This is a genomic window from Pseudomonas sp. URMO17WK12:I6 (assembly GCF_003253625.1).
GTDB lineage: Bacteria > Pseudomonadota > Gammaproteobacteria > Pseudomonadales > Pseudomonadaceae > Aquipseudomonas.
The window spans coordinates 187961-244122 of the sequence record NZ_QKYZ01000004.1 but is presented as its reverse complement, the minus strand read 5'-3'; the positions used below and the strand labels follow the sequence as shown (position 1 = coordinate 244122).

The following is a 56162-nucleotide window of genomic DNA, read 5'->3' as shown; positions in this document are numbered from 1 at the left end:
CCTACTCCGACCTGCGCAGCACCTTCGAAGACCCGGACGGCCGCGAGCCCGGCCGCACCATCGAACTGCACCTGACCGGCCACATGGAGAAGTTCGCCTGGTCGTTCAACGGCGTGAAGTTCTCTGATGCCGAACCCGTGCGACTCAAGTACGGCGAGCGGGTTCGAGTGGTGCTGGTCAACGACACGATGATGACTCACCCCATTCATTTGCACGGCATGTGGAGCGACCTCGAAGACGAGAACGGCCAGTTCATGGTACGCAAACACACCATCGACATGCCGCCAGGATCAAAGCGCAGCTATCGGGTCACTGCCGATGCGCTCGGCCGCTGGGCCTACCACTGCCATCTCCTGTACCACATGGAAATGGGCATGTTCCGTGAAGTTCGCGTGGAAGAATAAGGCGCTACCCATGACCAGACTCACTCCGATCACTTTGACCCTCGTCACCATGGGCCTGACGCTCTCTTCGGCCATGGCCGCCACCGACAACATGCAGGGCATGGACCATAGCCAGATGCCGGGCATGGACCACAGCCAGATGCAGAGCGAGGATTACGGGCAAATGCAGCCCGCCGCGCCGACCCAAAGCCGCACGCCGATCCCGGCATTGACCGACGCCGACCGTGCCGCCGTTTTCGTCAGCCCCGCCGGCCATGACATGCACGACAGTGCGCTCAACTATTACTTCCTCGCCGACAAACTCGAATGGCAGGACGCCGATAACGGCAGCGCATTGGCGTGGGATCTGTCCGGCTGGATCGGCGGCGACATCGATCGCCTGTGGCTGCGCTCCGAAGGCGAACGCGTCAATGGCAAAACCGAAGACGCCGAGGTCCAGGCCCTCTGGGGTCACGCGATCAGCCCATGGTGGGACGTGGTGACCGGCGTGCGCCAGGACTTCAAACCCGGCGCCCCGCAAACCTGGGCCGCGCTCGGTGTGCAAGGCATGGCGTTGTACAACTTCGAAACCGAGGCCACCGCGTTCATCGGCGAAGGCGGTCAGACCGCTGCACGCCTTGAAGGCGACTACGACATCCTGCTCACCAACCGGCTGATTCTGCAGCCGACCGCCGAGCTCAACGTCTACGGCAAAAACGACCCGCAACGGGGCATCGGCTCCGGGTTGTCCAGCACCGAAGCCGGCCTGCGCCTGCGCTATGAAATCCGCCGGGAATTCGCGCCCTACATCGGCGTGACCTGGAACCGCACCTACGGCAAAACCGCCGATTACGCCAGGGACGAAGGCGAGGACCGCAGCGAAGCCCGACTGGTCGTCGGCGTTCGGCTGTGGTTCTAAACACTTCAACTCAAAAACCTAAAAACCAACCGCTTAAAGCGGTAAGAGGCCTTGCATGCGCACCATCAAAACCACCGCTGTCGCCATCGCACTTTCCACCGGGCTGCTCATGAGCGCACTGGCTCAAGCCCACCCGAAACTGCTCTCCTCCACCCCAACCGAAGGCGCGGACGGCGCAGCGCCCAGCAACATCGAACTGCACTTCTCCGAAAACCTCATGACCCAATTCTCCGGCGCCAAACTGGTCATGACCGAAATGCCCGGCATGGCCCATTCCCCCATGCCGATGAAAGCCAAGGTCTCCGGCGGCAGCGACCCGAAAACCATGGTCATAACCCCGCTCTCGCCCCTGCCCACCGGCAGCTACAAAGTCGAATGGCGCGCCGTGTCTTCGGACACTCACCCGATCACCGGCAACGTTACGTTCAAAGTGAAGTGATTGATGAGCGACTCGGTCGGCATTGCCCTGCGGTTTGCGTTGTATGTGGATTTGATGCTGTTGTTCGGGGTAGCGCTTTTTGGGCTGTACAGCCTTAAAGGTCAGGAACGGATGTCCGGGGCGGTGCTGCCATTCCGCTCGATGCTGGCGGGGACGGCAGTGCTGGGCGCGGTGTTGTCCGTCGCCAGCATGGTGATGATGGCGAGCGCCATGAGCGGTGAAACGGACTTCGCCGAGCTGCGTCCGCACATCGAAATGATGCTGTTTGAGACGGATGTCGGCTTGGCTTGGGGGGTTCGCATTGTTGCGCTGGTGATCGCTGGCTTAGCGGTGATGCTCCGTGCATCTGGTTTCAGTTTATGGGCCGCGGCTTTTGCCGGTGCTGTTGCCCTCGCCAGCCTGGCCTGGAGCGGACATGGGGCGATGGATGAAGGCAATCGTCGTTATTGGCATTTCACGGTAGACATTCTGCACCTGCTGGCGGCGGGGGCTTGGCTTGGCGCGTTGCTGGCGTTTGCGTTGATGGCGAAGATCAACGCCCTGCAAACCGAAGCGCGCCTCAGGTTGCTGGCCCGCGCGGTTAATCGGTTTGAGGCGATTGGCGCGGCCATCGTCGTGGTCATCACGGTGACGGGGGTGGTGAATTATCTGTTCATCGTTGGGCCAAAGCTGGACGAGGTGTTTCTCAGCACTTACGGGATTCTGCTGTTCATCAAAGTGGTGCTGTTTGCCGGCATGCTGGTGCTCGCCGCGTTGAACCGGTTTCACCTCGGGCCGTTTCTGGAGCGGTCGTTGCGGGACGGGCAATACACGGTCGCCGCCAATGCGTTGCGGCGCAGCGTGGTGGTGGAATTGGCAGCGGCGGTGTTGATCGTGGGATTGGTGGCCTGGTTGGGGACGTTGAGTCCGGAGATGAAAATGGGCGAATTGTAGGGGCACAAGTACCTTTAGAAGGCGCGTAACAAAAGAGGTCGCCTTCCCCGACGTCCGGTGCCCTCCTTTATTTGCCTAGGTGAAAATCCCCTACTACCGTCAACAGTCAGAGGCGGCATTTACCGCTGTGGGCACTCGACATCAGGGAGCGAAATCGGGATGGCTTACAATTTAGCGTTGGTGAACCCCTTTAATGCAAAGGAATCAGCGGATTACGACGAAATATCTAGAAGCTGGCTTGATGCCTGGAAAGAAAAGTCCAAAAGAATAATGCCCCCACCCTCGGAAAGCGATTCAAAAAATTCATCTCCTTCTTTCAAAGAAGATGGAATAAAAAGATTAAGAGATGACGATGAGGAAGAAAAGGCACACCCGAGCAAGACACAAAAAACTTCGACAATCATCTCTAAATACATAAGCAAAGGCTGCCTGGTGTCCGGTGGACCCGCCGCCGAGCAGCTTGTTAGTTTTATTAGAACACTGATTGGAGACGGCGATCGAATTTACGTCTTGGGCCATTGTGAACCGGGAAGCTCCGTGCTTATGTCCTCGGAAGAAAAAGGCAAAGGTCAAACCGTCAACGCCAAAGAACTGGCAAGATTCTTTGACGTGTTATTTGGACTTAATAAGAGCTATGCGGGAAAAATCAAGATATTCGGATGCCATAGCGCACTGGGTTTGGGTGATACAAAATCCTTCGCCGAACAATTCAAGGATGCAATGAGGAAACGTGAATACCATAACTGCACCATTGAAGGGTATACAGCGTCAGTCAGAGGCTACGATGGCGAGCACAAAGTTGCGTTCATCGGAACCGCCGAAGAGCTAAAACGAGCCCAGATGGCTGAAATTCTGTATGCAGAAGAAACGATCAGCAAAGCTAAGCTCGACTCTTTCTATGAAAACAAAACCGCACGTCCCAGCACCCGGAGAGTGTCCTTCGCCTAGTTTCAGATAGTTTTAAGACAATAGGCTGACGCGTCGCTCAATCATTAAAGGGCGCAAAGGCTTAAGGGTTGACACCCAAGCGCCAAGGTGAAAAAAAAGCGGCGCAATTATCGAAAGGAGTTCGAAAATGGCTGACGTGATGAAAGTAGTGGATGTCGACTTAAAAATACTTAAATCAAATCCACCGCAGCTACACATATCGGCAATTGGCCTGGTGAATTCTGGTGGATGGACAAACCCGAGACTGGAGCCACGGGTTTATATCCAGTTCCCACCGGACGGCATTCAGGACTTCGATTTTGTTGCTGATCCGCCCCAAGGGGCTGCTATACAGGTCATCCTTCCCATCGACGCATCAAAACTTTGGAAAGACCCGCCACTCGATAAACTCAAGGGAGTAAGAGTCCACTCTGCTAGCAACTCGATTGAAGCTCACCTTAAGAGTTCGAAGTCCGTGGCTTGTGGATAAACAACTCATATAGAGGGATACGTGTCGGGCCTTGCCTGACACGTATCAGCCATTGGAATGTCACCCTGGCAGCACAACCAACCTCTGTGGGCGTCGTTTGATATGGATCAACAACGCCCTGCGACCGTGGCGTAAGTTCAAGATCACTCCCTCTAACGGGAACACAACATACCTTGGTCCGCAGCCATCCGACGCTGCCGATCCGCGTTATCACTGTGGAGATCGCCATGCACATCTACGTCAAATCCCTGTTGGCCGCTCTGCTCATGAGCAGCCCATTACTGGCGCCGGCTGCCGAATACCCCGAAACGGTGCCCGCCGCCCCCACCGATAACGCAACCCAAGCCACGCCCATGCAAGACAAGGCCATGAGCGAACAGATGAAAAAAATGCAGGCGGCCCACGACAAAATGATCGCCGCCAAAACCCCGGCCGAACGCCGGGCAGCCATGCAGGAAGCCATGACTACGATGAGAACAAGCCTCGGCATGCTGCACGACAATTGCAGAGGTATGGGGATGGGCATGGGCATGTCCGGTGGCAAGGGCAGCTCGGATACGGCGATGATGGACATGATGATGAAAATGATGGATCAGCAATCCATGATGATGAAGATGCCGATGGGCCAATAAGCATCGCGCCATAGCCCCCGTCATAGACGGTTGGCATTGGCCGGCATGGCCGGACGACACCCCCGGAAGATTTTCGTCAGAACGGAGCGCGTCACATGAACCACTCAAACCCCTCGACACCTCCAGCCACCTCATTCTGGCGCAGCAAACCCGGCATCGCGCTAGGCATGCTGCTGGTGATCGGACTGTTCTACCTGGCCCGCGAGCATTACGGTCATATCTACCCGCTTTTGCCCTATCTGATTCTATTGCTGTGCCCGCTGATGCACCTGTTCGGGCATCACCACGGCAGACACTGACCCATGCATCGCCATCTCGATCACCTCAAATCACCTGCTTTGGCGCAGCAGGCGGCGGAGCCGACGACCGAAAAAGAGTACACCTGCCCCATGCACCCGGAGATCCGCCAGCGCAGTCCGGGTACATGCCCCAAGTGCGGCATGACCCTTGAGCCGGTGTTGCCCGAACTGGAGGAATCGGGCAACCCTGAGCTCGCGGACTTTTCCCGGCGCTTCTGGTGGACCCTTCCTCTGACTCTGGCGGTGACCGCACTGGCGATGGGCAGCCATGGCTTGAGCCTGTTTCACGGCGCCACACAGAACCTGGTCGAACTGGTGCTCGCCACGCCCGTCGTGCTTTGGGCCGGCTGGCCGTTCTATGTGCGCGGCGCGCGTTCGGTCATCCAGCGCAGCCCCAACATGTGGACGCTGATCGGCCTCGGCACCGCGGCGGCCTTCCTCTATAGCCTTGCCGCCACCCTGACACCCGGCCTGTTTCCAGCCACCTTCATGATGGACGGCCGGGTTGGCGTGTACTACGAAGCAGCGGCGGTCATTATTTCCCTGACGCTGCTCGGGCAGATACTGGAACTCAAGGCGCGCTCGCAAACCTCGGCCGCGATCAAATCACTGCTCGGCCTGGCGCCCAAGACTGCGCGCCGGATCAACACCGACGGCAGCGAAACAGACATTGCACTGAGCCATGTGCACAGCGGCGACACCTTGCGCGTGCGCCCCGGCGAGAAGGTCCCGGTCGATGGTGTGGTGTTGCAGGGCGAAAGCGCGGTGGACGAGTCCATGCTCACAGGCGAGCCGGTCCCCGTGATGAAACGCCCTGGTGACGGGCTGATCGGCGCCACCCTCAATACCCACGGCAGCCTGGTGATGCAGGCGCAGAAGGTGGGCTCAGCCACCGTGCTTGCGCAAATTGTGCAGATGGTGGTCCAGGCACAACGCTCCAAAGCACCGATGCAACGCCTGGCGGACGTGATTGCTGGCTACTTCGTCATGGTGGTGATCGCCATTGCCGTCCTGACTTTTGTCGGCTGGGGGTTGTGGGGGCCGCAACCGAGCTGGGTGTTCGGCCTCATCAATGCAGTGGCGGTGCTGATCATCGCCTGCCCGTGTGCCCTCGGCCTGGCCACACCGATGTCGGTGATGGTCGCCACCGGCAAGGCGGCCAGCAGCGGCGTGCTCTTTCGGGATGCGGCGGCGATCGAAAACCTGCGCAAAATCGACACCCTGATCGTGGACAAGACCGGCACCCTCACCGAAGGCCGCCCGGCGTTTCACAGCGTCGAACCTGCGCCTGGCTACAGTGCTGACGAGGTGCTGCGCCTGGCCGCCAGCCTCGACCAGGGCAGCGAGCACCCGTTGGCCCACGCCATCGTCGAACATGCACGCGCCAATGGCTTGGTGTTAAGCACAGCGCAGACGTTCGAGTCGGCGTCAGGGATCGGCGTGCGCGGCCAAGTCGACGGGCACCGTGTTCAACTGGGCAACACCGCCCTGATGGCAGAAGCCGGCATCGCCCTGGAAGCCTTGCAACCTCAAGCCGAGCAACTGCGCAGCGACGGAACCAGCATCATGTACCTGGCCGTGGATGGCGTGCTCGCGGGGTTGCTCGCCGTCGCCGACCCGATCAAACCCACCACCCGGCTCGCTGTCGAACGCCTGCAGGCCGATGGCGTGCGGGTGATCATGGCGACCGGAGACGGCCTCACCACTGCCCGTGCCGTCGCCCGCCAACTGGGTATCGAAGAAGTCCACGGCGAGGTCAAGCCACAGGACAAGGAACGCCTGGCCGCCGGTATGCAGGAACGCGGGCACCGAGTGGCAATGGCCGGCGACGGCATCAACGATGCCCCGGCCCTGGCCCGTGCCGATGTCGGTATCGCCATGGGCACGGGCACCGATGTCGCGATGAACAGCGCTCAAGTCACCCTGGTCAAGGGCGACCTGCTCGGCATTCTGCATGCCCGCAACCTGTCGGTGGCAACCGTGCGCAACATGCACCAGAACCTTGCCTTTGCCCTGGCCTACAACGCCATGGGTATCCCCCTCGCCGCCGGGTTGTTCTACCCGCTGACCGGGCATTTGCTGTCCCCGTTGGTGGCGGCACTGGCCATGAGCGTGAGCTCTGCCTCAGTGGTGTTCAATGCCTTGCGCCTGCGCCGGGCGGTGATTGACTGAGCACATTGCTGACAGCCAGGAAGCGGTTTCACTACACTGATCCAGCCTTGCCCCCCACTCCATCACAAAAGCCCGATAACGATGAAAACCATAAAAAGCACATTGCTGCTCTGTGGCCTGCTGGCGCTATCCTGCGGCGCTCAGGCAGAGCAAAGCCCTTCGCACCTGGACACCGTCCTGCAACAAGGCCAACTGCGCGTTTGCACCACAGGCGACTACAAACCCTATACCTTCAAAGGTGAAGACAGCGAATACTCGGGCATCGACATCGCCATGGCCCGCTCGCTGGCCGACAGCCTGGGCGTGAAGGTCGAGTGGGTCCAGACCACCTGGAAAACCCTGATGCCCGACATGCTCGCGGGCAAATGCGACATCGGCGTCGGCGGCATCTCCGTCACCCTGGAACGCCAGAAAAAAGCCTTCTTCAGCACCACCCTGGACGTCGACGGCAAAATCCCGCTGGTGCGCTGCGAAGATCAGGCGAAATACCAGACCCTCGAACAAATCAACCAGCCTTCGGTTCGCCTGGTCGAACCGGCCGGCGGCACCAACGAAGCCTTCGTCCACGCCTTCCTGCCCAAGGCGCAATTGCAGCTGCACGACAACGTGACCATCTTCCAGGAACTGCTGGACAAGAAGGCTGACGTGATGATCACCGATGCGTCGGAAGCGCTGTATCAGCAGAAACTCAAACCGGGTTTGTGCGCGGTCAACCCGACGCAATACATGCAGTATGGGGAGAAGGCATATCTGTTGCCGCGGGATGACATCAGCTGGAAGATGTATGTCGATCAGTGGCTGCATTTGGCCAAGGTGACGGGGAATTACCAGAAAATCCTCGGTCAGTGGATTGCGGTGCCAGAGGCTAAATAGCCCGTTAGTCCATTCCCCGTAGCAGCTGGCGCAGCCTGCGTTCGGCTGCGCAGCAGTCGTAAAATCAGAACACGCGGTTCATCAGGTAAATCACGCAACGGCGAAAACACCCCAGCCGTTGCGTCATTCCTTAGTCGTGCAGCAAGCCCGAGCTGTACTCATTAAAGCTGTTGCCGATCGCGCTCCCACCAAAGTTCACCTTGTTGGGGTTATGGCCATCGAATTGTTGGCAGCCTTCTGAAAAACAGGAACTGGTGCTCACACCCGAACAGGCGCTCAAGAGCAAAGCACCGGTGATCAGCATGGCTTTGAAGAGGTTCGAGATCATCTTGTTGTTTCCTGTGGGCTGGAGGTGAGGCAGCACGGTCTTAGGTGGTCATCCTATGCCGCGAGCCTGCCCAACTTGATGAAACATTGCTGAGCGACAGCGTTGGTTCAGCATCCTTGTTTTTTCTGAAGCGACACACCTGCTCAATGGCGGCTTTGTGCGGGAGACCTTCGGGTCTGCCGGGTTCCTGGTTTCCCGGTCTTGCAGACCCGCGCACAACTGCCACCGCATCGATTTGGGCGCTGCTTTCTCATTCCGTTTTCGCGGGCGCAGATCCGGCAGATCAGATAGTGCATATAAACATACACTCGATATTTCAATTTTTTCCAAAGGCGGAAAATTTCCCGGGGTGGGAGCTTTGTGCTCGCCTATACTAAAAAGATTGAACAGTGTCAGCGAGTGCGCTTAACAAGATATTGAAATTATTGAAATTCAGGCGTCTTTTGGAGTGACTGGTTAAAAAACATATTTCTGTGATGATCTGGTGTCGTGACGAGGATTTGACATGAACGTTTTGTTGAAAGAGCTTCTGACCTATCATCACGAAGTGTCTATGAAAATTACTCAGATCAAAGAGTTGCTGAGGAAAATTAGACATGAACCCGATGGAACTGATGACTGCAAGCTGTTGTTCACGATGCTGGAAGCCTTGCATGGTGATGCAGAGCGACACCACCATGAAAATGAAGAACTTATTCGGCTGGCCTTGCTAGCGACTGAGGCGCCGATCCACCAACGGGTCAAGGATATCGAGCGAGATCATCAGGCATTTGGGCGCATTGCTGGACAGTTGAAGATGCTGAAGGATACAACTCACGAAACGAGAGTAATTGCTGACACTATCGATGACTTCATCAAAAAATATTACGATCACATGGACGCCGAGGAGAATATTTTCTTTCCGGCGGCAGATAAGTGGCTTTCAGACGACCAGTGGCAGGAAATCAAGCATCAATGGCATTAATTGGAGCTCGCCGCATACGTTAAAAAATTAGCTACTACTTAGTACTGACCTCACTAAGTAATTACGCGCACACCACGTATTAACTTACAGAGGTGTCCGTATATCGATGGCTCTTTGTTGCAAGTCACTCAACCCCTTCCGTTCCTGTTTTCACTCGCTCTCAACTACCTCCGCTAGACTCACCTGAGCCCCGCAAGCCCAATCCTGATAAACTCCCCACCTCCCAGCCTCACCCATTCCAGAAACGCCAATGCCACCAATCACTGCCACACTCGCCCTGCTCTCCCGCCGCTTCTGCGTCGCCCCATTTTGCATCGGTCAGGCTGGTCGTTGGTAACTCAGCATCTCTCTTTTACGCAAACACGCTTATTTGAAATCGCCCATTTATTCTCGAGGTAATGGTGACTCACTCTTCGGATCAACGTACTGACGAAAAAAGCCTGCCTCGATTATTGCTCGATCTACTTTGGCAAATCGCCGTACTGTTGATCCCGATTTTCCTCGTGGCGGTACTACCGCTGTTATGGGCACTCGGTGTGGTACTGGGTTGTACTGCCTTAATGTGGCTGACCGCGCGGGCCGGTTGGCGACGAACCGGCCGAGGGGCTGCACGGCTGATGACCTCTGCCGCACTAGGCCTGGGTTTTAATCTGGGCAGGGCTTTGCCGGCGTACTGGGATATTGCGGGGGCAGCGGCTGTGATGTTCTTCGGGCTGGCTTGCGTCAGTCACTTGGAAAGACGTTTTGGCCTGGTCGATAAAACACAGGCCAAGTCGTCACCGCTATCGCCTGGTCAGTCTTCAGGTGGCGCCAGTGCCTGGGGTGGGGACGAACCTCAGCAAACTCCCGAGGGCGAGCCCATCAGGGTGTTCAACTACAGCGAAATCGCCATGGGCGGGCCCGTGCTGTGCGATTACCTGTTTCCCGATGGGGTGCTGCTCCAGGGCCTTGGGTCGTCGGCTCGCTTCTCGAATGACGGACGTTATTTCGCCGCGCCTTTACCCTCGCGCCAAGCCTGGGGGTTGATGATTCTGGATCGACAGTTGCGTCAGCTTTACCAGTGTTCGTGTGATGAATTTTGGGAACTGGATGCCTTTAACGACGGCATCCTGAGTGGGCGTTACAGTCCGCTGGTCGACAACGGCGCACGGGAGATCAGCCTGGAGCAACTGCTGACGACGGCTGAAAAGGTAAGCCTGGTGCCCGTTATTGACCTTTGGGTTGAGCCTGGAGCCTGGCAAAAAAAGCTTGCGCTCGAAACGTTCCGGCATACGTCCCCCGATGGTCAGCAATGTTTGGACGCCTGCCTGGCGCTGCCGGCCAGCCTGCGCGAATTGCCACAGCCTTGCGCCCCGCTGATGAGCCCGGAATACCGCGTGAGCATAAACGGTGAGCCCACTTCGTTGCTGATCAGGGCCGATACCTCAATCATCTGGAATCACGATAGTCGCTCGTTCGCTTGCCATGCACGGATGGATGATGAGCAACCGCAAGCCCTCGAATACTGGCTCTGGCACGTAGACCGCGGCTGGCAAGCATTGCCTTGTCCGTGGCTATCTGCCGACAGCGAACCTTCCGTGGGTTGGAGCGACCCCCTGGAGCTGGATGACCACTACCTGCGGCTATCGTCCTACTTCGACTACCCGCAGCCTGATCGCGGTCGCTATGGTTATGGCTTGTACAGCATACACAGCGACTGTGAGTCTCAGGTGGGCCATGATCCGAACGGCCGGGTGCAGGTTGCGCAGCGACACCTGACTCGCGTGCGGTTGGCCGTGCCTCTGGTGGGTGATGGACAGCGAGGCGCGACGATGGTCGAGTCGGCACCATTGACTGGGGATACGCGGGCTCAATTTAGCTGGCGGCAAGACAACAGCCTGGGGCTCGGGGGTTATACCTGCAGGATTGGGGGCTGGGAGTTACCGGGCGTTTGGCTGCTCGATCATCGAGTTTCAGACACTGGACGTTACATCGCATTAATACCGTTCGCCCTGCCGCCCGCCACAGCAGGTCACGTGGTGGTGGTCGACGCACAGGAACGACAATTGATGAACAGCCCTCCTCTGTTGGTCGCACGATTGTTGGACTTTCGTGGGCCGAGACTGAGCCTGGCAGTGATTCGAGGTCGCCTGGATCAGGATCGGCAAAGCAGTCCATTGCAGCGCTTTGATCAATCGCCACCCGAGGCGGACGATGCCGCTGCATTTTGCCAGTATCGACAGGACTCCCGGCTTTACTACGAGTGGTGTGAGCTCAATGTCAGCCAACAAGGTCTGAGCGCCCTCCCCGATTGGCGCCTGGTTCAACAGCCACAGTCTGCAATCGCCGATGGAAACTTTGTCCAGCCAGCACCGATGGATAAAGATGCCGCGTGGCTGTTCGGTTGTGAAACCGAATACGCCGACAGTTGGCTACGCGTCCAGAGCCCACGCCTGGGCGGGCATTTGCTGACGGCGTCCGGTTGCGCCATCAGCCATCTCGCGCCCTCGATGATCTGGTCCGAGGATGCACGTTATCTCGCGCTGACTCGACTCCATACCAACGTCGACGATGACCACGGAGGTCGCTTGGCATGGCAGATCTTGCTGTTGGATGTCCAGGAGCGAACCTTGAGGCATTCACCTCAGTGGCTCCACAATCGACCACAGTTTGAAGGTTTTAATGCCGATGTCTTGAAGGTGCGACTATTTCTGCGCGACTGGGAAGCCGAGGATGAAAGAGACCGAGGCTCAATCAGCGCAATGAAGTTGAGCGACCTGCTGGCACTCCCCGCCGAGTCCCTGTGCCCGCACGCAGGACTCTGGCTGACGAAGGATCAACTGTGTCACTCCGAAGCGTGGCAAGCATTGGATACATCGGCTTTACGCCATTGGCGCTAGTCACGTTTATCACTGGCGCTGGCATGGCGCGCGAATAGAGACGAAGCCGACTGAGGCACGTTCGGTTGAGTCACGTTAGATGTCGGGCCTGAGCTTAATCTTGCCTGACAATATCGGAACAGGCGTATCTGTGCCGTGTAACTGGTGCCGCCGTCGGCGCGCTTGCGTGCTCTGATCGTGGCCATAGTCAACTGGTACAATTGCTACAGGGGTTGGTACGTTGTAGCAATGGCCTATAAAAACGCCTATTTACCCTATAAAACGGTTTTAAACACGTAGAGCAAAATGTTAAATAAATCAGTTATATACCCAGTAGTCTCAGGCTCTACAGTGTCTAGACGCTTTAGCGTGGCGCCGATGATGGACTGGACCGACCGCCACTGCCGCTTCTTCCTGCGCCTGCTCTCCAAGCACGCCCTGCTCTACACCGAAATGGTCACCACCGGCGCGCTGCTCAACGGCGACCACGACCGCTTCCTGCGTCACAACGAAGCCGAGCACCCGCTCGCCCTGCAACTCGGTGGCAGTGTTCCGCTGGACCTGGCCGCCTGCGCCCGCATGGCCCAGGAGCACGGTTACGACGAGGTAAACCTGAACGTCGGCTGCCCGAGTGATCGGGTGCAGAACAATATGATCGGCGCGTGCCTGATGGGGCATCCGCAGTTGGTGGCCGATTGTGTGAAGGCGATGCGTGATGCGGTGTCGATTCCGGTGACGGTGAAGCATCGGATCGGGATTAATGGACGGGACAGTTACGAGGAGTTGTGTGATTTCGTCGGCACGGTTCGGGATGCCGGGTGCACAAGTTTTACCGTGCATGCGCGGATTGCGATTCTGGAGGGGTTGTCGCCGAAGGAGAACCGCGACATTCCGCCTCTGCGTTATGACGTGGCGGCGCGGTTGAAGGCGGATTTTCCGGAGCTGGAGATTATTCTCAACGGCGGGATCAAGACGCTCGAGGCCTGTCACGAGCATTTGCAGACGTTCGACGGTGTGATGCTGGGCCGTGAGGCGTATCACAACCCTTATGTGATGGCTGAGGTGGATCAGCAGCTGTTTGGCAGCACGGCGCCGGTGATCAGCCGGGCCGAGGCGCTGGCGCAGTTGCGGCCTTATATTGCCGAGCATCTGCTGGCGGGTGGCGCGATGCATCACATCACTCGGCATGTGCTGGGTCTGGGCACCGGGTTTCCGGGGGCACGCAAGTTTCGGCAGTTGTTGTCGGTGGATATTCACAAGGCTAAAGAGCCGTTGGCGTTGCTGGATCAGGCGGCAGAGTTGTTGGAGGGACGTTAATCCCTCGTCACTCACTTGCAGGTTTCGCGCGACGGTGTCCGCGCTCTGTCTCGTTAGAAAATGGCCGCTTTGAAATGGCGGCCGTCACTTGTTCGGCCCGAGCGCTCAAAGGTCTAATTCGCAAGCTGGTCAAATCGGTAAGCATTGAGGACATGACCCAGGCCTGCTCAGCACGCTAACCGTCACCTCCATTGAACCTGCCCTCCATTTCAGCATCGTATTTACCGAGACCACGCCCCGCCTTTCAAACATCCGTTTCCAGGATGTTGCCACTGGGGCCTTCGATACGCACATGCACCCTTGAGTGGCTGTCAGCGCTCGGGTAATGTCATTAGACCCATAGGACAGAGCACGCCCATGACTTCCAAGCTGGAACAACTCAAACAAATGACCACCGTGGTTGCCGACACTGGCGACTTCGAAGCAATCGCTCGCGTTAAACCCGTGGACGCCACCACCAACCCTTCCCTGCTGCTCAAAGCAGCGGCCATTCCCGGTTATGCCGAGTTGCTGAACGCTTGCGTCAGCGACTGCAAGGGCGATGTGGGCCTGGCCAGTGACCGTTTTGGTGTGGCGGTGGGGCAAGAGATTCTGAAGGTAATTCCTGGCCGTATTTCCACTGAAGTGGATGCGCGCCTGTCGTTCGACACTGACGCCGTATTGAAGCGTGCGCACCGTCTGATCGACTTGTACGAAAAGGCCGGCGTTGGCCGTGACCGTGTGCTGATCAAGATCGCTTCGACCTGGGAAGGCATCCGCGCTGCCGAGAAGCTGGAAAAGGAAGGCATTCAGACCAACCTGACCTTGCTGTTCTCTTTCGCTCAGGCGGCGGCATGTGCTGACGCTGGAGTTTTCCTGATTTCGCCGTTCGTGGGCCGTATCTACGACTGGTACAAGAAGGCCACCGGCAACGACTACACCGGCGCGGATGATCCGGGCGTGCAGTCGGTGACGCGCATCTACAACTACTACAAGGCCAATGACTACAAAACCGTAGTGATGGGTGCCAGCTTCCGTAATCTGAATCAGATCGAGCAATTGGCCGGTTGTGATCGGTTGACCATCAGCCCTGATCTGCTGGAGAAACTGGCGGCGGATACCGGCAAGCTGGAGCGTAAATTGGTGCCGGGGCATACGGGTGAAGCGCGTCTGAGCTTGAATGAAGCGCAGTTCCGTTGGTTGTCCAACGAGGATGCGATGGCGACCGAGAAGCTGGCTGAGGGCATTCGTCAGTTTGCTCGGGACCAGGAGAAGCTTGAGGCGTTGTTGCAGGCCAAGCTGTGATTTGAGTTAGCTGGATGCAAAAAGGGCGAACCATGGGTTCGCCCTTTTTTTGCGTTGAATTCGGGTAATGGGCTTAGCACTGGAAGATGTGGTGATTGTCAGGGCGCCTTCGCGGGCAAGCCCGCTCCCACAGGGAATTAATCAGTGACGCTCCAGCGCGTTCACCAGGTCATGAAACGCCTCACGGTTGGAGTCGTTCAGGCCCATGAGGATTTTGTGTGCTTCGAGGACTTTGATCCGCACCACTTCTTCGGACTGGTCCTGGTCTGGCAGGTCGGTCAGGCATTCAGGGCATGGGATCGGGCGGTCAACGATGTTGAACACTTGCTCGAAGCCCATGGACTGCAGCAGCCGGGTGATGTCTTCGTGGGTGGTGACGACAGTCGGCAACAGGCCGACTTTTTGCCGCGACAGGATCGACAGCTTGGCCAGCAGGCCCAGGGTGGTGCTGTCGATGCTACGGGTTTCAGTCAGGTCGATCACGATGGCGTTGAAGTTCAACGCAGTGAAGATCCGCTCAATAGTCGCATCCAACGCCGAACACAAGGTCAGGCGAACTTCACCGACGAACTTCAGGACGAAGGTGCCGTCCTGCTCGGCGAACTGGATTCTACCGGTACTCATTAAAGATTCCTGCTCAACACCAACAGGGCGATATCATCCGGCATCTCCCCTAGCGTGGCCAATCCAAAAACCTGGCGCAGACCATCCAGGCTGCCGCCCGCCGCTTTGACCCGTTGAGGCAAAGCAGCTTCTTTATCTTTGAGTGTGGGTTCTGGCAAAAGGTCCAGAATGCCATCAGACATCAGCGTCAGGCTGAATACCGGCGGCAGCTCCAGTACGTGGTCTTCGTAGGTGGCTTCATTGAAGAGGCCCACCGGCAGACCACGCCCTTCCAGGTAACGAACACTGTCTGGCGTGTACAACACGGGCAACGGCAGATGACCGCCGATGCTATAGGTCAACAAACCTGTCTCCTCGTCGATGACTCCACCGACCATTGTGACGTGTTTACCCAGCTTACAACTGATCAGGCCCCGGTTGATATGACCAAGGACTTCTGAAGGCTTGAATTCCGGCAATGTGCCGTTGCGCTTGGATTCGAACAGCAAGCGCGTGGTCATGAACTTCAGCAGCACGGTGACGAAGGCTGAAGAGGCGCCATGACCGGAAACGTCCGCCAGGTAGAACGCTACCCGACGCTCGTCGACCCGAAAGTAGTCGACGAAATCGCCCGACAGGTACAGCGACGGGATGATCTGGTGCGCAAACTGGAACTCGTTGATGGTCCAGGGGCTCACCGGCAGCATGTTCATCTGCACCTGGCGACCGGCGTTCTGGTCTTCCTGGAGCAAGTTCAGGCTGGCTTCGAGCTCGCGGTTGGCCTTTTCCAGCTTCTCGCGGTAGCGCTGGTTTTCCAGCAGCAGACGCGCACGATCCAGGGCACGGCGCACGGAGTGCTCGAGTACGGCGAGATCTTCGAGAGGCTTGATCAGGTAGTCCGCTGCGCCCAGGCGCAGGGCCTCGACGGCGTCGTTCATCACACCGGCGCCCGAAACCACGATTACCGGGGTTTGCGGCGACAGTTCGGTGACCTGGCGAATGAGTTCGAGTCCGCCCATCTGCGGCATGCGCAGATCGCAGATGACCAAGTCGGGCTTGTCTTGCTCGAATACCTGAAGACCCTGCTGGCCATTGCTGGCCTGCAGGACACTGAAACCACTGTCTTCCAAGTAGGCCGCGAGGCTCGCACGCACTACTTCGTCATCATCGATTATCAGCAGCGTGGCACTGGTTTTTGGCATGTGGGCAAACGGCGCCAGAATTAGGTTGGCGTAGCAGGCTGGGCATTTGGCCCTGCACACACTACTGGATTCGCTTTCTAGCCTCTCTGCTGCACCGTTTTCGAGCGTTTGCCCTACTCACTGTTCCACCAGAGGTGCCCTTCTAAGGCGCAGACGGTACTCCCATCCGCGAGGCGTTTCAAGCTCACGCCGATGGTCGCTTGACGTCTTTACTTGTCAAATCACCGAGAGTTATAAGAACAGGCAAAACCGTAACCCAAAGGAAGGATCGAGCCCATGAGCCAAACCGATCGGGACTACAGCGAAAAGCGCGATTTCATCCGCATGCGGGTTGATGCCGATGTGTCGCTGATTCATGAAGGCGATGAGGTGCAAGCCGTCTGCATCGACCTTTCCAGCAGCGGCATGCAGCTGGAGGCGCCCCGCTCATTCAAGGTCGGTGACCGGCTCAGCGTGCGGATCGATTCCGATCATGCAGCCCTCAAAGGCCTTGAAGCCGACACCGAGGTGGTGTGGGTGAAAGCACAGGACGGTGGCGGCCAGAAACTCGGGCTTACAATCCTGAAGATGAAATAGCCCTGACTTAACCCGCAAGCCAAACGAAAGAAGGCGGCCAATTGGCCGCCCTCTTCGTTTTACCGGTCGAGATTAAAAATCGTCTTCGACCTTACCGTCCTTGACCTTGAATTCGCGGTTTTGCAGGTATGCATTGCGAATAAAGGTGTATTTGTCGCCAGTGATCAGTTTCTCGGCCGACAACAGGCTGGCGCGAGTGTCGACGATGTTCAGGCCGTAAATCGAGTTACGTACCGGTATATCGTTGATGTAAGGGTACGGACCGGTATAGCCATCGACATACTTGGAAGGCGTATCACGCAAGGTGCTTGGACCCAGCAGCGGCAGCATCACGTACGGGCCGCTGCCCACGCCCCAGTAACCGAGGGTCTGGCCGAAGTCTTCGTCGTTGCGGTGCAGGCCCATCTTGGTGCCCACGTCGAAGAAGCCCAGCAGGCCGAAGGTGGTGTTGAAGATCAAACGCGCGGTGTCGACGCCAGCCGCAGCGGGCTTGGCCTGCAACACGTCGTTGGCGAGGTTGGTCACATCGCCGACGTTGCGGAACATGTTGTGGATGCCGTCTTCCAGGAACTGCGGTGTGACGAACTGGTAGCCCTGAGCCAACGGCTTCAGTGCGTAGGTGTCGACAAAGTCGTTGAATTTGTAGATCGGGCGGTTGATGCTTTCCCAAGGGTCTTCTTCCGTGGCGGCCTGAGTCGCAAACGGAACCAGCAATACACTGGCACACATACAAAGCTGAGCGAGTCGATTGCTCCAGCGCATAGAAAAACTCCTTGGATTGTACTGACGCGGGCGCTTGGCCCAGCCGCAAAGACCGCTAGTATATGACGGAAAACCCGGTTTAGGCAGCATCGTGCACGATGGTCTACGAACGACGCCTCCTGACGGCGAGCGATTCACATCCGTGTCACTCGATTGTCATCGTCCATGAATAGCCTTGTCGCTATTTCAGGGACGTTTCCATGCCGCACGCCGAAGTCTTGCCCCTTGCCGCACCGAATCTGACCGCCGTGCTGTTCGGTCTCAGTGGTTGCCTGGTGGATTTCGGCGCGCGCACGCGTCAGCACGGCACCGTTTCTGCCGAGCATGCCGAGGTCACGCCCGGCGCCCTGGAGAGCCTGTCCAGCTTGCAGCGACAACGGATTCCCTGCGCCTGGCTTGATGAACTACCCCCTGCCCTCAGCCATTCCCTGGCCGTCGCACTTCCGGCCTGGATCAAATCTTTGCAACACTCGGAAACAATCAATCCATGGCCGGCCCCGAATGCCTGCTGGCAAGCCTTGATGGCGTTGAATGTCGAGCGCCTGGACGGTTGCGTGCTGGTCAGCGGCGAGCCGCGACTGCTGCAATCAGGCCTGAACGCCGGGCTGTGGACCATCGGCCTGGCGTCGTGCGGCTCGCTATGCGGGCTCGCGCCGAACGAATGGCAAGCCTTGAGCCAGAAGGAACGGGAACACTTGCGCGGCAAGGCGACGGTGCAGTTGTTCGGCCTGGGCGTGCATTCGGTGATCGATCATCTGGGCGAGCTCGATACCTGCCTGGCCGATATCAGCCTGCGTCGGCTCAAAGGCGAAAAGCCCTGACTGAGATCATGCAGGTTGCGCGCGAGTGGATTAATCTAAAGGTCAGCCATAGACCTTTTGGCGCGCCGCTGCGGTCTATGCCAGTGCCTATTGATAAAAGGAAGAACGCCATGCCCGCCCGCGAACTGCAAGATCAGCTCAATAAACTGCGCGAGCAATTGGAACAGAATCCGCCACTGACCGAAGCCGAGCGCGAAGACCTGCACGCGCTGATGCAACAGATCCAACTGGAGCTTGAGCTGGAAACCAAAACCCAGGACACCAACCTCGCCGACAATGTGAATCTGGCCGTCGAGCGCTTCGAACTCGAACATCCCACATTGGCCGGCACCTTGCGCAACATTGTGCAAGCCTTGGGCAATATGGGGATCTGAACCTGCCAGATGCAAAAAAGCCCCGCTATCGATAGCGGGGCTTTTTCATATCCGGGATTCGCAAATGCAATCCCGCAATGGCTCTTTATTGTCGGACCAAGCGATGGTTCGGCAGTTGCACCTCTTCGGTGCTGCGATACGGGTTGATGTCCAATCCACCACGACGCACATACCGCGCGTACACCGTCAATTTCTCCGGCTTCAGCAACCGCTGCAGGTCGAGGAAAATCCGCTCTACGCACTGCTCATGGAAGTCCGAGTGCTGGCGGAAGCTCACGATGTATTCCAGCAAACTCGCGTGATCCAGAGCCGCACCACGATACTCCACCACCACGCTGCCCCAGTCCGGCTGACTGGTGACCGGGCAGTTGGATTTGAGCAAATGGCTGTGCACGCACTCTTCAACGATGCGCGACTCATTGCAACGCAGCAGTTCCGGACGCGGATGCTCATAGTTGCTGACACTGATGTCCAGGTCATCGATGCACACGCCCGGCAACGCCACGACGCCTTCCGCCTCTACCTCTTTCAGGCTGCGAACCCGCACGCCCACCGGTTTGCCGGCAGCGGCCGAGAGGTCTTTCACCAGCGTCGCTTCAAGGCTGGCGGTGTCGGCAAATGGCGTCTGGTTCAACGAGTTGAGGTACAGCTTGAACGACTTCGACTCGATAATGTTCGGCGAATCCGCCGGGATGCTGAATTCGCCGATCGCCACCACAGGCTTGCCGGACGGCAATAGCCACGACAGCTCGAAGCAGTTCCAGAAGTCCACGCCCTTGTACGGCAGGGTTTGCGCGGTCAGGCCCAGCTCGGCCCATTTCGCTGTGCGCGGGATCGGGAACAGCAAGGACGGCGTGTAGGTGGCGATGTATTCGCTGGATTTGCCCAGCGGCGAATGTTCGGCTGCGGGATGCATGGCGGAAACCTGACTGAAGAATCAGCGGATTCTACCAGCCTTTGCTCCCGCCTTTGAGTGCTTACTGACTGACTGTCAGTTTGCCGACCATGCCGGCCTGGTAATGGCCGGGGATGTTGCAGGCGAATTCCAGGTTAGTGGCCTTGGTGAAGGTCCAGGTCAGCTCGGCGGTTTTACCCGGCTCCACCAACACACTGTTGGGGTCGTCATGCTTCATGCCGTGATCCATGGCGCCATGATCCATTCCGGCCATGGAACCGTGGTCCATGGCCTTCATACCTGTAGGCATCAGCATGCCGCTTTGCTGCATCTGGAGCATTTCCTGCTGATGCCTGGCATGCATCTGTGCATCGCCGAGGTTGAATTCGTGCAGCAACTGGCCTTTATTCACCAGTACGAGACGCACGGTTTCCCCGGCCTTGATATCGATGGTCTTGGGACTGAAGGTCATATCGCCCATTACCACTTCGACGCTGCGGGTGGCCTGGGCGGCCGAGGCCGGTTGACCGAAATCGTAGGTCTGCGCCGGTGAGGCTTCCAGCCCTAAACTCAGAGTCAGCAAACAAGCGGCCAGTGCCAGACGCTTTTGCAAAAACATAGTCGCACTCCAACAAGATGAGGTTCAGCTTGTGGGAAACTCTACCAGCCGGCTCTGCCAGCTACCTGACAGGCAGATTACAACTTTGTCAGGTTGGCCTGCTTCCTCGCCGCCCACGGTATAACGCACCTGTTCAAACTGCCCGAGTCGCCCATGAAACTGCTGATCGTCGAAGACCAACCGAAAACCGGCCATTACTTACGCCAGGGCCTGACCGAGGCTGGCTTCAACACCGAACTGGTGGCCGATGGCACCACCGGCCAGCAACTGGCCTTGAGCGGCGATTACGCCTTGTTGATTCTCGATGTGATGCTCCCCGGTCGCGATGGCTGGCAGATTCTGCAAGCGGTGCGCGGTGCAGGCCTGGACACGCCGGTACTGTTTCTGACCGCACGAGATGCGGTGGAGGACCGAGTCCACGGCCTGGAACTGGGCGCCGACGACTACCTGGTCAAACCTTTCGCCTTCTCCGAACTGCTGGCCCGGATTCGCAGCCTGTTGCGTCGAGGCAGCGCCACGCCCCAGGAAACCAGCCTGCAACTGGCCGATTTGCGCCTGGACCTGATCCGTCGCCGGGTCGAGCGTAACGGTCAGCGCATCGACCTGACCGCCAAGGAATTCGCCCTGCTGGAAATGCTCCTGCGGCGCCAGGGCGAAGTTCTGCCCAAGTCGCTGATCGCGTCCCAGGTGTGGGACATGAATTTCGACAGCGACACCAACGTCATCGAAGTGGCGATCCGCCGGTTGCGCCTGAAGATCGACGACGATTTCCCGAACAAGTTGATTCACACCGTGCGCGGCATGGGTTACGTCCTTGAAGAGCGCCCCGCCTGATGCGCCGGCTTTCATTAAGCAACCGCCTGGCACTGCTGTTTGCCGCCTGCACTGCGGTGGTGTCGTTGTTCGCCGGAGTGTTGTTCAGCCGCGCCAGCGAGGCGCACTTTGTCGAGCTGGACCAGCAGTTGCTGGATGACAAACTGATTGGTTTACGCCGGGCGCTGGATGACATTCAGGCCGGCGACGCCGAAGCCAGGCTGGCCGATGAATTGAGCCGACAGGCCGATCTTTCGCTGCGCATCATTAGCAGTGACGGCCAACGCATGTACGACAGTTCGCCCAGCGTGCCCAAAGATTTACCGCGCAAACCTGGCCTGTCGACGGTGAGCGACGATGGCACCGATTACCGCGTCCTGAATGCACCGCTGTTCCTCGACAAACCCGACTCACCGCAACTGACCTTGTTGCTGGACATCACCCATCACCAACACTTTCTGCAGCGCATGCAGCACCTGATCTGGCTGACGGTCGGCCTCTCGGCCCTGGCTACCGCCCTGCTCGGTGCCTGGGCGGCGCGCAGTGGTTTGCGTCCGTTGCTGCGCATGAGTGCGGTCGCCAGCGGCGTGTCGGCGCAATCACTCAACGCCCGTCTGCCGGAAGCAGACATGCCACCGGAGCTTGCGGAAATGGCCCACAGCTTCAACGCCATGCTCGGACGCCTCGATGACTCTTTTCAGCGGCTCTCGGCCTTCTCCGCCGACATCGCCCATGAACTGCGCACACCGCTGTCGAACCTGCTGACCCACACCCAAGTCACCCTCACCCGCCCTCGCCCCCTTGAGGATTACCGCGAGGCGCTGCACAGCAACCTCGAAGAACTGCAATGGATGGCGCAACTGGTCAACGACATGTTGTACCTGGCCAAGGCTGACCATGGTTTGCTGATGCCCAAGCGTGAACCGCTGGACCTGGCGGAAGAAGCGGATGTGCTGCTGGAGTTTTTCGCGCCGCTGGCTGAGGACGCCCGGGTGAAGTTGAGTCGTGACGGCCACGCGAGCATGCAGGGCGATCGCAGCATGTTGCGCCGGGCACTGTCCAATTTGCTGGACAATGCGTTGCGGTTTACCCCGGCTGGTGGTGAGGTGCGGGTAAAGATCGTCGAGCAACCGGCAGGCTTGAGCCTGACCGTTGAAAACAGTGGTGAAGGGATTTCCGAGGACCTGGTGCCGCGTTTGTTTGACCGCTTCTACCGGGCAGACCCCGCGCGCCGTGAAGGCAGCAGTGAGCATGCGGGATTGGGATTGGCGATCACCCAGTCGATCATCCGCGCCCATGGCGGGCAGATTCGTTGCGAATCGGCTCAGGGGTGGACGCGGTTTGTGATTGAGTTACCGCAAACCTGATCATTCCCACGCTCTGCGTGGGAATGCAGCCAGTGACGCTCTGCGTCACATCAGGAGCCGAACGCAGAGCGTCCGTTGAGGCATTCCCACGCGGAGCGTGGGAACGATCATTGGGGACTCACGAATACCGCAACGCGGTAGCCGGCTCGACTTTCGCCGCCCGCCACGCCGGATAAACCGTCGCCAGAAAACTCATGATGAAACCGGCGGAGCAGATCAACAACACATCCGCGCCCTGCAATTCGGACGGCAAGTTGCTGACGAAGTACACATCGGAACTGAAGATGTGCTGCCCGCTGACCCGCTCCATCCAGCCCACCAGTTCACTGACGTTCAACGCCGCGATCACGCCCAGCACGCCACCGATCAAGGTGCCGACAATCCCGATCACCGTGCCCTGCACCATGAAGATCGCCATGATCTGCCGAGGTGTGGCGCCGATGGTTCGCAGGATGGCGATGTCCGCGCCCTTGTCATTGACCACCATGATCAGCGTGGCGATGATGTTGAACGCCGCCACGGCGACGATCATCAGCAACAACAGGCCGATCATGGTTTTTTCCATCTTCATCGCGCTGAACAGACTGCCCTGGGTGTGAGTCCAGTCGTCAGCCTTGTAGGCGGCGCCCAGGCCGGTCGCGATGTCGCTCGATACTTGCGGCGCGGCGTACAGATCCTTCACCGCCAGGCGCACGCTCTGTACCTGATTCGGTTGCCAGTGCTGCATCTGCGCGGCATCGGCCATGTGGATCAGCGCCATCGAACCGTCCAGTTCGGCACCGACCTTGAATACGCCCACCACGTTCAGCCGCTGCATGCGCGGGGTGATGCCACCCGGTGCATTGCTGACTTCCGGCACGATCAGGGTGATCTTGTCGCCGACGTTCAAGCGAAAGCGCCGCGCGGTGATCTCGCCGATCACCACGCCGAACTCGCCCGGCTTCAAGGCGTCGAGACGCCCCTGAACAATGTGCTTGGCAACGATCGAGACCTTGCTTTCCAGCGCCGGATCGACCCCGCTGACCTGGATCGGCTGCATGGTGCCCTTGTAGGACAGCATGCCTTCCATCTCGGTGAATGGCACGGCGGCGGTGACTTCAGGATTCTTCATCGCCGCGGCGGCCACCGGCTGCCAATCGTCGATAGGGTTCACGCCGACGATGGTCGCGTGGGGCACCATGCCGAGGATGCGCGAGCTCATTTCGCGCTGGAAGCCGTTCATCACCGACAGCACCACGATCATCGCCAGCACGCCCAGGGCGAGGCCGATCATCGAGGTCATCGAGATGAAGGAAACAAAGCGATTGCGGCGCTTGGCGCGGGTATAGCGCGTGCCGATAAAGATCGATAACGGTCTGAACATTCGCTGGGGCACCGTATAAAAATAAAAGACCCGACGCACTGTTCAGTGTGCCGGGTTTCAGCCAATCAGATGGGGGTCAGGCAACCTTCCTGCAAATGCAGGACGCGATCCATCTGGCGAGCCAGGTTCATGTCGTGGGTCACCACCAGGAACGCCGTGCGCATCGAGGTGCTGAGTTCCAGCATCAAATCCTGAATGCCCTGGGCGGTGTGGGAGTCGAGGTTGCCGGTCGGCTCGTCGAGCATCACCAGGCCTGGCTTGTTCACCAGGGCGCGGGCAATGGCCACACGCTGGCGTTCGCCACCGGACAATTCCGCCGGTTTGTGCTCTAGGCGATGGCCCAGCCCTACCCGCTCCAGCAACGCCGTCGCACGCTGACGCGCTTCCGGGATCGCGGTCTTGCCGATCAGCAGCGGCATGCAGACGTTTTCCAGCGCGGTGAACTCAGGCAGCAAGTGGTGGAACTGGTAAACGAAACCCAGAGACCGGTTGCGCAACAGGCCACGGGCCTTTTCGTTCAGGGCCGAGAGTTCTTCACCGGCCAGCCAGACGCTGCCCTTGGTCGGCGTATCGAGGCCGCCCAGCAGGTTGAGCAAGGTACTTTTGCCCGAACCCGACGTACCGACGATCGCCACGCGCTCACCCGGATGCAGTTCCAGTTGCAGACCGGCCAGAACCTCTACCGATTCCGGGCCTTCCACGTAGGATTTGCCCAGGTTGCGGCAGCTCAAGATTGCTTTATCACTCATGCCCGACTCACTCATAACGTAGCGCCTCCGCAGGCTGGGTGCGCGCGGCACGCCAGGCTGGATACAGGGTGGCGAGGAAACTCAGGACCAACGCGGCGGCGCAGACCATCAACACGTCCTGGCTCTGCACTTGCGACGGCAGGTAATCGATGAAATACACGTCGGCGTTCAAGAACTTGTGGCCGATCAGCCCTTCCAGGGCCGCGATCGCGGCGCTGACGTTCAGCGCGGCGAAGATCCCGACCACGGCGCCGATCAGCGTACCGACCACACCAATGACCGTGCCCTGGACCATGAACGTCGCCATGATCGAGCCCGGCGTGGCGCCCAGGGTACGCAGGATCGCGATGTCGCCCTTCTTGTCGTTCACCACCATCACCAGCGTGGAAATGATGTTGAACGCAGCGACAGCGACGATCAGCAGCAACAGCAGGCCGATCATGGCTTTTTCCATGCGGATCGCCTGATACAGGTTGCCGTGGGTACGAGTCCAGTCGCGGGCGTAGTAACGGTCTTCGCCGAGCTGCTGGGCGATGGTCCACGCGGTGCGCGGTGCCTGGAACAGGTCGTCGAACTTCAGTCGCAGGCCCTGGACCTGATCCGGTTGCCAGCGGTGCAACCTGGCCAGATCCTGCAGATTGGTCAGGCCCAGATAGCCGTCCAGCTCACCGGCGCCGACATGGAAGATGCCGACCACAGTAAAGCGTTTCATGCGCGGGAACATCCCGGCCGGGGTCACGGTGACTTCCGGCGCGACAAACGTCAGCTTGTCGCCAACCGCCGCGCCGAGCTTGGCTGCCGCCTTGTCGCCGATGACGATGCCGAAACTGCCCGGCGCCAGGTCGTCGAGTTTGCCCTGCTGCATGAAGTTATCAATGATCGACACCTGCCGTTCCTGCACAGGGTCGATGGCATTGAGCAGCACTTTGGAAACCTTGCCGTTGTTGGTCAGCAGGCCCTGCATCTGGACGAAGGGCGCAACCGCCGCCACCTGCGGGTTCTGCTTGACCTTGGCGGCCAGGCTTTGCCAGTCGCTGATCGGCTCGCCGGACTCGATAGTCGCGTGGGGCACCATGCCCAGCACACGGGTGCGCATCTCATGATCGAAGCCGTTCATGACCGATAACACAACGATCATCACGACCACGCCGAGGGCGAGTCCGATCATCGAGGTCAGGGAAATGAATGACACAAAATGATTGCGACGTTTTGCACGGGTATAACGCGTGCCGATAAATACGAAGAGAGGTCTGAACATGTCGGGGCTTGTTCGGAGGGAAAAGGAACGTCCTTGTGGCGGGGGTCGATAACCAGCTTTACACTCAGACCACCGCCGCTACCATGGGTTCGCCATGTCGACATTAGATGAAGAAGATCGCCGCGAATACTACCGTATCGAGGACACGATCGCACTGGAAATTCGGCCCCTGTCTGCTCCCGAAGCAGCAGGCCAGGAAGTGTTGCAGGATGCTTCCCCGCTATTCAACCTGCTCAGCGAACTGCACCTGAGCGAATTCGAGTCGCAACACCTGTTGCGCCAGATCAACGAACGCGACCGAGCCATCGCCGCGTTCCTCAAATCACAGAACAAACGCATCGATCTGCTGAGCCAGGTGGTCGCCCTGACCGTGCTCGGACAGATCGGCGAACCGCAGCCGGTGATCATCTCCGAAGGCGGCATCGACTTTCAGCATCCGACGCCCATTGCCGTCGGCGCGCACCTGTCGGTCAAGCTGGTGCTGATGCCACAAGCCCTCGGCCTGTTGCTGCGGGCCCGCGTCACCCATTGCGACCGCAAGGGCGGCGGCTACGACGTCGGCACCGAATTCGAATACCTGTCCGATGCCCAGCGACAACTGCTGGCCCGCTACATCTTGCAGCGACAGGCACAAGAACGACGCCTGGCGCGCGAACAAAACGAAAACGGCCATTAATTAAGGAAGAACCGTGACTCTCATCTACGGCCATCGCGGCGCCAAAGGCGAAGCACCGGAAAACACCCTGACCAGCTTTCAGCAATGCCTCAAGCACGGCGTGCGCCGCTGCGAACTGGACCTGCACCTGTCCAAGGACGGCGAGTTGATGGTGATCCACGACCCGACCCTCAAACGCACCACCGACCGCCGCGGCAAAGTGGCCGAACACACGGCTGCGGAACTGGTGACCTACGACGCGCGTAAGGGTGGCCCAGGCTGGATCAAACCTTGCCCGATACCAACGCTGGAAGAATTGTTCGAAAAATGCGATTTCGAGCACTGGCAGCTGGAAGTCAAAAGCGCCTCACGCACCCGCGCCGCGACCACCGTGCTGGCGATTCGCGAAATGGCCCAGCGTTTCGGCATACGGGACAAGGTCACGATTACCTCGAGTTCACGCGAAGTGTTGAAAGCCGCGCTGGACCTGGTGCCGGACGTGTCTCGCGGACTGGTGGCCGAGTACGCCTGGCTCGACCCGCTGAAGGTCGCGCAAAACTATGGCTGTGAGATGCTGGCGCTGAACTGGACCCTGTGTACGCCGGAACGCCTGCAGAAGGCGCAGCGTCAGGGGCTGCATGTGTCGGTGTGGACAGTCAACGAGCCCGCGCTGATGCGCAGGCTCGCCGACTTCGGCGTTGACAGCCTGATTACAGACTTTCCCGGTTTGGCCAGCGCCACGCTCGAGAATTGCTGAAATCGGTCTCCCCGGCCGGCTCAGGCCACCGGCCGGAGCCACTCAAAAAAGCCGGTTGAGGCCATCGTACGCCGCTACCCGATAGGCTTCGGCCATGGTCGGGTAGTTGAACGTCGTGTTGACGAAGTACTTCAGGGTGTTCTGCTCGCCCGGCTGGTTCATGATCGCCTGACCGATGTGCACGATCTCCGATGCCTGATAACCGAAGCAGTGAACGCCCAGCACTTCCAGCGTCTCGCGGTGGAACAGGATCTTCAGCATGCCTTGCGGTTCGCCGGCGATCTGCGCACGCGCCATGCTCTTGAAGAATGCCTTGCCCACTTCATACGGCACCTTGGCCTGAGTCAGCTCCTGCTCGTTCTTGCCGATCGAGCTGATCTCCGGAATCGTGTAGATGCCGGTCGGCACGTCATTGACGAAACGCCAGCTGCCGTTGTCGACGATGCTGCCAGCGGCCGAACGCCCCTGGTCATGGGCGGCACTGGCCAGGCTCGGCCAGCCGATCACGTCACCGGCGCCATAAATGTTCGGCACGCAGGTGCGGTAGTTCTCGTCGACTTCGATCTGGCCACGGCTGTTGACCTTCACGCCGATGTTTTCCAGACCCAGCTGATCGGTGTTGCCGGTACGGCCGTTGCACCAGAGCAAGGCGTCGGCCTTGATCTTCTTGCCGGACTTGAGGTGCAGGATCACGCCGTTGTCCACGCCTTCGACACGGTCGTAGTCTTCGTTGTGGCGAACCGTGATGTTGTTGTTGCTGAAGTGGTAGCTCAGGGCCTGGGAGATTTCCGAGTCGAGGAAGCTCAGCAACTGACCACGGTTGTCCACCAGCTCAACCAATACACCCAGACCACTGAAGATCGAGGCGTATTCGCAGCCGATCACGCCGGCGCCGTAAACAATGAGTTTACGCGGGGTGTGGCCGAGGCTGAGGATGGTGTCGCTATCGTAGATACGCGGGTGATGGAAATCGATGTCCGCCGGGCGATAAGGACGCGAACCGGTGGCGATGATGATGTGCTTGGCCACCAGTTTTTCGACCACGCCGTTGGCGCAGACGACTTCGATGGTTTGCTCGTCGGCGAAGCTGCCGGTGCCGAAGAACACGTCGACGCGGTTACGGGCGTAGTAGCCGGTGCGCGAGGCGACTTGTTTGGAGATGACTTTTTCAGCACTTTTCAACACGTCCGGGAACGAGAACCAACGCGGCTCACCAATGGCCCGGAACATCGGGTTGGTGTTGAACTGCATGATCTGCCGGACCGAGTGACGCAAGGCCTTGGACGGGATGGTGCCCAGGTGGGTGCAGTTGCCGCCGACCTGGCGACGGCTATCGACCATCGCCACCTTGCGCCCTGCCTTGGCAGCGTTCATTGCCGCGCCTTCTCCCGCCGGGCCGGAACCCAACACCACCACATCGTAGTTGTAGACAGCCATGCGTACTCCTCAGAACAGGCCGCGACACCCTCGGCGCCTGCGGCTAAATCACGCCGATCGGCGGCGTGAAGGAACAATTTGGGGCCAGTGCAGAACCCGGACACAGTCTATAGAAGCGTCAACGCCGCGCACATTAACCCTTGGTCGCGTCGTAGGCTAGTTTTGCCTGCACTACAAAGCCATCGAAAAATGCTTTTGCAGCCGCAATCACTCGGTTTTCTCACCGGCCAGGCGCTCAAAAGCCTGATTGGTGCGTGTGACAAAACCTGTATCGGCACGAATCACAAAGAATGCAGCAATGTCATGCGTTTGGGCATAGTCCCAACCCCGTTCAGGGCCAAGAATCAGCAACAGCGTCGATAAGCCATCGGCCATCAAAGCTGAAGGATGAATCACCGTGACTGACGCCAGGGTGTGTAGGACCGGTGTTCCGGTGCGGGCATCGAAGGTGTGGGAATAGCGCCGGCCACCCTGCTCGAAATAGTTACGGTAATCACCGGAGGTGGACACGCCGTAGCCGTCGACGGCAATGATGCGCTCGGCCACTTGCTGATCATCACGGGGTTCTTCCAGGGCGATGCGCCACGGTGAGCCGTCGAGTTTTTTACCGACGGCCTTGAGTTCACCGGTGGCTTCAGCGAGGTAGTCGTGGATGCCCAGCGCTTCGAGTCTAGCGACAATCGTGTCGACCGCGTAACCGGCAGCGATGCTGTTGAAGTCGACCTCCACTGCGGCATCCTTGCACAACTGGTCACCTTCGATGCGCAGGTGATTATGACCGACACGCTGCTGCACCTCGGCCAGTGCTTCGGCGCTCGGGACTTTTTCCTCACGCGCCTGCGGGCCAAATCCCCAGAGGTTGAGCAGCGGTTCCACCGTCAGGTCGTAGGAGCCGTCACTTTGCAAAGACAAGCGCTCGCCGACGCGGACCAATTCGAGGATCGGCGCAGGCATTGTCTGGCAGTGGTTGGCGGGCAGGTTATTGAAGCGTTCGATGTCGGAGTCACTGCGATAGGTCGACATTTGCCGATCGACATCAGAGAGTATTTTTTCGACCTGGACGCGGACTTCCGCCGGTGCGGGAAGACCGGCATGGCGCACGTATTGGATCGAATAGCTGCTGCCCATGGTCGGGCCGTCGAAGCGTTCCAGGCTGTCGCCGTTGCCACAACCGGACAAAATCCCGACCATTACCACAAGCCATCCCCACCGTCCAGTTAACAAATCTTCATCTCCCCTCAAAACCGCGCCCGCCATTATGGGCTTCAGAGCGCATGGGAGCGAGCCTGCTCGCGATAGCGGTGACCGGTTTTACGATTGCTGCGCAATCGAACGGGAGCAAGCTCCCTCGCCACATAGGTGCAGCGCTTTCAAACAAGATCGACCAGAGTGAGTACCTACACATGTCTTCCAATACGAGCAAAGGCAAAGCGATTTTTCGCGTTGTCAGCGGTAACTTTCTCGAAATGTTCGACTTCATGGTCTACGGCTTTTACGCCACGGCCATTGCCAAAACCTTCTTTCCCGCCGATAGCGCGTTTGCTTCCCTGATGCTGTCTCTGGCCACTTTCGGGGCCGGTTTCCTGATGCGTCCGCTGGGGGCGATTTTCCTCGGGGCCTACATCGACCGCCACGGCCGCCGCAAAGGCCTGATCATCACACTGGCGTTGATGGCCGCCGGCACGGTGCTGATTGCCGGTGTGCCGGGTTATGCCACGCTGGGCGTCGCGGCGCCGCTGATCGTATTGTTCGGTCGTCTGTTGCAGGGCTTTTCAGCAGGCGTGGAACTGGGCGGTGTGTCGGTGTACCTCGCCGAAATCTCCACACCGGGCCGCAAAGGCTTCTTCGTCAGTTGGCAGTCCGCCAGCCAGCAAGCCGCGGTGGTATTCGCCGGCCTGCTCGGCGTGGGTTTGAACCACTGGCTGAGCCCCGACCAAATGGGTGAGTGGGGCTGGCGCGTGCCGTTCCTGATCGGCTGCATGATCGTGCCGGCGATCTTCGTGATCCGCCGTTCGCTGGAAGAAACCCCGGAATTCCAGGCACGCAAACACCGCCCTACCCTGCGGGACATCGTCCGCTCGATCAGTCAGAACTTCGGCATCGTCCTCGCCGGCATGGCGCTGGTGGTGATGACCACGGTGTCGTTCTACCTGATCACCGCCTACACCCCGACCTTCGGCAAAGCCGAGCTGCATCTGTCGGATCTGGATGCGTTGCTGGTGACGGTGTGCATCGGCCTGTCGAACTTCTTCTGGCTGCCGGTGATGGGCGCGCTTTCCGACAAGATCGGCCGCAAACCTCTGCTGCTGGGCGCGACGATTCTGGCGATTCTCACGGCTTATCCGGCGCTGTCGTGGCTGGTGGCGAACCCCAGCTTCAGCCATTTGCTGATTGTCGAATTGTGGTTGTCGTTCCTGTATGGCTCGTACAACGGCGCCATGGTGGTGGCCCTGACCGAGATCATGCCGGTGGAAGTGCGCACGACCGGTTTCTCCTTGGCCTACAGCCTGGCGACCGCAACATTCGGTGGTTTCACCCCGGCGGCCTGTACGTACCTGATCCACGTGCTGGACAACAAGGCAGCGCCGGGGATCTGGCTCAGTGGCGCGGCGGTGCTGGGGTTGATCGCGACACTGGTGTTGTTCCGTGGCAATCGGCATGCGTTGCGCACGGCGCAAGCGGCTGTCATCAGAGGCGCTCACTAAAAGGAACGCAGTCAGGTGCAGAACCTGGAGCGGGCTTGTTCGCGAAGAGGGAGTGTCAGTAAACACTGATGTTGCCTGACACACCGCCTTCGCGAGCAAGCCCGCTCCCACATTTAATCGGCGTGCCCCATAGGTTTTAGTTCGCTTCGGTCCACATGCAGCCAAGGCGGCCCCTCTGCAAATCTGGCCTCCAGCCATGTCTTGAACGCCATGAGCGCCGACTGCGCGATGTTCAGGCAGTATCGGTATTCGATTTTAGATGAACAATATAGGCTCACTGCAGTTCATTGCTGCACACAGTGCAGCAGTCTGAGGCCCGTGGAAACAGGGCCACAGCAAGGGCCACGAGAATCAGTGCCACGGCGACGGCAAACGTTATCCGCATGCCGCTGGCAACGGCTGCGGGAGACGCGCTGGAGATGTCTGTCGTCGCCGAGGCAAGCGCAAACACCGCGCCCATCACCGAAGCTCCAGTGATCAGGCCGAGATTGCGTGACAGGCTGAGCATGCCGGAAATCACGCCGCGCTGGTCCGGGCGGATGTCGGTCATGATCGCGGTGTTGTTGGCCGCCTGAAACAACGCGTAGCTGGCCGTGATCACCGCGATGGGCGCGAGGTAACCGAGGAGGCCGAACCCCGCTGGCATCATTGATAAAGCACTCGCGCCGAGCGCCATTGCCGCGAGCCCGAGACGGGTCATGCGCCGAGTGCCAAAACGGTCCACCAGGCGACCGGCCGGCACGCCGGTCAATGCAGCCACCAACGGGCCGACCGACAAGGCGAAACCGACAAGTGCCGTGCCGAGGCCAAGCGCACCCGAGAGATAAAACGGCCCGACCACCAGCGTCGCCATCATCACCGTCGAAACGAGCGCGCTCATGGCCAGGCTGGCGCTCAATCCCTGTTGGCGGAACAGCGCTAATGTGATCAATGGCGATGCGACCGTGGCCTCAACGAAGATGAAAAGCCCAACACCGAAAACAGCCGCCAGCAGCAGCGCGATATTGAGCGGTCCAAATTCACCGAGCCCAATCGTCATGGCCAGCGCGTACGCCGCGAGCGTCAGCGCCAGCAGCAACGTGCCGGCCTTGTCGAACCCCACCCGCCCTGCTTTCGCCCGCTGAACATCCGCCGGCAAATAGCGATATGCGAGCCAGATGTTCAGCACACCCAGCGGTATGTTGATCAGAAAAATCGCCTGCCAGCCAACGCCGGCAATCAACATCCCACCGAGCGACGGCCCCAGCGTGGTGCCGATCGCCGACATCGTTCCGAGCAACCCCATGGCGCTGCCGGTCTGCGCTTTCGGCACCGTCTCGCCGACAAACGCCACGGTCAGCGCCAGCATGATCGCCGCCCCAAGCCCCTGCACCGCCCGGGCGCCGACCAGCCACCCAAGCGACGGCGCGACACCGCAGGCCAGCGATGACAGGGTAAAAATGGCGATGCCCACCAGTAGCAAACGCCGACGGCCGAGCATGTCGCCAAGCCGTCCGACGCTGACGATCAGCGTGGTGATCGCCAGCAGATACGCCAGAACAATCCACTGCACGTGTTGGAAGGAAGCATCGAACGCCTCGGCCAACGTCGGCAATCCCGCATTGGCGATGCTGGTGTCGAGTGAAGGCATCAACATCGACAGCGAAAGACTCGCAAGCGCCCAGCGCACCGAACCTGATTGAGTGATGGATTTCATTGTCTGGCCACGTCTGAAAGGTAGAGCAGCAGCGTATGCCCGTGCGTGACAAGGCGGAAGGCGCAGCATTTGCACTTGATAGATGCGTTTGACGCCATGTCAGCCCCGCGCCGTGCTAACGTTGCGGCATGACCACTCCCGATCTCAATCTGCTGATTACCTTGGACGTGCTGCTCGCCGAAGGCAGTGTCGCCCGCGCCGCCCAACGACTGCGCCTGAGCCCGTCGGCCATGAGCCGAGCGCTGGCGCGGTTGCGCGAAACGACAGGCGACCCGCTGCTGGTCCGGGCCGGACGCGGCCTGGTGCCGACGCCACGAGCGCTTGAATTGCGCGAACACGTCAGTCGATTGGTGCAAGACGCCGAAGCGGTTTTGCGCCCCGCCGAACAGCTCGACCTCAAGCAACTGGTTCGAACATTCACGCTGCGCACCAGTGACGGCTTCGTGGAAAACTTCGGCCCGGCGCTGATCGCCCGCGCCAGTGAGGAAGCCCCCGGCGTGCGTTTGCACTTTGTGCAGAAGCTGAGCAAGGACAGCGCCGCACTTCGCGACGGCTCCGTTGATCTGGAAACCGGTGTGGTCGGCGGTACGACCAGCCCGGAAGTGCGCACCCGGGCATTGTTCGAGGATCGTTTCGTGGGCGTCGTTCGCACGGGGCATCCGCTGAGCGAGGGCGAGATCACTGCCTCCCGTTATGCCACTGGCCGGCACATCCTGGTCTCACGGCGCGGGGTCGATAAGGGGCCGATGGATGAAGCGTTGGAAGCGCTGGGACTGCAGCGGGAAATCATCACCGTCGTCGGCGGTTTCTCGGCCGCCCTGGCGCTGGCTCGCGCCTCGGACCTGATCGCCACCGTGCCTGCCCGACATACCCAAAACCTGCGCACCGGCCTGCACAGTTTCGATCTGCCGTTCGAGCTGCCGCCGATCACCATTTCGATGCTCTGGCATCCGCGGATGGATGCCGATTCGGCGCATCGGTGGCTGCGTGAATGTGTTCGAGAGGTTTGTGCGCGGCCCTGAGGAACCCTCAACCCTTCCTTTTCTGAAGCCCCTTCAACCGCACACTCGCCCGCTGCGCCGCCGCCATTTTTTCCGGGCGCTTCATGCGTTTCCACTTTCTGATGTCGTCCTTGGTGCGACCACAACTGACACACAGTTCACCACTGAGCTGGCAAACGGAAATACACGGATTTTCGATATCCTTGGCCACGGCTCAACCTCGCGTCGAGCGCTTGGGCGCCAGGCGTTGCTGCCAGTTGCCGCCATTGGCGCGCTGACATTGCTCTTCAGAATCAAACTGCACATGGGCCGCGACCGGGCTGACGAGAACGTCCGCTTCATTTAATGCTACGGCCGTCAGTTCGACCATGCGCTCGCCCTGCCCGCTCGCCAGCGCCTGATCCTTATGGGCCTGCGTATCGAAGACCCAGATCACCCGCAGGCTGGGTGGAAAGGCGTCGTAATCGATTTCGTGGGTCAACCAGCAAAACCCGACTATTTCCGCCTTGGCTGTTTCGCACGCCTCGGTCAGAGTGGCGACCAGGCGACGTTCGATGTGTGCCTGATCGCGTTTGCTTAAAGACATCGGGTGGATCCTTGGGTGGCGGTCAACGGAAAAGGCCCAGCATACCTTTTGATCGACTCCATCTCGACGGCTCAGATAAAAGACTATCCCTATCACCTCCCAATACTCCCCCTATTAGCTGACTGCTTTATAGGCGTCTACCCTTACTGGAGCGCTGGCATCAGCCGGCCGGTTGAGACCTGAGAAGAGATACGAATGAGTCAGGAAACGTACTAGGCTTGCCGTGGGCCACCGTGCTGGCAACTCGATTGCCGCTATCCGGATTTCCCGTGTGACCACGACGATCAATTGATCGCACGGCTGCAGCCTATGTCATTGATTCCGCTCGTCGCTATTGCGTGCCCAACCCCGGGCCGGATAGCCGGATGAACACGACCAAAGGTAGCGCACACATGGCAAATGAATCGAAATGCCCGTTCAATCACGCCGCCGCTGGCGGTGGCACGACGAACCGCGATTGGTGGCCGAACCAACTGAATCTGAAGATCCTGCACCAGAACTCGCGGCTGTCCGACCCCACGGACGAGGGTTACGACTACGCCGAAGCGTTCAAAAAACTGGATTTTGCGGCGGTCAAGCAAGACCTGCATGCACTGATGACTGATTCACAAGACTGGTGGCCTGCGGACTTCGGTCACTATGGGCCACTGTTTATTCGCATGGCCTGGCACGCCGCTGGCACGTACCGCGTCGGTGACGGTCGTGGGGGTGCCGGCTCCGGTCAGCAGCGCTTCGCCCCGCTCAACAGTTGGCCGGACAACGTCAGCCTCGACAAGGCGCGCCGGCTGCTTTGGCCGATCAAGCAAAAGTACGGTCGCAACATCTCCTGGGCTGACCTGATCGTCCTCACCGGCAACGTCGCACTGGAGTCGATGGGCTTCAAGACCTTTGGCTTTTCCGGCGGCCGGCCAGACGTCTGGGAACCGGATGAGGCCGTCTACTGGGGCTCCGAAAACAAGTGGCTGGCAGGTGACACCCGCTACGAAAAAGACAAAAAAGAGCCCATGCAAGAGCCCGGCGAAGGCCCTCTCGTCGCTGAGCCGGGGAAAAATGAGGACAGCCGCACCGAGGGCGGACGCAACCTGGAGAACCCGCTCGCCGCCGTGCAAATGGGCCTGATCTACGTCAACCCCGAAGGCCCGGAAGGCAACCCGGACCCGGTCGCTGCGGCGATAGATATCCGCGAAACCTTCGGGCGCATGGCAATGAATGATGAAGAAACCGTGGCGCTGATCGCTGGCGGCCACGCTTTCGGCAAAACCCACGGTGCCGGCCCTGCCGACAACGTCGGTCCCGAGCCCGAAGCCGCTGGCCTTGAACAACAGGGCCTGGGCTGGAAGAGCAAATTCGGCAGCGGTAAAGGCGGCGACACCATCACCAGCGGCCTGGAAGTGACCTGGACCACCACGCCCACCAAATGGAGCAACAACTACCTGGAAAACCTGTTCGGCTTCGAGTGGGAACTGACCAAGAGCCCGGCGGGCGCCAACCAGTGGACGGCGAAAGGCGGTGCCGGCGCGGGCATCATTCCGGATGCTCACGACCCGTCCAAGCGGCGTAATCCGACCATGCTGACCACGGACCTGTCGCTGCGATTCGACCCGATCTATGAACCGATTTCGCGGCGCTTCCTCGCCAATCCGGACCAGTTGGCCGACGCCTTCGCCCGCGCCTGGTTCAAACTGATCCACCGCGACATGGGCCCCCTCTCCCGCTACCTCGGCCCGGAAATGCCCAACGAAGTACTCCTGTGGCAAGACCCAATACCACCGGTCGACCATGCCTTGGTCAACGACAGCGACATCGCCGCTCTCAAAGGCAAGCTCCTGGCCAGCGGCCTGACCGTCTCGCAACTGGTGTCGACCGCCTGGGCAGCGGCTTCCACCTTCCGCGGCTCCGACAAACGTGGCGGCGCCAACGGCGGACGCCTGCGTCTGGCCCCGCAGAAATCCTGGCAGGTCAACCAGCCTGAGCAACTGGCGAGTGTGCTGGCGAAACTCGAAAGCATCCAGAACGAGTTCAACAGCGCGCAAACCGGCGGCAAGAAAATCTCCCTGGCCGACCTGATCGTGCTGGCCGGTTGTGCCGGCGTCGAACAAGCGGCAAAAAATGCCGGCCATACCATCACGGTGCCTTTCACACCGGGACGCATGGACACCTCGCAAGAGCAAACGGACGTTGAATCCTTCGGCTACCTCGAACCCGCCGCCGATGGCTTCCGCAACTACCTCAAAACCCGCTACAGCGTACCGGCCGAGGCCCTGCTGATCGACAAGGCCCAACTGCTGACCCTCACCGCGCCGGAAATGACCGTACTCATTGGTGGCCTGCGCGTGCTGAACACCAACGTCGGCCAAACCCAACACGGCGTGTTCACGAAGCAACCGGGAGCGTTGACCAACGACTTCTTCAAAAACCTGCTCGACATGGGCGTGGAATGGAAACCGGTGTCGGAAGCCAACGAGGAATTTGAAGGACGTGATCGCAAAACCGGCGACCTCAAATGGACGGGGACGCGTGTTGATCTGGTGTTTGGCTCGAATGCACAGCTGAGGGCGTTGGCTGAGGTTTATGCCAGCAACGACGCGAAGGAGAAGTTTGTGAAAGACTTCGTGGCAGCCTGGGTCAAGGTGATGAATCTGGATCGGTTTGATCTGAGGTGATGCTGGCGCTCAATCCAGCGTGAAAAAAGCCCACTGACCGTTACTGGTTCAGTGGGCTTTTCAAGTCTGGGTACACGACGGCTGTCACGCCATCAACGTCGCCCTGGCTCAAGCCAAAGTGGAACCGAATTACTAGCGATATAGGTATTTCCCAACTAGGGTTCTCAGTAGCGCATCACCGACGTGGCGAACCGAAGGAGCCAGATCAATTGATGAGGTCTTTTTGTGTCGCGGTCGCATTCGTAGCGCCCATCGTGTTGTCCACCACGGTCGCGGCTGAAGTACTTGCGCATAAGACAGCGCTCGCTTTTGTTGCTCAAACCCATGTGGGTGACAGCCTGCCAACACTGGCACTGTTGGCGGCAAAGAAAACCCAAACCTTTGCGATGCTCATTGAAAAGTTAGGAAGTGAAAAAGCACACAGTGCCGTATCGAGCGAAATTGACGCGCTACTTCCGCAGTACCAGCCGAAATGGAATCAAAATCTTGCTGCGGCTTATGAGAAGTCTTTTACTGAAGAAGAGCTGTTATCACTTGCGTCTGAAGGCCAGGCATCCAAATACGCTGGCAAAGTGCTGGAACGGCGAACTGACATCGGCAGAGACATGCAGTCCAGCTCTACCCCGATACTGATTGCCCTTGTATCCGAGGCACTTAAAGCGGCCTATTCCAAGCATATTCGTTGAGGCGGTCTTGGCCCCCCTGCCATCAGCTTGTCCGAAGAAAAGCAACGCCTCCCAGTGTGGAGGCGTTGTGCTTTTTGCTGATCGCAGGACGAGACTAAACGGGAGAAATCGTAGCCAGCGCGCCAATCAAAATGGTCAACACCAGAAATCCACCCAGGAAAATTGCCATCTTGCCCATGGGGCCTCCTACGCTATGAGTTTGCGGTGCAGCGGTTACCGCCACTGCTGACCGTGCCGTCATTGTGAGCCGCGGGCTGATCCCATTACAGATGCAGATAGTCGAGAAAAATACGGATCAGATCCGCGATTCACGCCCCCTGTAGCTGCCGAAGGCTGCGAACTTTTGATCTTAAACACGTCGCCCTGGCTATGTGGCATCTGCTAATGATTTCACATGAGTCGCAAAATCATCGTGTATCTGTTGAAACCCGCAGCGAAGGTAAAATGCCGATCCCTCAGGTGTATCCGTGGATAGGCGCACGACACGGAATCTCTGAGCCGCATATTCCAGAAGCTGCTGTACCAGAGCTTTACCCACATTCTGGCCCCTTGATGCGTGCGCGACGTATACCCGCCGTAGCCTCCCGGTATCCGACCTGGCATATGGATCATATGAAAGACCACCGATGGCAATCAGTTGCCCGTTGCGGAAGGCTCCCAAAAGACATTCACCTGGTTGATCGAATCGATTCGACCCGTTTTTCCAATCGGCAACCAAGCGTGTGAGAAACCTGAAACCCTCTGTAACGGCCTCCGCTTCCAGTATCAGGATTTCCGGAGGAAGTGCTGATATCTGACGTATCGCCAGTTCACCCGTTGACGTAATCACTCGATATCCCTTGTTTGCTTTGGCACCCTGCCTGACTCATCTGCGCGGAAGGTGTTTTTACACAGGACCGCGTAGGAGCTGCCGAAGGCTGCGATCTTTTGATCTTTTGTAGCTACGACTCTTCAATTGGCGCTCTCTAATCTCTTGTCGAGTGTATGGGTGAGACACAACGCCTCATCTTTCAACGAGCTGCAGAAGGCGTCGACGAAGATTGACGAGGGTCGATAGTCAGGCCTGATCAACATAACGCGATAGGGAATAGACACGCTGATCGGCCGAATGGCCAATCCTCTGCCTGACTCCTCCACGGCAGTCAACGGGTTGATAATCGCTACCCCCAACTGTTGCCTGACCATGGCGCAGACCGATGTGGCGTTGGTTGTTTCGATGACGGTATGCCGATCGACTCCGGCCCGGCGAAAGTGCTCATCGAGCGTCTGACGATAGATATCCAGACCCGAAAAGTTGATGAAATCGACACCGCAAAAGTCTTCCATTACGAGGAGTGACCTGGACAGCAAAGGGTGACCCTCTGGAAGTATGCAGACCATGTCGGAACAAAAGAGCAACTCCCCTTGGGTGCCTCGAGGTACATGCTCACCTTCGGTCAGTCCGAGGTCGTAACGCTGGGCGCTGAGTGACTCTTCCAGTAAGGGGGATTCCTGTGCAGCAATGCTCAAGCCTATGCCGACATGCCGTTGCTGAAAGTGCTTACAGGCCTTGGGCAACAAGGTCTGGGACAACATCGGAAGACAGGCAATGCTCAGTTGGCCATGTTCGAAGCGACGAATCGATTGTGCAACGCTGTTGATTCGTTCCAACCCAATGTAGGACTGTTCTACCTCTTCGAACAGCATAATGGCCTGAGCCGTCGGTACCAGTCTCCCTCCCTCTCGGTCAAACAGCCGAAGGCCAGAGATACTTTCAAGCCGCGCCAGTTCTCGGCTGATCGTGGGTTGGGAAGTAAATAGTAAACGCGCTGCGCCGGTGACGCTCCCTGCCTGCATGATGGCGCGGAAGACTTCGATATGCCGTATGGAAATTCCCACATCTGGCCTCCGCCAGTTGATCAAGTCCCATATCAAAACTGAATCGACCAGCAAAGAATAGATATTTTATTGAATACAGAATGGTCGACATGATGGCTTCTCTCTTTACTTCAGATTGAATACCTCCATGCCCAATCATTCCGTTTTCCTGCCATTAGCCGAGACTGCGAGACAGCACGGCACCCCGCTCTGGTGTTATGACGCCCAGACCATCAGGGCACGCATCGACCAACTGCAAGGCTTCGATGTCATTCGATATGCGCAAAAAGCCTGCTCGAACCTGCATATTCTCCGGTTGATCCGCGAACAAGGCGTGCGGATCGATGCCGTATCACTGGGTGAAATCGAGCGGGCGCTGCTCGCTGGATACAGCCCAGCAGGTGACCCGGCGGGTATTGTTCTGACCTGTGATCTGTTCGATGAAGCGACATTGCGACGCGTCGTCGAACTGAACATTGAGGTCAATACCGGCTCGATTGATATGCTCCGTCAATTGGGCCAACAGTCTGCGGGCCATCGCGTCTGGCTGCGGATCAATCCTGGGTTCGGCCACGGCCACAGCCGCAAGACCAATACCGGTGGTGAAAACAGCAAGCATGGAATCTGGCATGGTCAGGTTCAGGAAGCCCTCAGCGTGATTCGGCAATTCGGACTGAAACTGGTGGGATTGCACATGCATATCGGTTCCGGTGTGGATTACGTACACCTTGAGCAAGTGGGCTACGCAATGGTCTCGGCCGTGAAGGCACTCGACCACGATATCGAAGCATTCTCCATCGGCGGGGGGCTTTCCACACCTTATCGTGTGGGGGATGAGCCGGTGGATATCCAGCGTTATGCGAACGCCTGGCGCCAGGCCAAACAGGACATCGAGGCTTTTCTCGCTCACCCGGTACGGATGGAGATCGAGCCGGGCCGATTCCTGGTAGCGGCTATTTGGTCACCGAAGTCCGTGCGGTAAAAAAAGTGGGCAGTCGAAACTTCGTCCTGGTGAATGCCGGCTTTAATGACCTGATGCGACCAGCCCTCTATGGCGCCTATCACCACATGACCTTGCTGGACTCCCAGGGTGTCCCGGTCAGTCGTGCGGAGCACCTCTGTGCAGTGGGAGGTCCCTTGTGCGAATCCGGTGATATTTTCACGCAGGATGAACAGGGGGTCACACCCCGTTTGCTACCTGAAGCGCAGGTTGGCGACTTGCTGGTCATGCACGATACCGGCGCGTACGGTGCCTCGATGTCATCCAACTACAACAGCCGGCCACTGTTGCCCGAAGTGTTGATCGAGCAAGGGCAAGCTAGATTGATTCGACGCCCGCAGCCATTGTCGGATTTGCTGGCCTTGGAGTTGGGGCTTTAAAAGCCAGTCGGTGATCGAAACAATCGCTTGATAAAAATCCATTGAAGGAGCTGAGTACGTGAAAAGCACTATCGATCACCTTGTTATCGTGGCGCCGGACCTCGATACAGGCTGCGCGTTCGTCACTGACTTGCTAGGTGTCGACCTTCAACCGGGCGGTGCCCATCCACGCATGGGCACCCACAACAGGTTGCTTCGCCTTGGCCCCCAGCTCTACCTGGAAGTGATTGCCGTGGCCCCATCAGCCAAATGCCCGGACCGACCTCGCTGGTTCGGCCTTGATCAACTTACTCCCAACTCGCCGGCGCGCCTGGCGACATGGGTTGCACGGACCGACGATATCCACACTATTAGTGATTCCTGCCACGACATCGTCGGGGTTGTCGAACCTATGACACGAGGAACATTGTCCTGGCAAATAACGATACCGAAGGACGGAGGCCTTCCCTTGGCAGGATCAGCCCCCACCATAATTCAATGGGGACATGGGACTCATCCCGCGAGCGCACTCCAAGATAAAGGCTGTTCTCTGCTGGCATTGGACGTCTTCCATACGGACCCGGAAAGAGTCAACGCTATTCTGACGGCCATAAACTTTTCCGGTCCGGTTTATCTTCATGCGCTCAAAGATGCTTCGACACCCCATCTGCTCGCGCATATTCAAACGCCAAATGGCTTAAAAACATTGACGATTGCGAGAGTGTGAGTCGCACTCCGGATATTCATCTGTGCAGACATTGCATTACCGTCAGCGGACGTAAACCGACGCATCAATCCACAATGAACAACTTCGCACCGCTAGTGGTAAACGAGCGATGTCCCTCGGCATCGTTGCCCACCTGATAGCTCATTCCGGCAGTCAGCGTGAACTGGCGGCCATCTTCCAGTTCTGTGTGTAACTCGCCTTCCAGGCACAACAGGATGTGACCTCTCCAGCACCAGTGATCGGCCAGATATCCGGGGCTGTATTCAACCATCCGCACACGCGTTGAACCAAACTGGCAGGTCCGCCAATAGGCCATGCCCGTCTGGCCGGCATGTTCGACCGGTTCAATCTTCGACCAATCGGTAGTCCCAAAGGGGATGGCGGTAAGGTCCATTATTGCCTCATCAACTTGAAGTGAATACGGACCCTATCAACCGGGCCACGCTGCCGATAGACACAGATAGCCCACATTTACGGAATACAGGCTTGAGAGCAAAAACTAGTTGCCCCGCCCGCCACCAAACGACCACTCATCTGCCGCGGTCGTGGTAATCACCACCATCACGTCCTCAGAATCGATGCCCGGCGCTCGGCCCAGTCTCTCGACCAGGTTGCGATAAAAACGCTGTTTCGTCTCGATGTCTCGAGGGCGACCGGCAGTAATCGCAATCAGCACAAAGTCATCACTACGAGGACCGCCCAGGTAGTCGGGATCAAAGATCAGCTCGCCCGTTTCATGTTGGTGAATGACCTGGAATCGATCAGCCATCGGCACTTCGAAGCTTTCTACCAAGGCGTCGTGCAGCCCTTGTGAGAGGGCCTGTAAATACTCGGCAGATTTTCCCCGGTGCAGTGAAATACGTGCAAATGGCATTAAGACCTACTCCTGAAAATCCAACTGACAGGGGAAAACTATCAAGTCGCGATCATTCCGAATATCAGATTTAATAGCGGCCTTAGTCCCGAATTAATGGATGATTCGATGCGCCGTCCGACCTTCGATCTTGATGTGCTGCGTACTTTCGTGACCGGCGTGGAGTTCAACAGCTTCGCCAAGGCGGCGGATCGGCTCAACCGCTCGACGTCTGCCGTGAGCGCACAACTCAAGAAGCTTGAGGAACAGGTAGGCACGCCAGTGCTGTCAAAATCCGGTCGAGGGCTGGTGTTGACGCCGGTGGGTGAAACCCTGCTCAGCCATGCACGCCGACTGCTTGAACTGAACGACAGCATTTTCCAGACCCTGCACGAAAGCCAGACCGCCGCCACGGTACGCCTGGGGCTTCAGGAAGACTTTGGCGAACACTTTCTCAGCGACATTCTGCGACGCTACGTCAAGATGTACCCGATGGTGAGCCTCGAAGTCAGGATCGCGCGCAATGCCGAACTGCTTGCATTGATCGACAGCGGCGGCCTGGACCTGGCCCTGTCTTGGGACACAGGGCACAAGTCCCCCTACGCCACGCACCTGGGTGAAACGCAGATGCACTGGATCGGGCCTCGTGACTCGCCCCCCATCAACCGCTCTGTCGATTCCCCCCTGCCATTGATCATGTTCGACGCCCCTTGCGTGTTGCGCAGCGCGGCCACCCAGGCACTGGATGAGGCGCGGATTCCCTGGCGAATCGCGCTGACCAGCCCCAGCGTTGGTGGAATCTGGGCGGCCGTTGCGGCCGGTTTGGGCCTCACGTTGCGAACCCGCATTGGTCTGCCAGGGCATCTCGCCGTGATTGCCGGTCTACCCCCGCTGCCGACCCTCGGCTATGTGCTTTATCGAGGGGCAGAACACTTGGCGCCTGCCCCCCGACAATTGGCTGCGTTGATACAAACGAGTCTGCAAGAGCAGGCGCTCAGTATGACTAGAGACTCCCCCGCTTGATGCTGCCTAAAGCAGGTCGCTCAAAGTGTCGTACTTGTAGTACTGGCTGTAATTCAGAACATCTCGAGGCGTCACCTTTTCCGGAAAAGGGCTGTACATCGGGTCATCGATCCGATGGAACTTGAGTGTATCGGGAGCCGCTGCGTCAGGTACGTAAGCGGCGGCGGGATGCTTCGCTTGCCATGCTGCCCAGAGCCGGTCGACATTGCAATGATGCAGAAAGAACACCGGGTCGTTTGGCGAAGACGACAACCCCATGTCACCGCCGACCCACACATGGACGTTGTTGTGAATGCGTTCTTTGCCAGTCCATCCCTCGATGTAGTTGCGCGCACCACCGGTGGATTGCGCCGCGTCGTAGGGCACTTTGTCATACAGGGTATTTTCCTGGATGACCTTGCGTACATTGGCTCGGCTGGGCAGCGCCCCACCTCCCCCCAGATAACGCACCAGGGGGCGGTTTACCCGGCCCAGTTCCATGGTGCGGCCATCACCCATCAGTCGTACCCGCCACTTCCCGTCCACGAACTGTCCAAGGTACTGATTCGACCAGATGACTGATGTCCTGGGGTCCTGAAGTTCCGCGTCAGTGTTCCAGTCCCAATATGGAATTCGAAAGTGTGGGTCATTTACCGCTTTGCGAAGCAACGATTCCAGCCGCACTAGAAAGTAGCGATGCCACGGTAAAAATGATGGGCCTCCATGCGCAGCATTCCTGGCCATCTGCCCCGCAGGCGTTGAAATCATCATGGCCCGGTGGTGCCAGGCCACCAAGGAGTCATAAATCGAGAGATTGGCCTGCCCAGGCCAGGGATTCAGCGCAGGATCCTTGAGCAGTTTCACCCCTTCGACGTATTTCTGAAGCGCCGCGAGATCTTTGACAGCATTAGACCTGATCATGATGTGCTCCGTGATCATGGTGAACGGGATGGTCGGAGTGCTCTCCCCCGTCGCCATTGCCCTTGGCGAAAGACTCGGGATAGGCATCGATCACCGCTGTCATCAAATCGAGAGCCGATCCGTAAGAAACGAATGGAGTGGCATGCGTATGGACCTGTCCAGCATCGTCCACAAACAGATGCGCCTGGACCGGGGCCCCATCCACCTCCACCTGGTAGGTGGTCACGATCCGGACAACGTGCCCTTTGTGATTAATCTCGCGAACCGTCCTGGCCTCATGGCCTGCATGCGGGTCCACGTACTCGGGAAACTGCTCCTTGATCCACGCAGGGTGCATTTTGTCAGGATCAGTGATGGATATCTCGGCGAGAGCAGCTATGTCGGGCGGGCTCAACAGCACGTTGGCTTCGGTAGCTGAGGGTTCAGGGCTGGAGACATTTTTCCCTGTCATGATTCCTCCTGGAGTGTGCCCCCGGACGATTGCCCGGACTGGCTGGAGAAAGTGTAGTTGGTGATGGGTAGAGATGCTGTTGAAGCCAGAATAATGGGACCGGATGCATCTCTCCTGGGGGGCGGACATTCAGTTTGAACACGGCTGCCAGTCCTCTGATCCCTTGCCAGGAAAGAATGATCAGAAAGACCAGTGGTGAGCCTTGACTTCATGGCTCCCAGTTATATGCCTGAACTGGTTGAGCACAGGCAGTTGGTGACCGTAGATACCGTCTTGAACTTCACCTACTCCTGCGGATCAATCTGACCCAACAGGATATTGACGTCAAAAAACAGAAGTCGCGCGATTACAGCTCAGGGGTTGGGCGTGAAATATAGGCCTATGATTTATATAGACTTTTAAAAAAGTCGGAATTGGTAGCGCAGAGTTATCTAGAGGCTTCTATTATTTCGTTATCGCCGAATTCGGCCCAATCATTGTTATGCGTCAACGACAACGCAAGCCCTTAATCAATAATTATGGGAGGGTAACATGTCGACAAAAAAAATAACTGCCTTACTCGTGCTGGCTTTTAGCTTTTTCGGAGTGACGAGTTGTGCCAACATAAGAAATTATTCAGAAGTCTCAAGCGAAAGAAACAAGAGCATTGTTCCTGATATTGACTATTATGACCTTGCATACAATGTAGATGTTATTGTGCTTCCTGCAGAAATAAAAACCAAAGAAAATACAGATACAGACAACAACTTTCCAGGTGAATTACAAATTTCAAACTGGGGAAATTCCATCAAGAATGCGACCCAGAAAGAAATTCATAACAGTGATCGCTTTATCGAATTTGGACATTACAGCGGCCGCATTGAAATAAGTACAGAAATATCTTCAGTATCTATAAGCAACGCCCGAGGCGGGACTCGATCGAAATGCAATGTTGTTTACACATATAAAGATTTAGCGGCAGGAAAAATACTCTCCAGGCATGACAGTGCCATTGAATTAATAGCGCCCCCCTCTGCCATACCAAAAACCAGCAATAGCTTTTCTTACAGCCTTGATCAACTGACATATGCTATTGCTCGCGAGGCGATTTCTGGCCTCATTCGATTGTCGCCTGTTGCCGACATCCAGCTAACGCAGAAGCAAGTGAAATTTTATAATTCAAATATCAAAAGAAAACCCAACCAAATTATTAGCTACGTGCCGATTGACAGTCTTATCCACAAGAACAAAAAAGAACTGAACTCTGCTTTTTCAATGGCCAAGAAAACGCAAAAAAATAGCAATAAGTCGACGAAAAAAAACAAGCCAACAGTTAAATTAGACACCGTCTCCGCTCCCGCCGCCCACCCTCTGAAATCTAATAAAGCTAGTGATACACTCACCGCAAACACCGTGACATCGAGTGACAACACTGTCAGTCAGAACTCAAGCCAGGCTGCGACTAAAAACAAGAAAGACGATAGTAATTCAAACGAAATAGCTAGTTCATCGGAGCGCTTGAAGGATGGGGCCATTAAAAACAATGAGCCCAATGATGACAGCAGTGGATATATAGCCACCCAGGAAAACCATCAACCTCAAATCGATGTATCGGCAGAGCAAGAAAGAGCATTGGATGAATGTTTGAAGAAGGAAAAAGAAAAGTTACAGGGAGCGACTGACAATGCCGCATCACGTACCGGATATACAACCGTGTCGGGACTCTATCAACCTCAAAACAAGATATTAGCAGTGCAAGAAAGAGCAATGGATGAATGTTTGAAGAAGGCAAAGGCAAAGTTACGGTGAGCGACTGGCAATGCTACTTCACGTACCGGATATACAGTCGCGTCGGGACGGCAGCAGAAGAAATTGCGCAGGCGTTAAGCCAAGCCAAAATACCCGGGCTACACGCCATCAAAAAGATAAAGCCAAAGGACTTCGAAGATGATCTTGAAGGGCAACAAGGCATCATTTTCTTCAAGGATTTCTGGCGCCGAGGAAACGAGACTTTCGGCAATCGCAGCGGCGATCATATCGATTTATGGAACGGGCGTAGACTCACGGACTGGCTGAGCTACCCTCGTATTCAGTTGGGTTTTTCCATTGAGGGCAGTTTCTCCGACTACCACGAGTCGAAGGAAATATGGTTTTGGAAGGTCATATGAAAATTGTTAAAGGGGCATTGTTCGTCATCCTTGTTGTTGCCCTGGCCGTTGGGGCGTTTAATTTGATATTCGTGACAGTGTCTGGCTACTTTGGGCCGTTCTACGAGAGTGAGGCAGACCAAAGTCGGAACTTTGCAATTTGGCTTTTGGGTAATGCGGGGGTTGGGTTGCTTTCGGTTGTCATGGGTGTCGTTTTGTATCGGCGATATCTGCGACACGCGAACACCACGAACACCACGAACACCACGAACACGTAGGAGCTACCGAAGGCTGCGATCTTTTGATCTTTCGCCCACAAAAAAGCCCACTGACCGTCACCGGTTCAGTGGGCTTTTGACAGGGCTTCTAGTTACAGAGCCATATCCGTCGCAGCATTGGCCTTCGGCGCCTTAGCCGGAGCCGCCGGAGCAGCAGCCGGAGCCGCCACCTGACCAATCGCCGGCGGCGGAGTCAGCTCCAGCACCTTGGCGGTGTAAGCCCACTCTTGAGCCACTTTCTCAGGGCTGTTGTTCAGCTGAGTGCCGTAGCTAGGCACGATCTGGTGCAGTTTTTCCTGCCAGGCTGGGGTGGCAACCTTGTCCTTGAACACTTTCTGCAGCACGGTCAGCATGATCGGTGCGGCAGTCGACGCGCCTGGCGATGCGCCCAGCAGGCCGGCGATGGTGCCGTCTTGCGAAGCAACGATTTCGGTACCCAGCTTCAGCACGCCACCGGCGGCTTCATCACGCTTGATGATTTGCACGCGCTGGCCGGCTTGCCACAGGCGCCAGTCTTCGGCTTTGGCATTCGGGAAGTATTCTTTCAGGGCATTCATGCGGTCTTCGTCAGACAGCATCAGTTGGCCTGCCAGATACTCGACCAGTGGGTATTCCTTGATGCCGACGCGGGTCATTGGCCACACGTTGTGCGTGGTGGTGGTGCTCAGCAGGTCCAGGTACGAGCCTTCTTTGAGGAACTTGGTGCTGAAGGTCGCGAATGGGCCAAACAGGATGACGCGCTTGCCGTCCAGGACACGGGTGTCCAGGTGCGGAACCGACATTGGCGGTGCGCCAACGGAGGCTTTGCCGTAGGCCTTGGCCAGGTGTTGTTCGGCGATGGCCGGGTTATCGGTGACCAGGAACGAGCCGCCAACCGGGAAGCCTGCGTATTCCTGGGCTTCAGGAATGCCGGACTTCTGCAGCAGGTGCAGTGCACCGCCGCCCGCGCCGATGAACACGAACTTGGCGTCGGTTTCGGTTTTGGTGCCGTCTTTCAGGTTTTTGTAGCTGACGCGCCAGCTGCCGTCTGCGTTCTTGGTGATGTCTTGCACTTCGCTAGACAACTTCAAGTCGAACTTCGGCGTGGTTTGCAGGTGCGCGACGAACTGGCGGGTGATCTCGCCAAAGTTCATGTCGTTACCGAGCGGGCTCCAGGTGGCCGCGACTTTCTGGTTCGGGTCACGCCCTTCCATCATCAGCGGAACCCATTTCTTGATCACTGCCGGGTCTTCGGAGTACTGCATGCCGGCGAACAGCGGGCTTGCTTGCAGGGCTTCGTAGCGCTTCTTCAGGAACTTGATGTTGTCATCGCCCCACACAAAGCTCATGTGCGGAGTGGAGTTGATGAACGAACGCGGGTTCTTCAGCACGCCTTGCTGAACCTGCCAGGCCCAGAACTGACGGGAGATCTGGAAGGCTTCGTTGATTTCAACGGCTTTCGTGATCTGAACTTTGCCATTCTCGTCTTCCGGGGTGTAGTTCAACTCGGCCAGGGCGGAGTGACCGGTACCGGCGTTGTTCCAGCCGTTGGAGCTTTCCAGGGCGACGCCATCGAGGCGCTCGACCATTTCCATCGACAAGTCGGGTTCCAGCTCATTGAGCCACACACCCAACGTTGCACTCATGATGCCGCCGCCAATGAGCAGCACATCGACTTTCTTTGCCTCCGCGTAAGCGGACGTGATCCCCATCGACAAAGCCAGCCCCAGCAGGGCTGTGTTCAGTTTCTTAAACATTTGTAGCACCTATGATAAACGCCATCCGCCTCCAACCCTCATTCATGAGCAACCCAGGTTCACGGGTACGCAGGCAGCGTGCCGCGGGTTTCTGCATTCAGAAAGATTTGAAGGTGGGCACACAAGGCCGACGTGTCTCCATCGACCTCAGTTATATGTCCCTCGTGCACTGACTTCTTATCATTATTGGCTCAGCTACTTGAGCGACATTGATTCTGTCGCACGTCTGTGGACGTACGAACCGAATAAGTCAAACCAAGTTAATGCGACAGAATATCACGCCTCGGCCAGCCTGCGCGCCCGAAAGGACTCGACAGTCTAGACGGGACGAGGCCCGTGCTCGGCGTTTTTGCTCAAACGATCCAGCACAAACGCCTTGGCGTTGCGCGTCATTTGGTCGAGATGCCGGTCGCGCTGCTTTTCTGCATCGATCATTGCCCGCTTGCCGTGTTTTTGCAGCAGATACGTATGTATCTGCCGCACCTCCAAAGAACTGTAGATCGAGGTGACATCCAACAGGCCCATCAGGCCTTCAGTGGCGTGATCCCGGGTGTTCATCAGCACCTGAGTGCCGCGCACGCCCAGCACTTGAAAGCCCACCGACTCGAACCAGGGCACTTTGGCGACGGTGCATGTCAACTCGGCATGGGGGTAGCGACCGAGCATATCTTGCAGCATCGCCCGCGCGACACCCTGTCGCCGGTGACTGGCCTGCACCGCCATGTACGCCACGCCGCAGGCCTCGGGATCGTCCTTGACCGGCAGGTACAGCAAAAACCCGATGACCTTCTCGGGATCTTCATCATCCATGGCGACGATCAACTCGACCGCAATGCCTTTGGCGCCGCCGAGCGCTTCCAGGTAGAGATGAACCTCATAACCCACCGCGTATTGATAGACGTTGTACAACGGGTTGCTCGGCGCGATGCCTACCATGCTGATGTCGGTCAGGTTGTCGACGACCATCTGCAGAATCTGGCTGTTGATGGGCTCCGGGCATGGAGTGGCAAAGTGGGTGAGCTGGGGCATTGCGTTTCTGACTCCGGGTTAAGGCTTACTGAGCATCAGCCCCGCCATTGTCACAGATCGAGCCCCTCGCAGGAAAATCAACGCTGCGGCGCGACGATGCGGAAGCGGATGTCGATGTCGTTGGAGACCACCGTATCGGCCCACTCCCCCTCCCCGATCTTGAAGTCACTGCGTTTGAGAATGATGTTGCCATCGAAAATCCCGATGGCCTGCTCCGGCTTCAACAGCACCTTTACCTGCAGCTCACGCGTCATGCCCCTGAGGTTAAGTTTGCCGGTGATCAGATAGCGCTGATTGCCCAGCGCTTTTACCCGAGTCGATTCAAAGGTCGCCACCGGATAGTCCGCCGTGTTGAACCAGGCAGGCTTTTGCAGCTCGGTATTGGCATCGCTGCTGCCGGCGTCGATGCTGGCAAGGTCGATGGTCATCCTGGCGTGGGCCGCGGTGGGGTTTGCCGTGTCGAAATCGAGCGTGGCGTCGAATTTGCCGAAGGTGCCGTACACCCTGGAGCCGAACTGGTTATAGGTGAAGGAGATCTTGCTGGCGGTGGTGTTGACCCGGGTGTATTCAACGGCTTGGGCACAGGGCAAGACGCCGATCGTGAGGATGGCGAGCAATGCGGCTAAACGCGGGAATCGAAGAGACATGGAATTCTCCGGGTGGAATGCCCTTCAGGGATTGAAGTGCAGCACCCGTGTGGCTGCGATAGCTGGACTTAAGCAAATATTCGAGGGTTATTCCAGCCCAGCAGAGCCCCTGCTCCTCAAAAGCCCGGCCCCACGGGTCTTTGGACTCGCCGGAAAGCCCGATGTGCCTAAAGTTGTGCTCTTGGCCGCCGACTCCCTTTTACTAACTCCTCTTACGAAGGACCGTAAAGTAGTGAACCTACAGCGTGAAATTGACGAGGTTTTCGAAAGAAAAGCCTTCGAACGGCCACTGTTCTATTCCTACCCGGGAGGTTTGCGATTCAGCCTTTCCGAAAAGGGAACTGCCATTGAACAGTTTCTCCTGGCGCTTCAAAAAGCACGGTGCATTTGCGAGGACATATTCTCCGAGGAAGGATCGCTCGTTGTCTGTCTTCGTGTTCGTTCCGGAGCAAATCCATTTGCACACCGACCTGTTCTAGCGGAGCTTCGGGCGGCCGGTATCAAGATCCCCTCGAATCATTCCCGATGGCTTAACCCCATTCATCCGGACAATTGGTTTAATGAACATGAAGAAGAGCATTGGGTAAATGTCGCCTTTCATGCCCCATTGTCGCTACTTCAGAACTTTCTATGGTGTGCATTGGCGAAGGACATTGGAGACATTCGGCCCCGCCCGTTTTGTGACATCTACTTTTTCAACCTGAACCTGCAGGTTATGGCATTTCCCTACGATGATCGCGGCATGGATGTCGTCGGACCGAACAGGACTGCCCTGGCGCAGCTGTATCAGAAACATCAGCATTTTTTACTAACCCATGATCGACCAGTGATGGATGAGGTATTCGGAGTCCAGGAACCCCATTGTAGATAACGCTGACAACGACGCCTGGACTCCAAAAAATTTGGGCTCGATGGGGCGTGAAACAACCCGAACTGCTCTTCGATAAAGGAAAGTGCAATGCCACCACTGATATGGGACCCGTTTGACCTTTTCAACGTACTTGGGGTTGCTCCTTCTGAAGGAGAGTCCGGGATCTCGCACCAGTACATCGTCGAACAGGGCGCTGTCAGACTGCAATTGACCATTTGGCAATTTGATTGCGATGTTGAAGTCCAGCTGTGGGCGGCTCCGCTACCAAACCCAATAGTGCGGTACTCAATGCTCGATTGCCCGGGTATACGCGTCGTTAACGATAAACGTGGTCGTTTTTTAGAGTTCGCTGCGTCTAATACCTTCTCGGGTCGCTACGACGGCTATTCAGTCATTCCTTATGGTTTAAGACTCTGGATTGATCCGCAAATTTTTCTTGAGCCATTCACCTACTCGTGATTGATGCTCCCACGTCTTTACCCAGCCTGCCATTACTGGATAATGGCCCCCTGCCACAACCAGGCTCTGACCTTGATTTCTCAAGGTTTTATATTGCTACAGCCTGACAGTCACCTTCAAGGACGGACGATCGGCTACGGAACAAGGAATCAGCACCGTGATATCCCAGCAAGACTCAGCAATACCGCTTACCCGCACTCAGAAATTCACCTCGTTGATCACCCGCGGCATGGCAGGCCTCAGCGTCGTGCTGGGCGCCATGTGGGCGTTAATCACCTATGCCGTGCCGGACCCGAGCGTGTTCGGTTTCAGCTTCATCAGCTGGAAAAACGTGGTCCTGCTGGTGAGTGCATTTATATTTCTGGGAGCCGTTTCAATCGGCTGGCAGATTCGTAATTTCACGCCGATGCTCCGCGGCGCCTTGCAGTTTTTCATGATCGCCGGCTTGTCTTTCGGCTTCTTCATCCTAGGCACCGAATACGCCAAGCCCTCTTTCGAGTTCGCCAAACTGCAAGCCAAAATAGTCGAAAACGAAGGCAACAACCTGCTCGGCAAACGCATGGAAGTGCTGGATAACATTCGCATCGAACTGGAGGGTTGCGAGAACATCGGCCGTCTGCCCACCTGCACTTTTGAACTGACCAATCTGAACGTAGACCGCAGCTTTCGCTTCGACGACGGCACCCGGCTATTCGACGAGTCTGGCGGTCCACTGAAGTTCGAGTCGATCCGGGTGGGCCAGGTCGAGGACAACGCCTGGCTGCGCTTTCAGCTGATTCGCAACGTACCTACACGCGTTACGCTGATCTTCCAGCAGAGCAACAGCAAACTCAGCAAAACACCAGCGATCAAGTTGGTGTTTCGAGATGGGAATGATGAGACGCTTACCGTCAAATTCAGTGAGATTGTAATGCGCTAGTTGTTGGAATAAAGGCTCTCTACCGACCACTACGGCGTAGGCACATACTCTTCGGTAATAACGAGACTATGTATAAGCCCCAACCACCCACTTCACTTTCTCCAGCGCCTCCCTGAGCGCCCCCATCTCCACGGAGCCCAGCGCCAGGCGAAACGCATGTGGAACGTTGGCCGATGTGGCAAACGGTTCGGCGGTTGAAACCGAGACGTTTTCCCGCATCAACGCCATGGCGATCTGGTCGGCCCGTGCGTCTTCCGACAATGGCAGCCAAAGAAAATACGACGAGGGGTGGCGAATACAGCGCAGCCCCGCCAGTACCTCGCCGGCCACGATTTGCCTGGCCTGCGCGTCCCGGCGCTTTTCGGCTTCCAGTTGCATGACGGTGCCGTCGTCAAGCCAGGTGGTGGCAATCGCCGTCATCACACCCGGGGTATTCCAGGTGGTCGCTTTGATTGTGCGTTCCAGCGCGGGCACGTTCTGCAGGGGGGCGGCGACGAAGCCGACGCGCAGTCCGGTGGCCACGCTTTTGGAGAGCCCTGACACATAAATCGTCCTCTCGGGGGCGAGTACCGCCAGCGGTGCGGGCGGATTCTCCGCGAGAAAGGCGTAAGCGGCGTCTTCAATGATCAGCAGCCCATGCTGGCGCGCAATCGTCACCAGGTGCTCCCGTTGCTCGGCACTCATCACCCAGCCCAGCGGATTGTGCAGGGTCGGCATCGTGTACACGGCCCGCACGCGTCGATGCCGGCACAGGCTTTCCAGCGCTTGCAGATCAGGCCCGTGATCGAGCACCGGAATGGGCACGATTTCAAGGTGCAGCGTGTCGGCCAGGACCTTGAACCCCGGGTAGGTCAACGCGTCCGCGGCAATCACGTCACCAGGTTGCAACAGCGCCATCATCGTCACCGCCAGCCCTTGCTGGGCGCCGGTGACGATCAGCACTTGCTCAGCCTCGACCGTCAGCCCTCGAACGCGCAGATGGCGCGCTACAGCGGCGCGCTCATGGGGTCGCCCGGCGTGTGGCTGGTAGCGCAGCAACGCTTCCAGATCACCGGCCGAGGCGAGCTGACGCAGGGCATTGCGCAACAATTCGGCCTGCCCGGGAAGCGCCGGATAGTTGAAGTTCAGGTCGGTCATGCCGGCGGCAACGCTGTGTTGATCGATAGCCTGGTTGGGCGACCACGAGGTTTCCCTGACGAACGTCCCCCGCCCCGTCTCCCCGCTGACCAGGCCCATGGCTTCCAGCTCCGCATAGACCCGGCTAGCCGTCACCAGGGCCAGGCCTTCCGTAGTCGCCAACTGACGGTGAGTCGGCAAGCGTGTGCCCGGCAACAGGCGCCCTGAACGAATATCCGCGGCAAACATATCCACCAGTGATTTGTAGCGGGAACGAGGCATGAGCAGATGTATCCATGACAATATTTTGATTGTATTGAGTTTCGTCCATACGATGCCTTCCATGCAACCTGAGCATGAAGGGGATCCAGAATGGAACGCACATCGAACCTGCAACAGCACACCACGGAAAAGACCGCGAGCGGATGGCTCAACGGGTTCATCGGCGTGCTCATCTTCAGCGGCTCGCTGCCGGCGACACGGGTGGCCGTTCTACAGTTCGACCCGGTCTTCCTGACGGTCGCCCGGGCCAGTATCGCTGCCCTTGTGGCGCTGTGCTTGCTGTTGCTGTTCAAGGAAAAACGCCCGGCCAGGTATCAGCTGCTCTCCCTGGCCATCGTGGCCTTGGGCGTTGTATTGGGGTTTCCGCTGTTGACCGCACTGGCGCTGCAATATGTAACGTCTGCGCACTCCATCGTCTTCGTTGGCCTGTTGCCGCTCGCCACCGCAGCGTTCGGGGTCTGGCGCGGCGGCGAGCGGCCCCGGCCGGTGTTCTGGTTCTTCTCGGTGCTGGGCAGCCTGCTGGTGGTGGGGTTTGCCGTCTCCCAAGGCCTGACGGCCTCTCCTGCGGGGGACGTTCTGATGTTGCTGGCGATCCTGGCGTGCGGGTTGGGCTATGCCGAAGGTGCGAAGCTTTCCAAGACTCTGGGAGGCTGGCAGGTGATTTCTTGGGCGCTGGTGCTGTCGCTGCCCGTCATGGCGCCGCTGACCTGGTTACTGGCCCCGCCTTCGCTCTCGGCAATCACCCCACCCGCGTGGTTGAGCCTGGCTTACGTGTCGCTGTTCAGCATGTTGATTGGCTTTGTGTTCTGGTACCGCGGGCTGGCTCAGGGCGGAATTGCCGCCGTCGGCCAGCTTCAATTGCTGCAGCCATTTTTTGGCCTGGCACTGGCAGCCACGTTGCTGCATGAGCAGGTCAGCGTTGCCATGCTGGGGGTGACCGTGGCAGTGATTCTTTGCGTGGCCGGGGCACGAAAGTTCTCGAAATAGACGGCTCGCGTGGCGAAACAAATCGGCCAGGGGCTTTTTTTAGAGCCCCTTTTCTATAGTGGCCAGAGTACTAAAGAGGCCCCGTCAGCTCCACGCTGTCGCGGTACTCCGGCACCGAGACCGACCAGCCCAGCTC

General features: G+C 58.0%; 59 protein-coding genes and 1 pseudogene (2 of these 60 running past the window's edge). 35 read left to right on the top strand and 25 right to left on the bottom strand.

Features of this window, described 5'->3' with window-relative positions:
* From F475_RS09360 to F475_RS09320, 10 genes are all read left to right on the top strand, one after another.
* Positions 1-404, top strand: partial view of a copper resistance system multicopper oxidase gene (locus F475_RS09360; RefSeq protein ID WP_111453780.1) — the 3' end only. 1453 nt of this gene lie to the left of the window's left edge; only the last 404 of its 1857 coding nucleotides appear in the window; its start codon lies off the left edge, out of view; the stop codon is at positions 402-404.
* Positions 405-414: 10 nt separating this feature from the next.
* Positions 415-1302 (top strand): copper resistance protein B, encoded by an 888-nt coding sequence (locus F475_RS09355; protein WP_111453779.1) that lies wholly within the window; start codon positions 415-417, stop codon positions 1300-1302.
* Positions 1303-1357: 55 nt separating this feature from the next.
* Positions 1358-1741 carry a copper homeostasis periplasmic binding protein CopC gene (copC, locus tag F475_RS09350; RefSeq protein WP_018928122.1) on the top strand — a complete coding sequence of 128 codons (384 nt, stop codon included), beginning with the start codon at positions 1358-1360 and terminating at the stop codon, positions 1739-1741.
* Between the two features lie 3 nt (positions 1742-1744).
* Positions 1745-2674, top strand: coding sequence for a copper homeostasis membrane protein CopD (copD, locus tag F475_RS09345; protein WP_111453778.1), 930 nt, complete (start codon positions 1745-1747; stop codon positions 2672-2674).
* A 159-nt stretch (positions 2675-2833) separates the two neighbouring features.
* Positions 2834-3622 (top strand): hypothetical protein, encoded by a 789-nt coding sequence (locus F475_RS09340; RefSeq protein ID WP_111453777.1) that lies wholly within the window; start codon positions 2834-2836, stop codon positions 3620-3622.
* A 127-nt stretch (positions 3623-3749) separates the two neighbouring features.
* Positions 3750-4091, top strand: a complete 342-nt coding sequence (locus F475_RS09335; protein ID WP_018928125.1) for a hypothetical protein — start codon at positions 3750-3752, stop codon at positions 4089-4091.
* Positions 4092-4318: 227 nt separating this feature from the next.
* Positions 4319-4723: a hypothetical protein gene (locus F475_RS09330; RefSeq protein WP_111453776.1), complete on the top strand. Its 405-nt coding sequence runs from the start codon at positions 4319-4321 to the stop codon at positions 4721-4723.
* A gap of 95 nt (positions 4724-4818) precedes the next feature.
* Positions 4819-5022: a DUF2933 domain-containing protein gene (locus F475_RS30685; RefSeq protein WP_018928127.1), complete on the top strand. Its 204-nt coding sequence runs from the start codon at positions 4819-4821 to the stop codon at positions 5020-5022.
* 90 nt (positions 5023-5112) lie between these two features.
* Positions 5113-7194, top strand: a complete 2082-nt coding sequence (locus F475_RS09325) for a copper-translocating P-type ATPase (protein ID WP_256597095.1) — start codon at positions 5113-5115, stop codon at positions 7192-7194.
* Between the two features lie 81 nt (positions 7195-7275).
* Complete coding sequence (locus tag F475_RS09320; RefSeq protein WP_111453775.1) at positions 7276-8067, top strand: transporter substrate-binding domain-containing protein; 792 nt, start codon at positions 7276-7278, stop codon at positions 8065-8067.
* Between the two features lie 130 nt (positions 8068-8197).
* Here the strand turns inward: F475_RS09320 and F475_RS09315 are convergent, their stop codons facing one another.
* Positions 8198-8395 (bottom strand): hypothetical protein, encoded by a 198-nt coding sequence (locus tag F475_RS09315; RefSeq protein ID WP_019582096.1) that lies wholly within the window; start codon positions 8393-8395, stop codon positions 8198-8200.
* Between the two features lie 505 nt (positions 8396-8900).
* Here F475_RS09315 and F475_RS09310 point away from each other — a divergent pair.
* From F475_RS09310 to tal, 4 genes are all read left to right on the top strand, one after another.
* Positions 8901-9359 (top strand): hemerythrin domain-containing protein, encoded by a 459-nt coding sequence (locus tag F475_RS09310; RefSeq protein WP_018928134.1) that lies wholly within the window; start codon positions 8901-8903, stop codon positions 9357-9359.
* Positions 9360-9757: 398 nt separating this feature from the next.
* Positions 9758-12238 carry a hypothetical protein gene (locus F475_RS09305; RefSeq protein WP_111453774.1) on the top strand — a complete coding sequence of 827 codons (2481 nt, stop codon included), beginning with the start codon at positions 9758-9760 and terminating at the stop codon, positions 12236-12238.
* Positions 12239-12523: 285 nt separating this feature from the next.
* Complete coding sequence (gene dusA / locus F475_RS09295) at positions 12524-13534, top strand: tRNA dihydrouridine(20/20a) synthase DusA (protein ID WP_111453772.1); 1011 nt, start codon at positions 12524-12526, stop codon at positions 13532-13534.
* 357 nt (positions 13535-13891) lie between these two features.
* Positions 13892-14818: a transaldolase gene (tal, locus tag F475_RS09290; protein ID WP_018928139.1), complete on the top strand. Its 927-nt coding sequence runs from the start codon at positions 13892-13894 to the stop codon at positions 14816-14818.
* A gap of 141 nt (positions 14819-14959) precedes the next feature.
* On the opposite strand, the gene rssC is transcribed toward tal, so the two are convergent.
* A complete protein-coding gene (rssC, locus tag F475_RS09285) occupies positions 14960-15442 on the bottom strand; it encodes an anti-sigma factor antagonist RssC (protein WP_007935262.1) in 483 nt (160 codons plus the stop codon).
* Positions 15442-16623, bottom strand: coding sequence for a two-component system response regulator RssB (gene rssB / locus F475_RS09280; RefSeq protein ID WP_018928140.1), 1182 nt, complete (start codon positions 16621-16623; stop codon positions 15442-15444). Before rssB ends, rssC begins: the two co-directional genes overlap by 1 nt.
* Before the next feature lie 276 nt (positions 16624-16899).
* On the opposite strand from rssB, the gene F475_RS09275 reads away from it, so the two are divergent.
* Entirely contained in the window at positions 16900-17199 is a 300-nt protein-coding gene (locus F475_RS09275; RefSeq protein WP_007935265.1) for a PilZ domain-containing protein, read from the top strand.
* 72 nt (positions 17200-17271) lie between these two features.
* On the opposite strand, the gene F475_RS09270 is transcribed toward F475_RS09275, so the two are convergent.
* A complete protein-coding gene (locus F475_RS09270) occupies positions 17272-17961 on the bottom strand; it encodes a VacJ family lipoprotein (RefSeq protein ID WP_018928141.1) in 690 nt (229 codons plus the stop codon).
* 200 nt (positions 17962-18161) lie between these two features.
* Here F475_RS09270 and F475_RS09265 point away from each other — a divergent pair, with 200 nt between their 5' ends.
* Together F475_RS09265 and F475_RS09260 are read left to right on the top strand one after the other, a co-directional pair.
* On the top strand, positions 18162-18782 hold the full coding sequence (locus F475_RS09265; RefSeq protein ID WP_064616956.1) for a hypothetical protein: 621 nt from the start codon (positions 18162-18164) through the stop codon (positions 18780-18782).
* Between the two features lie 110 nt (positions 18783-18892).
* Positions 18893-19156, top strand: a complete 264-nt coding sequence (locus F475_RS09260; RefSeq protein ID WP_018928143.1) for a DUF4404 family protein — start codon at positions 18893-18895, stop codon at positions 19154-19156.
* 85 nt (positions 19157-19241) lie between these two features.
* Here F475_RS09260 and queF read toward each other — a convergent pair whose 3' ends face one another.
* Entirely contained in the window at positions 19242-20072 is an 831-nt protein-coding gene (gene queF / locus F475_RS09255) for an NADPH-dependent 7-cyano-7-deazaguanine reductase QueF (protein ID WP_018928144.1), read from the bottom strand.
* Positions 20073-20133: 61 nt separating this feature from the next.
* A complete protein-coding gene (locus tag F475_RS09250; RefSeq protein ID WP_064616954.1) occupies positions 20134-20670 on the bottom strand; it encodes a plastocyanin/azurin family copper-binding protein in 537 nt (178 codons plus the stop codon).
* 153 nt (positions 20671-20823) lie between these two features.
* Here F475_RS09250 and F475_RS09245 point away from each other — a divergent pair, with 153 nt between their 5' ends.
* Positions 20824-21504: a heavy metal response regulator transcription factor gene (locus F475_RS09245; protein WP_111453771.1), complete on the top strand. Its 681-nt coding sequence runs from the start codon at positions 20824-20826 to the stop codon at positions 21502-21504.
* Complete coding sequence (locus F475_RS09240; protein WP_086945391.1) at positions 21504-22850, top strand: heavy metal sensor histidine kinase; 1347 nt, start codon at positions 21504-21506, stop codon at positions 22848-22850. The genes F475_RS09245 and F475_RS09240 overlap by 1 nt, the downstream gene beginning before the upstream one ends.
* A gap of 118 nt (positions 22851-22968) precedes the next feature.
* Here the strand turns inward: F475_RS09240 and F475_RS09235 are convergent, their stop codons facing one another.
* From F475_RS09235 to F475_RS09225, 3 genes are all read right to left on the bottom strand, one after another.
* Positions 22969-24213: a lipoprotein-releasing ABC transporter permease subunit gene (locus F475_RS09235; protein WP_018928148.1), complete on the bottom strand. Its 1245-nt coding sequence runs from the start codon at positions 24211-24213 to the stop codon at positions 22969-22971.
* 65 nt (positions 24214-24278) lie between these two features.
* Positions 24279-24962, bottom strand: a complete 684-nt coding sequence (gene lolD / locus F475_RS09230; RefSeq protein WP_018928149.1) for a lipoprotein-releasing ABC transporter ATP-binding protein LolD — start codon at positions 24960-24962, stop codon at positions 24279-24281.
* Positions 24963-24969: 7 nt separating this feature from the next.
* On the bottom strand, positions 24970-26220 hold the full coding sequence (locus F475_RS09225; RefSeq protein ID WP_018928150.1) for a lipoprotein-releasing ABC transporter permease subunit: 1251 nt from the start codon (positions 26218-26220) through the stop codon (positions 24970-24972).
* A 94-nt stretch (positions 26221-26314) separates the two neighbouring features.
* On the opposite strand from F475_RS09225, the gene F475_RS09220 reads away from it, so the two are divergent.
* Together F475_RS09220 and F475_RS09215 are read left to right on the top strand one after the other, a co-directional pair.
* Positions 26315-26896: a PilZ domain-containing protein gene (locus F475_RS09220; RefSeq protein WP_028939700.1), complete on the top strand. Its 582-nt coding sequence runs from the start codon at positions 26315-26317 to the stop codon at positions 26894-26896.
* Between the two features lie 13 nt (positions 26897-26909).
* Positions 26910-27632, top strand: coding sequence for a glycerophosphodiester phosphodiesterase family protein (locus F475_RS09215; RefSeq protein WP_018928152.1), 723 nt, complete (start codon positions 26910-26912; stop codon positions 27630-27632).
* A 42-nt stretch (positions 27633-27674) separates the two neighbouring features.
* On the opposite strand, the gene sthA is transcribed toward F475_RS09215, so the two are convergent.
* Positions 27675-29069 carry a Si-specific NAD(P)(+) transhydrogenase gene (gene sthA / locus F475_RS09210; RefSeq protein WP_007935284.1) on the bottom strand — a complete coding sequence of 465 codons (1395 nt, stop codon included), beginning with the start codon at positions 29067-29069 and terminating at the stop codon, positions 27675-27677.
* Between the two features lie 207 nt (positions 29070-29276).
* Positions 29277-30260: an FAD:protein FMN transferase gene (locus F475_RS09205; protein WP_256597090.1), complete on the bottom strand. Its 984-nt coding sequence runs from the start codon at positions 30258-30260 to the stop codon at positions 29277-29279.
* A 212-nt stretch (positions 30261-30472) separates the two neighbouring features.
* Between F475_RS09205 and F475_RS09200 the strand changes: the two genes are divergently transcribed.
* Complete coding sequence (locus F475_RS09200; RefSeq protein WP_064616948.1) at positions 30473-31774, top strand: MFS transporter; 1302 nt, start codon at positions 30473-30475, stop codon at positions 31772-31774.
* 274 nt (positions 31775-32048) lie between these two features.
* Here F475_RS09200 and F475_RS09195 read toward each other — a convergent pair whose 3' ends face one another.
* Positions 32049-33470 carry an MFS transporter gene (locus F475_RS09195; protein ID WP_111453769.1) on the bottom strand — a complete coding sequence of 474 codons (1422 nt, stop codon included), beginning with the start codon at positions 33468-33470 and terminating at the stop codon, positions 32049-32051.
* A 128-nt stretch (positions 33471-33598) separates the two neighbouring features.
* Here F475_RS09195 and F475_RS09190 point away from each other — a divergent pair, with 128 nt between their 5' ends.
* Entirely contained in the window at positions 33599-34492 is an 894-nt protein-coding gene (locus F475_RS09190; RefSeq protein ID WP_111453768.1) for a LysR family transcriptional regulator, read from the top strand.
* Between the two features lie 7 nt (positions 34493-34499).
* Here F475_RS09190 and F475_RS09185 read toward each other — a convergent pair whose 3' ends face one another.
* Both F475_RS09185 and F475_RS09180 read right to left on the bottom strand, forming a co-directional pair.
* A complete protein-coding gene (locus tag F475_RS09185; RefSeq protein ID WP_081626539.1) occupies positions 34500-34682 on the bottom strand; it encodes a DUF1289 domain-containing protein in 183 nt (60 codons plus the stop codon).
* A 3-nt stretch (positions 34683-34685) separates the two neighbouring features.
* Complete coding sequence (locus F475_RS09180; RefSeq protein WP_111453767.1) at positions 34686-35057, bottom strand: hypothetical protein; 372 nt, start codon at positions 35055-35057, stop codon at positions 34686-34688.
* 365 nt (positions 35058-35422) lie between these two features.
* Between F475_RS09180 and katG the strand changes: the two genes are divergently transcribed.
* Positions 35423-37720 (top strand): catalase/peroxidase HPI, encoded by a 2298-nt coding sequence (gene katG, locus F475_RS09175; RefSeq protein WP_111453766.1) that lies wholly within the window; start codon positions 35423-35425, stop codon positions 37718-37720.
* Between the two features lie 254 nt (positions 37721-37974).
* Positions 37975-38406 carry a hypothetical protein gene (locus tag F475_RS09170; RefSeq protein WP_256597089.1) on the top strand — a complete coding sequence of 144 codons (432 nt, stop codon included), beginning with the start codon at positions 37975-37977 and terminating at the stop codon, positions 38404-38406.
* A 367-nt stretch (positions 38407-38773) separates the two neighbouring features.
* On the opposite strand, the gene F475_RS09165 is transcribed toward F475_RS09170, so the two are convergent.
* Positions 38774-39235, bottom strand: coding sequence for a GNAT family N-acetyltransferase (locus tag F475_RS09165; protein WP_111453764.1), 462 nt, complete (start codon positions 39233-39235; stop codon positions 38774-38776).
* 122 nt (positions 39236-39357) lie between these two features.
* Entirely contained in the window at positions 39358-40284 is a 927-nt protein-coding gene (locus F475_RS09160) for a LysR family transcriptional regulator (RefSeq protein ID WP_111453763.1), read from the bottom strand.
* A 127-nt stretch (positions 40285-40411) separates the two neighbouring features.
* Here F475_RS09160 and lysA point away from each other — a divergent pair.
* Positions 40412-41643, top strand: a pseudogene (lysA, locus tag F475_RS09155) (diaminopimelate decarboxylase).
* 58 nt (positions 41644-41701) lie between these two features.
* Positions 41702-42349, top strand: coding sequence for a VOC family protein (locus F475_RS09150; protein WP_111453762.1), 648 nt, complete (start codon positions 41702-41704; stop codon positions 42347-42349).
* Between the two features lie 64 nt (positions 42350-42413).
* Here F475_RS09150 and F475_RS09145 read toward each other — a convergent pair whose 3' ends face one another.
* On the bottom strand, positions 42414-42743 hold the full coding sequence (locus F475_RS09145; RefSeq protein WP_018928161.1) for a DHCW motif cupin fold protein: 330 nt from the start codon (positions 42741-42743) through the stop codon (positions 42414-42416).
* A 105-nt stretch (positions 42744-42848) separates the two neighbouring features.
* A complete protein-coding gene (locus tag F475_RS09140) occupies positions 42849-43223 on the bottom strand; it encodes a tautomerase family protein (RefSeq protein ID WP_111453761.1) in 375 nt (124 codons plus the stop codon).
* A gap of 108 nt (positions 43224-43331) precedes the next feature.
* Here F475_RS09140 and F475_RS09135 point away from each other — a divergent pair, with 108 nt between their 5' ends.
* Positions 43332-44225, top strand: a complete 894-nt coding sequence (locus tag F475_RS09135; protein WP_111453760.1) for a LysR substrate-binding domain-containing protein — start codon at positions 43332-43334, stop codon at positions 44223-44225.
* 6 nt (positions 44226-44231) lie between these two features.
* On the opposite strand, the gene F475_RS09130 is transcribed toward F475_RS09135, so the two are convergent.
* Positions 44232-45125, bottom strand: coding sequence for a tyrosinase family protein (locus F475_RS09130; protein WP_018928164.1), 894 nt, complete (start codon positions 45123-45125; stop codon positions 44232-44234).
* Positions 45112-45576: a hypothetical protein gene (locus F475_RS09125; RefSeq protein WP_111453759.1), complete on the bottom strand. Its 465-nt coding sequence runs from the start codon at positions 45574-45576 to the stop codon at positions 45112-45114. The genes F475_RS09130 and F475_RS09125 overlap by 14 nt, the downstream gene beginning before the upstream one ends.
* Positions 45577-46107: 531 nt before the next feature.
* Between F475_RS09125 and F475_RS09120 the strand changes: the two genes are divergently transcribed.
* The 3 genes from F475_RS09120 to F475_RS30680 are packed head-to-tail and all read left to right on the top strand — an operon-like array spanning position 46108 to position 47980.
* On the top strand, positions 46108-47364 hold the full coding sequence (locus F475_RS09120) for a hypothetical protein (protein ID WP_111453758.1): 1257 nt from the start codon (positions 46108-46110) through the stop codon (positions 47362-47364).
* Entirely contained in the window at positions 47331-47723 is a 393-nt protein-coding gene (locus F475_RS09115) for a T6SS effector amidase Tae4 family protein (protein WP_111453757.1), read from the top strand. The genes F475_RS09120 and F475_RS09115 overlap by 34 nt, the downstream gene beginning before the upstream one ends.
* Complete coding sequence (locus F475_RS30680) at positions 47720-47980, top strand: hypothetical protein (RefSeq protein ID WP_256597088.1); 261 nt, start codon at positions 47720-47722, stop codon at positions 47978-47980. The genes F475_RS09115 and F475_RS30680 overlap by 4 nt, the downstream gene beginning before the upstream one ends.
* A gap of 92 nt (positions 47981-48072) precedes the next feature.
* Here F475_RS30680 and mqo read toward each other — a convergent pair whose 3' ends face one another.
* The 3 genes from mqo to F475_RS09095 all read right to left on the bottom strand — a co-directional run bounded on the left by mqo (position 48073) and on the right by F475_RS09095 (position 51392).
* Positions 48073-49716, bottom strand: coding sequence for a malate dehydrogenase (quinone) (mqo, locus tag F475_RS09105; protein ID WP_111453755.1), 1644 nt, complete (start codon positions 49714-49716; stop codon positions 48073-48075).
* A gap of 318 nt (positions 49717-50034) precedes the next feature.
* Positions 50035-50745, bottom strand: coding sequence for a GNAT family N-acetyltransferase (locus tag F475_RS09100; RefSeq protein ID WP_111453754.1), 711 nt, complete (start codon positions 50743-50745; stop codon positions 50035-50037).
* Between the two features lie 77 nt (positions 50746-50822).
* Positions 50823-51392: a YceI family protein gene (locus F475_RS09095; protein ID WP_064616936.1), complete on the bottom strand. Its 570-nt coding sequence runs from the start codon at positions 51390-51392 to the stop codon at positions 50823-50825.
* Between F475_RS09095 and F475_RS09085 the strand changes: the two genes are divergently transcribed.
* The 3 genes from F475_RS09085 to F475_RS09075 all read left to right on the top strand — a co-directional run bounded on the left by F475_RS09085 (position 51391) and on the right by F475_RS09075 (position 53641).
* Positions 51391-52263 carry a DUF3885 domain-containing protein gene (locus tag F475_RS09085; protein ID WP_256597087.1) on the top strand — a complete coding sequence of 291 codons (873 nt, stop codon included), beginning with the start codon at positions 51391-51393 and terminating at the stop codon, positions 52261-52263. The two genes, F475_RS09095 and F475_RS09085, sit on opposite strands and share 2 nt — an antisense overlap.
* Before the next feature lie 87 nt (positions 52264-52350).
* Positions 52351-52722 carry a hypothetical protein gene (locus tag F475_RS30550; protein ID WP_018928174.1) on the top strand — a complete coding sequence of 124 codons (372 nt, stop codon included), beginning with the start codon at positions 52351-52353 and terminating at the stop codon, positions 52720-52722.
* A 157-nt stretch (positions 52723-52879) separates the two neighbouring features.
* A complete protein-coding gene (locus tag F475_RS09075; RefSeq protein WP_018928175.1) occupies positions 52880-53641 on the top strand; it encodes a hypothetical protein in 762 nt (253 codons plus the stop codon).
* Between the two features lie 66 nt (positions 53642-53707).
* Here the strand turns inward: F475_RS09075 and F475_RS09070 are convergent, their stop codons facing one another.
* Entirely contained in the window at positions 53708-55039 is a 1332-nt protein-coding gene (locus F475_RS09070; protein ID WP_111453753.1) for a PLP-dependent aminotransferase family protein, read from the bottom strand.
* 90 nt (positions 55040-55129) lie between these two features.
* Here F475_RS09070 and F475_RS09065 point away from each other — a divergent pair, with 90 nt between their 5' ends.
* Positions 55130-56026: a DMT family transporter gene (locus F475_RS09065; RefSeq protein WP_111453752.1), complete on the top strand. Its 897-nt coding sequence runs from the start codon at positions 55130-55132 to the stop codon at positions 56024-56026.
* A 70-nt stretch (positions 56027-56096) separates the two neighbouring features.
* Here F475_RS09065 and F475_RS09060 read toward each other — a convergent pair whose 3' ends face one another.
* Positions 56097-56162 carry the final stretch of an MBL fold metallo-hydrolase RNA specificity domain-containing protein gene (locus F475_RS09060; protein ID WP_256597086.1) on the bottom strand. It continues 1302 nt past the right edge of the window, so the window shows 66 of its 1368 coding nt (coding positions 1303-1368); the start codon falls outside the window, past its right edge — the gene reads right to left on this strand; its stop codon occupies positions 56097-56099.

Excerpts from the sequence above, each read along its gene's own strand:
- F475_RS09355 (WP_111453779.1), top strand. The coding sequence starts at position 415 with ATGACCAGACTCACTCCGATCACTTTGACCCTCGTCACCATGGGCCTG.
- copC (WP_018928122.1), top strand. The coding sequence starts at position 1,358 with ATGCGCACCATCAAAACCACCGCTGTCGCCATCGCACTTTCCACCGGG.
- copD (WP_111453778.1), top strand. The coding sequence starts at position 1,745 with ATGAGCGACTCGGTCGGCATTGCCCTGCGGTTTGCGTTGTATGTGGAT.
- F475_RS09340 (WP_111453777.1), top strand. The coding sequence starts at position 2,834 with ATGGCTTACAATTTAGCGTTGGTGAACCCCTTTAATGCAAAGGAATCA.
- F475_RS09335 (WP_018928125.1), top strand. The coding sequence starts at position 3,750 with ATGGCTGACGTGATGAAAGTAGTGGATGTCGACTTAAAAATACTTAAA.
- F475_RS09330 (WP_111453776.1), top strand. The coding sequence starts at position 4,319 with ATGCACATCTACGTCAAATCCCTGTTGGCCGCTCTGCTCATGAGCAGC.
- F475_RS30685 (WP_018928127.1), top strand. The coding sequence starts at position 4,819 with ATGAACCACTCAAACCCCTCGACACCTCCAGCCACCTCATTCTGGCGC.
- F475_RS09325 (WP_256597095.1), top strand. The coding sequence starts at position 5,113 with ATGCACCCGGAGATCCGCCAGCGCAGTCCGGGTACATGCCCCAAGTGC.
- F475_RS09320 (WP_111453775.1), top strand. The coding sequence starts at position 7,276 with ATGAAAACCATAAAAAGCACATTGCTGCTCTGTGGCCTGCTGGCGCTA.
- F475_RS09315 (WP_019582096.1), bottom strand. The coding sequence starts at position 8,395 with ATGATCTCGAACCTCTTCAAAGCCATGCTGATCACCGGTGCTTTGCTC.
- F475_RS09310 (WP_018928134.1), top strand. The coding sequence starts at position 8,901 with ATGAACGTTTTGTTGAAAGAGCTTCTGACCTATCATCACGAAGTGTCT.
- F475_RS09305 (WP_111453774.1), top strand. The coding sequence starts at position 9,758 with ATGGTGACTCACTCTTCGGATCAACGTACTGACGAAAAAAGCCTGCCT.
- dusA (WP_111453772.1), top strand. The coding sequence starts at position 12,524 with ATGTTAAATAAATCAGTTATATACCCAGTAGTCTCAGGCTCTACAGTG.
- tal (WP_018928139.1), top strand. The coding sequence starts at position 13,892 with ATGACTTCCAAGCTGGAACAACTCAAACAAATGACCACCGTGGTTGCC.
- rssC (WP_007935262.1), bottom strand. The coding sequence starts at position 15,442 with ATGAGTACCGGTAGAATCCAGTTCGCCGAGCAGGACGGCACCTTCGTC.
- rssB (WP_018928140.1), bottom strand. The coding sequence starts at position 16,623 with ATGCCAAAAACCAGTGCCACGCTGCTGATAATCGATGATGACGAAGTA.
- F475_RS09275 (WP_007935265.1), top strand. The coding sequence starts at position 16,900 with ATGAGCCAAACCGATCGGGACTACAGCGAAAAGCGCGATTTCATCCGC.
- F475_RS09270 (WP_018928141.1), bottom strand. The coding sequence starts at position 17,961 with ATGCGCTGGAGCAATCGACTCGCTCAGCTTTGTATGTGTGCCAGTGTA.
- F475_RS09265 (WP_064616956.1), top strand. The coding sequence starts at position 18,162 with ATGCCGCACGCCGAAGTCTTGCCCCTTGCCGCACCGAATCTGACCGCC.
- F475_RS09260 (WP_018928143.1), top strand. The coding sequence starts at position 18,893 with ATGCCCGCCCGCGAACTGCAAGATCAGCTCAATAAACTGCGCGAGCAA.
- queF (WP_018928144.1), bottom strand. The coding sequence starts at position 20,072 with ATGCATCCCGCAGCCGAACATTCGCCGCTGGGCAAATCCAGCGAATAC.
- F475_RS09250 (WP_064616954.1), bottom strand. The coding sequence starts at position 20,670 with ATGTTTTTGCAAAAGCGTCTGGCACTGGCCGCTTGTTTGCTGACTCTG.
- F475_RS09245 (WP_111453771.1), top strand. The coding sequence starts at position 20,824 with ATGAAACTGCTGATCGTCGAAGACCAACCGAAAACCGGCCATTACTTA.
- F475_RS09240 (WP_086945391.1), top strand. The coding sequence starts at position 21,504 with ATGCGCCGGCTTTCATTAAGCAACCGCCTGGCACTGCTGTTTGCCGCC.
- F475_RS09235 (WP_018928148.1), bottom strand. The coding sequence starts at position 24,213 with ATGTTCAGACCGTTATCGATCTTTATCGGCACGCGCTATACCCGCGCC.
- lolD (WP_018928149.1), bottom strand. The coding sequence starts at position 24,962 with ATGAGTGATAAAGCAATCTTGAGCTGCCGCAACCTGGGCAAATCCTAC.
- F475_RS09225 (WP_018928150.1), bottom strand. The coding sequence starts at position 26,220 with ATGTTCAGACCTCTCTTCGTATTTATCGGCACGCGTTATACCCGTGCA.
- F475_RS09220 (WP_028939700.1), top strand. The coding sequence starts at position 26,315 with ATGTCGACATTAGATGAAGAAGATCGCCGCGAATACTACCGTATCGAG.
- sthA (WP_007935284.1), bottom strand. The coding sequence starts at position 29,069 with ATGGCTGTCTACAACTACGATGTGGTGGTGTTGGGTTCCGGCCCGGCG.
- F475_RS09205 (WP_256597090.1), bottom strand. The coding sequence starts at position 30,260 with ATGGTCGGGATTTTGTCCGGTTGTGGCAACGGCGACAGCCTGGAACGC.
- F475_RS09200 (WP_064616948.1), top strand. The coding sequence starts at position 30,473 with ATGTCTTCCAATACGAGCAAAGGCAAAGCGATTTTTCGCGTTGTCAGC.
- F475_RS09195 (WP_111453769.1), bottom strand. The coding sequence starts at position 33,470 with ATGAAATCCATCACTCAATCAGGTTCGGTGCGCTGGGCGCTTGCGAGT.
- F475_RS09190 (WP_111453768.1), top strand. The coding sequence starts at position 33,599 with ATGACCACTCCCGATCTCAATCTGCTGATTACCTTGGACGTGCTGCTC.
- F475_RS09180 (WP_111453767.1), bottom strand. The coding sequence starts at position 35,057 with ATGTCTTTAAGCAAACGCGATCAGGCACACATCGAACGTCGCCTGGTC.
- katG (WP_111453766.1), top strand. The coding sequence starts at position 35,423 with ATGAACACGACCAAAGGTAGCGCACACATGGCAAATGAATCGAAATGC.
- F475_RS09145 (WP_018928161.1), bottom strand. The coding sequence starts at position 42,743 with ATGGACCTTACCGCCATCCCCTTTGGGACTACCGATTGGTCGAAGATT.
- F475_RS09140 (WP_111453761.1), bottom strand. The coding sequence starts at position 43,223 with ATGCCATTTGCACGTATTTCACTGCACCGGGGAAAATCTGCCGAGTAT.
- F475_RS09135 (WP_111453760.1), top strand. The coding sequence starts at position 43,332 with ATGCGCCGTCCGACCTTCGATCTTGATGTGCTGCGTACTTTCGTGACC.
- F475_RS09130 (WP_018928164.1), bottom strand. The coding sequence starts at position 45,125 with ATGATCAGGTCTAATGCTGTCAAAGATCTCGCGGCGCTTCAGAAATAC.
- F475_RS09125 (WP_111453759.1), bottom strand. The coding sequence starts at position 45,576 with ATGACAGGGAAAAATGTCTCCAGCCCTGAACCCTCAGCTACCGAAGCC.
- F475_RS09120 (WP_111453758.1), top strand. The coding sequence starts at position 46,108 with ATGTCGACAAAAAAAATAACTGCCTTACTCGTGCTGGCTTTTAGCTTT.
- F475_RS09115 (WP_111453757.1), top strand. The coding sequence starts at position 47,331 with ATGTTTGAAGAAGGCAAAGGCAAAGTTACGGTGAGCGACTGGCAATGC.
- F475_RS30680 (WP_256597088.1), top strand. The coding sequence starts at position 47,720 with ATGAAAATTGTTAAAGGGGCATTGTTCGTCATCCTTGTTGTTGCCCTG.
- mqo (WP_111453755.1), bottom strand. The coding sequence starts at position 49,716 with ATGTTTAAGAAACTGAACACAGCCCTGCTGGGGCTGGCTTTGTCGATG.
- F475_RS09100 (WP_111453754.1), bottom strand. The coding sequence starts at position 50,745 with ATGCCCCAGCTCACCCACTTTGCCACTCCATGCCCGGAGCCCATCAAC.
- F475_RS09085 (WP_256597087.1), top strand. The coding sequence starts at position 51,391 with ATGGAATTCTCCGGGTGGAATGCCCTTCAGGGATTGAAGTGCAGCACC.
- F475_RS09095 (WP_064616936.1), bottom strand. The coding sequence starts at position 51,392 with ATGTCTCTTCGATTCCCGCGTTTAGCCGCATTGCTCGCCATCCTCACG.
- F475_RS30550 (WP_018928174.1), top strand. The coding sequence starts at position 52,351 with ATGCCACCACTGATATGGGACCCGTTTGACCTTTTCAACGTACTTGGG.
- F475_RS09070 (WP_111453753.1), bottom strand. The coding sequence starts at position 55,039 with ATGCCTCGTTCCCGCTACAAATCACTGGTGGATATGTTTGCCGCGGAT.
- F475_RS09065 (WP_111453752.1), top strand. The coding sequence starts at position 55,130 with ATGGAACGCACATCGAACCTGCAACAGCACACCACGGAAAAGACCGCG.